The 49,879-nt window shown below is 66.2% G+C and carries 46 protein-coding genes and 3 pseudogenes (1 of these 49 only partly in view); 21 read left to right on the plus strand and 28 right to left on the minus strand.

Going from position 1 to position 49,879, the window contains the following annotated elements; all coding sequences use genetic code 11:
* From ACM0PY_RS11205 to ACM0PY_RS11240, 8 genes are all read right to left on the minus strand, one after another.
* Positions 1 to 1,893, minus strand: the 5' portion of a protein-coding gene (locus ACM0PY_RS11205) for a glycoside hydrolase family 3 protein (RefSeq protein WP_321573364.1). It extends 666 nt beyond the left edge of the window; only the first 1,893 of its 2,559 coding nucleotides appear in the window; the start codon lies at positions 1,891 to 1,893; its stop codon lies beyond the left edge, outside the window.
* The gene (locus tag ACM0PY_RS11210) at positions 1,890 to 3,299 is read right to left on the minus strand and encodes a sugar porter family MFS transporter (protein WP_134971004.1); all 1,410 of its coding nucleotides are present in this window, start codon (positions 3,297 to 3,299) and stop codon (positions 1,890 to 1,892) included. The genes ACM0PY_RS11205 and ACM0PY_RS11210 overlap by 4 nt, the downstream gene beginning before the upstream one ends.
* A gap of 31 nt (positions 3,300 to 3,330) precedes the next feature.
* Positions 3,331 to 4,665, minus strand: coding sequence for a xylose isomerase (gene xylA, locus ACM0PY_RS11215; protein ID WP_061478285.1), 1,335 nt, complete (start codon positions 4,663 to 4,665; stop codon positions 3,331 to 3,333).
* A gap of 43 nt (positions 4,666 to 4,708) precedes the next feature.
* Entirely contained in the window at positions 4,709 to 6,202 is a 1,494-nt protein-coding gene (xylB, locus tag ACM0PY_RS11220) for a xylulokinase (RefSeq protein ID WP_180884351.1), read from the minus strand.
* Between the two features lie 164 nt (positions 6,203 to 6,366).
* Positions 6,367 to 7,896, minus strand: a complete 1,530-nt coding sequence (locus ACM0PY_RS11225; RefSeq protein WP_134971002.1) for a tryptophan halogenase family protein — start codon at positions 7,894 to 7,896, stop codon at positions 6,367 to 6,369.
* Between the two features lie 14 nt (positions 7,897 to 7,910).
* Positions 7,911 to 8,933, minus strand: a complete 1,023-nt coding sequence (locus tag ACM0PY_RS11230; protein WP_134971000.1) for a cupin-like domain-containing protein — start codon at positions 8,931 to 8,933, stop codon at positions 7,911 to 7,913.
* Positions 8,934 to 8,936: 3 nt separating this feature from the next.
* Complete coding sequence (locus ACM0PY_RS11235) at positions 8,937 to 9,695, minus strand: SapC family protein (RefSeq protein ID WP_095377571.1); 759 nt, start codon at positions 9,693 to 9,695, stop codon at positions 8,937 to 8,939.
* 125 nt (positions 9,696 to 9,820) lie between these two features.
* Positions 9,821 to 12,949, minus strand: coding sequence for a TonB-dependent receptor (locus tag ACM0PY_RS11240; RefSeq protein WP_180884349.1), 3,129 nt, complete (start codon positions 12,947 to 12,949; stop codon positions 9,821 to 9,823).
* A 415-nt stretch (positions 12,950 to 13,364) separates the two neighbouring features.
* On the opposite strand from ACM0PY_RS11240, the gene ACM0PY_RS11245 reads away from it, so the two are divergent.
* The gene (locus ACM0PY_RS11245) at positions 13,365 to 13,925 is read left to right on the plus strand and encodes a fasciclin domain-containing protein (protein ID WP_134970996.1); all 561 of its coding nucleotides are present in this window, start codon (positions 13,365 to 13,367) and stop codon (positions 13,923 to 13,925) included.
* 97 nt (positions 13,926 to 14,022) lie between these two features.
* On the opposite strand, the gene ACM0PY_RS11250 is transcribed toward ACM0PY_RS11245, so the two are convergent.
* A complete protein-coding gene (locus ACM0PY_RS11250) occupies positions 14,023 to 14,235 on the minus strand; it encodes a hypothetical protein (protein WP_049411161.1) in 213 nt (70 codons plus the stop codon).
* A gap of 106 nt (positions 14,236 to 14,341) precedes the next feature.
* A complete protein-coding gene (locus ACM0PY_RS11255; RefSeq protein ID WP_134971019.1) occupies positions 14,342 to 15,523 on the minus strand; it encodes a serine hydrolase domain-containing protein in 1,182 nt (393 codons plus the stop codon).
* 298 nt (positions 15,524 to 15,821) lie between these two features.
* Between ACM0PY_RS11255 and ACM0PY_RS11260 the strand changes: the two genes are divergently transcribed.
* Positions 15,822 to 17,069 carry an arsenic transporter gene (locus ACM0PY_RS11260; protein ID WP_065186459.1) on the plus strand — a complete coding sequence of 416 codons (1,248 nt, stop codon included), beginning with the start codon at positions 15,822 to 15,824 and terminating at the stop codon, positions 17,067 to 17,069.
* Between the two features lie 24 nt (positions 17,070 to 17,093).
* Here the strand turns inward: ACM0PY_RS11260 and ACM0PY_RS11265 are convergent, their stop codons facing one another.
* From ACM0PY_RS11265 to ACM0PY_RS11285, 5 genes are all read right to left on the minus strand, one after another.
* On the minus strand, positions 17,094 to 18,527 hold the full coding sequence (locus ACM0PY_RS11265) for a porin (protein WP_180884347.1): 1,434 nt from the start codon (positions 18,525 to 18,527) through the stop codon (positions 17,094 to 17,096).
* A gap of 134 nt (positions 18,528 to 18,661) precedes the next feature.
* Positions 18,662 to 19,438, minus strand: coding sequence for an ABC transporter permease (locus tag ACM0PY_RS11270; protein WP_005409726.1), 777 nt, complete (start codon positions 19,436 to 19,438; stop codon positions 18,662 to 18,664).
* A complete protein-coding gene (locus tag ACM0PY_RS11275; protein ID WP_014647218.1) occupies positions 19,422 to 20,255 on the minus strand; it encodes an ABC transporter ATP-binding protein in 834 nt (277 codons plus the stop codon). The genes ACM0PY_RS11270 and ACM0PY_RS11275 overlap by 17 nt, the downstream gene beginning before the upstream one ends.
* A 14-nt stretch (positions 20,256 to 20,269) precedes the next feature.
* Positions 20,270 to 21,328, minus strand: coding sequence for an ABC transporter substrate-binding protein (locus tag ACM0PY_RS11280; RefSeq protein ID WP_134970759.1), 1,059 nt, complete (start codon positions 21,326 to 21,328; stop codon positions 20,270 to 20,272).
* Between the two features lie 75 nt (positions 21,329 to 21,403).
* Positions 21,404 to 22,525, minus strand: coding sequence for a 4-oxalomesaconate tautomerase (locus ACM0PY_RS11285; RefSeq protein WP_151354690.1), 1,122 nt, complete (start codon positions 22,523 to 22,525; stop codon positions 21,404 to 21,406).
* A gap of 109 nt (positions 22,526 to 22,634) precedes the next feature.
* On the opposite strand from ACM0PY_RS11285, the gene ACM0PY_RS11290 reads away from it, so the two are divergent.
* Positions 22,635 to 23,537, plus strand: coding sequence for a LysR family transcriptional regulator (locus tag ACM0PY_RS11290; RefSeq protein ID WP_010485668.1), 903 nt, complete (start codon positions 22,635 to 22,637; stop codon positions 23,535 to 23,537).
* A gap of 61 nt (positions 23,538 to 23,598) precedes the next feature.
* Here ACM0PY_RS11290 and ACM0PY_RS11295 read toward each other — a convergent pair whose 3' ends face one another.
* From ACM0PY_RS11295 to ACM0PY_RS11310, 4 genes are all read right to left on the minus strand, one after another.
* A complete protein-coding gene (locus ACM0PY_RS11295) occupies positions 23,599 to 23,979 on the minus strand; it encodes a hypothetical protein (RefSeq protein WP_111201002.1) in 381 nt (126 codons plus the stop codon).
* Positions 23,980 to 24,086: 107 nt separating this feature from the next.
* Complete coding sequence (locus ACM0PY_RS11300; RefSeq protein ID WP_180884346.1) at positions 24,087 to 24,614, minus strand: DUF6622 family protein; 528 nt, start codon at positions 24,612 to 24,614, stop codon at positions 24,087 to 24,089.
* 88 nt (positions 24,615 to 24,702) lie between these two features.
* Positions 24,703 to 25,587: a methylenetetrahydrofolate reductase gene (locus ACM0PY_RS11305; protein WP_180884344.1), complete on the minus strand. Its 885-nt coding sequence runs from the start codon at positions 25,585 to 25,587 to the stop codon at positions 24,703 to 24,705.
* Complete coding sequence (locus ACM0PY_RS11310) at positions 25,587 to 26,501, minus strand: LysR family transcriptional regulator (protein ID WP_180884342.1); 915 nt, start codon at positions 26,499 to 26,501, stop codon at positions 25,587 to 25,589. Before ACM0PY_RS11310 ends, ACM0PY_RS11305 begins: the two co-directional genes overlap by 1 nt.
* Positions 26,502 to 26,576: 75 nt before the next feature.
* On the opposite strand from ACM0PY_RS11310, the gene msuE reads away from it, so the two are divergent.
* Genes msuE through ACM0PY_RS11325 form a run of 3 tightly spaced genes read left to right on the plus strand, consistent with a single transcriptional unit; the run spans position 26,577 to position 29,278 of the window.
* Positions 26,577 to 27,170, plus strand: a complete 594-nt coding sequence (gene msuE / locus ACM0PY_RS11315) for an FMN reductase (RefSeq protein ID WP_111200998.1) — start codon at positions 26,577 to 26,579, stop codon at positions 27,168 to 27,170.
* A 56-nt stretch (positions 27,171 to 27,226) separates the two neighbouring features.
* The gene (locus ACM0PY_RS11320; protein ID WP_235646768.1) at positions 27,227 to 28,204 is read left to right on the plus strand and encodes a DUF1852 domain-containing protein; all 978 of its coding nucleotides are present in this window, start codon (positions 27,227 to 27,229) and stop codon (positions 28,202 to 28,204) included.
* 39 nt (positions 28,205 to 28,243) lie between these two features.
* Complete coding sequence (locus tag ACM0PY_RS11325; protein WP_134970773.1) at positions 28,244 to 29,278, plus strand: methionine synthase; 1,035 nt, start codon at positions 28,244 to 28,246, stop codon at positions 29,276 to 29,278.
* Here ACM0PY_RS11325 and ACM0PY_RS11330 read toward each other — a convergent pair.
* Both ACM0PY_RS11330 and ACM0PY_RS11335 read right to left on the minus strand, forming a co-directional pair.
* Positions 29,235 to 29,795, minus strand: coding sequence for a hypothetical protein (locus ACM0PY_RS11330; RefSeq protein ID WP_235646769.1), 561 nt, complete (start codon positions 29,793 to 29,795; stop codon positions 29,235 to 29,237). The genes ACM0PY_RS11325 and ACM0PY_RS11330 overlap by 44 nt on opposite strands.
* Positions 29,796 to 29,901: 106 nt before the next feature.
* A complete protein-coding gene (locus tag ACM0PY_RS11335; protein ID WP_134970775.1) occupies positions 29,902 to 30,114 on the minus strand; it encodes a hypothetical protein in 213 nt (70 codons plus the stop codon).
* A gap of 66 nt (positions 30,115 to 30,180) precedes the next feature.
* Here ACM0PY_RS11335 and ACM0PY_RS11340 point away from each other — a divergent pair.
* Positions 30,181 to 30,498: pseudogene (locus tag ACM0PY_RS11340) on the plus strand (arsenic transporter); the annotation flags it as partial.
* Positions 30,431 to 30,771, plus strand: a pseudogene (locus ACM0PY_RS11345) (LysR substrate-binding domain-containing protein); the annotation flags it as partial. The pseudogenes ACM0PY_RS11340 and ACM0PY_RS11345, both read left to right, overlap by 68 nt.
* A gap of 65 nt (positions 30,772 to 30,836) precedes the next feature.
* Here ACM0PY_RS11345 and ACM0PY_RS11350 read toward each other — a convergent pair.
* Positions 30,837 to 32,051: a chymotrypsin family serine protease gene (locus tag ACM0PY_RS11350; protein WP_134970777.1), complete on the minus strand. Its 1,215-nt coding sequence runs from the start codon at positions 32,049 to 32,051 to the stop codon at positions 30,837 to 30,839.
* A gap of 185 nt (positions 32,052 to 32,236) precedes the next feature.
* Here ACM0PY_RS11350 and ACM0PY_RS11355 point away from each other — a divergent pair.
* Positions 32,237 to 32,533: pseudogene (locus ACM0PY_RS11355) on the plus strand (PfkB family carbohydrate kinase); the annotation flags it as partial.
* Positions 32,534 to 32,593: 60 nt separating this feature from the next.
* Positions 32,594 to 33,523 (plus strand): DUF6708 domain-containing protein, encoded by a 930-nt coding sequence (locus tag ACM0PY_RS11360; RefSeq protein WP_134970779.1) that lies wholly within the window; start codon positions 32,594 to 32,596, stop codon positions 33,521 to 33,523.
* Between the two features lie 4 nt (positions 33,524 to 33,527).
* Here the strand turns inward: ACM0PY_RS11360 and ACM0PY_RS11365 are convergent, their stop codons facing one another.
* Positions 33,528 to 35,102, minus strand: coding sequence for a S15 peptidase family protein (locus ACM0PY_RS11365; protein WP_414609321.1), 1,575 nt, complete (start codon positions 35,100 to 35,102; stop codon positions 33,528 to 33,530).
* A gap of 159 nt (positions 35,103 to 35,261) precedes the next feature.
* On the opposite strand from ACM0PY_RS11365, the gene ACM0PY_RS11370 reads away from it, so the two are divergent.
* The 3 genes from ACM0PY_RS11370 to ACM0PY_RS11380 all read left to right on the plus strand — a co-directional run bounded on the left by ACM0PY_RS11370 (position 35,262) and on the right by ACM0PY_RS11380 (position 38,345).
* A complete protein-coding gene (locus ACM0PY_RS11370) occupies positions 35,262 to 36,275 on the plus strand; it encodes a DUF4034 domain-containing protein (protein WP_134970783.1) in 1,014 nt (337 codons plus the stop codon).
* Positions 36,276 to 36,586: 311 nt separating this feature from the next.
* On the plus strand, positions 36,587 to 37,327 hold the full coding sequence (locus ACM0PY_RS11375) for a DNA/RNA non-specific endonuclease (RefSeq protein ID WP_180884337.1): 741 nt from the start codon (positions 36,587 to 36,589) through the stop codon (positions 37,325 to 37,327).
* A gap of 322 nt (positions 37,328 to 37,649) precedes the next feature.
* A complete protein-coding gene (locus tag ACM0PY_RS11380; RefSeq protein ID WP_134970787.1) occupies positions 37,650 to 38,345 on the plus strand; it encodes an HAD family hydrolase in 696 nt (231 codons plus the stop codon).
* A 7-nt stretch (positions 38,346 to 38,352) separates the two neighbouring features.
* On the opposite strand, the gene ACM0PY_RS11385 is transcribed toward ACM0PY_RS11380, so the two are convergent.
* From ACM0PY_RS11385 to ACM0PY_RS11400, 4 genes are read right to left on the minus strand one after another with little or no spacing between them, the layout of a single operon-like run.
* Positions 38,353 to 38,583: a hypothetical protein gene (locus ACM0PY_RS11385; RefSeq protein WP_065186427.1), complete on the minus strand. Its 231-nt coding sequence runs from the start codon at positions 38,581 to 38,583 to the stop codon at positions 38,353 to 38,355.
* On the minus strand, positions 38,580 to 39,005 hold the full coding sequence (locus tag ACM0PY_RS11390) for a VOC family protein (RefSeq protein WP_134970789.1): 426 nt from the start codon (positions 39,003 to 39,005) through the stop codon (positions 38,580 to 38,582). Before ACM0PY_RS11390 ends, ACM0PY_RS11385 begins: the two co-directional genes overlap by 4 nt.
* Before the next feature lie 10 nt (positions 39,006 to 39,015).
* Complete coding sequence (locus ACM0PY_RS11395) at positions 39,016 to 39,477, minus strand: helix-turn-helix domain-containing protein (protein WP_180884336.1); 462 nt, start codon at positions 39,475 to 39,477, stop codon at positions 39,016 to 39,018.
* The gene (locus tag ACM0PY_RS11400) at positions 39,474 to 40,400 is read right to left on the minus strand and encodes a LysR substrate-binding domain-containing protein (RefSeq protein ID WP_134970793.1); all 927 of its coding nucleotides are present in this window, start codon (positions 40,398 to 40,400) and stop codon (positions 39,474 to 39,476) included. The genes ACM0PY_RS11395 and ACM0PY_RS11400 overlap by 4 nt, the downstream gene beginning before the upstream one ends.
* A gap of 91 nt (positions 40,401 to 40,491) precedes the next feature.
* Here ACM0PY_RS11400 and ACM0PY_RS11405 point away from each other — a divergent pair, with 91 nt between their 5' ends.
* Positions 40,492 to 41,532 (plus strand): hypothetical protein, encoded by a 1,041-nt coding sequence (locus ACM0PY_RS11405; RefSeq protein ID WP_180884334.1) that lies wholly within the window; start codon positions 40,492 to 40,494, stop codon positions 41,530 to 41,532.
* Positions 41,529 to 42,410 carry a TolB family protein gene (locus ACM0PY_RS11410; RefSeq protein ID WP_134970797.1) on the plus strand — a complete coding sequence of 294 codons (882 nt, stop codon included), beginning with the start codon at positions 41,529 to 41,531 and terminating at the stop codon, positions 42,408 to 42,410. Before ACM0PY_RS11405 ends, ACM0PY_RS11410 begins: the two co-directional genes overlap by 4 nt.
* A gap of 7 nt (positions 42,411 to 42,417) precedes the next feature.
* Here the strand turns inward: ACM0PY_RS11410 and ACM0PY_RS11415 are convergent, their stop codons facing one another.
* The gene (locus ACM0PY_RS11415) at positions 42,418 to 43,773 is read right to left on the minus strand and encodes a sigma-54 interaction domain-containing protein (RefSeq protein WP_414609322.1); all 1,356 of its coding nucleotides are present in this window, start codon (positions 43,771 to 43,773) and stop codon (positions 42,418 to 42,420) included.
* Between the two features lie 397 nt (positions 43,774 to 44,170).
* On the opposite strand from ACM0PY_RS11415, the gene ACM0PY_RS11420 reads away from it, so the two are divergent.
* The 6 genes from ACM0PY_RS11420 to ACM0PY_RS11445 all read left to right on the plus strand — a co-directional run bounded on the left by ACM0PY_RS11420 (position 44,171) and on the right by ACM0PY_RS11445 (position 49,596).
* The gene (locus ACM0PY_RS11420; protein ID WP_134970798.1) at positions 44,171 to 44,701 is read left to right on the plus strand and encodes a FapA family amyloid fibril periplasmic chaperone; all 531 of its coding nucleotides are present in this window, start codon (positions 44,171 to 44,173) and stop codon (positions 44,699 to 44,701) included.
* Positions 44,698 to 45,315, plus strand: a complete 618-nt coding sequence (locus ACM0PY_RS11425) for a FapB/FapC family functional amyloid domain-containing protein (RefSeq protein WP_134967799.1) — start codon at positions 44,698 to 44,700, stop codon at positions 45,313 to 45,315. Before ACM0PY_RS11420 ends, ACM0PY_RS11425 begins: the two co-directional genes overlap by 4 nt.
* Before the next feature lie 43 nt (positions 45,316 to 45,358).
* Positions 45,359 to 46,675 carry a FapB/FapC family functional amyloid domain-containing protein gene (locus ACM0PY_RS11430; protein ID WP_180884332.1) on the plus strand — a complete coding sequence of 439 codons (1,317 nt, stop codon included), beginning with the start codon at positions 45,359 to 45,361 and terminating at the stop codon, positions 46,673 to 46,675.
* A gap of 99 nt (positions 46,676 to 46,774) precedes the next feature.
* On the plus strand, positions 46,775 to 47,479 hold the full coding sequence (locus ACM0PY_RS11435; RefSeq protein WP_134970826.1) for a C39 family peptidase: 705 nt from the start codon (positions 46,775 to 46,777) through the stop codon (positions 47,477 to 47,479).
* 13 nt (positions 47,480 to 47,492) lie between these two features.
* Positions 47,493 to 48,242: a hypothetical protein gene (locus tag ACM0PY_RS11440; RefSeq protein WP_180884331.1), complete on the plus strand. Its 750-nt coding sequence runs from the start codon at positions 47,493 to 47,495 to the stop codon at positions 48,240 to 48,242.
* A gap of 49 nt (positions 48,243 to 48,291) precedes the next feature.
* Positions 48,292 to 49,596 carry a transporter gene (locus ACM0PY_RS11445; protein ID WP_134970802.1) on the plus strand — a complete coding sequence of 435 codons (1,305 nt, stop codon included), beginning with the start codon at positions 48,292 to 48,294 and terminating at the stop codon, positions 49,594 to 49,596.
* The last annotated feature ends 283 nt before the right edge of the window (positions 49,597 to 49,879 follow it).

The raw sequence follows: 49,879 nt of genomic DNA on the forward strand, positions 1-49,879 counted from the left end.
CACGTTGTTGGCGTACTGGGTGGCAGTGCGCGGCCAGCTGAAACTGAGCTTGCCCTTGAAATCGTACTGCACGCGGCCATCGCTTCCGCGCAGCAGCACATCGGCAATCCCGGCGCCTTCCGAACCCGGCAGCCACGCAGCCACAAAGGCATCGGCGGCATTGATTTCCCGGTTCACCCAGAGCGGCCGCCCGCTCAGTAAGACCGCGACAACCGGTATGCCATCGGCCTTGAGCCGCTTGAGCAGCGCCAGGTCCGTTTCGTTGCCGGGCTTGTAGGCCAGCGTCGGCCGGTCCCCCTGGAACTCGGCATAGGGGTCCTCGCCAAACACCACCACCGCCACGTCGGGCTTCACTGCATAGCGACCATCGGCGGCAAGCACGGCTTCACCCCCTGCCGCCCTGGCCTGGCGCGCGATGCCCTCGTAGGTCGTGTCTGCATTGGGGAAGTCCTTGCGGGTGGTGCCGGTGCCCTGCCAGTTGAGCGTCCAGCCGCCGGCCTGCTTGCCGACATCGTCGGCACCGTCGCCGGCCACGAGGATCCGCTGCTTCGGCGACAGCGGCAGGAGGCCGTTCTGGTTCTTCAGCAGGACCAGCGATTCGCGCACGGCCTGCCGGGCAACCGCGCGATGTGCCGGCGCGCCGATCAGTGCGAACTGCCCGCCGACGGCCCGCGTGGATGGCCTGCCGGCCTCGAACAGCCCAAGGCGGAACTTGACCCGCAGGATCCGGCGCACCGCATCGTCCAGGCGTTGCGGCGTGATCCGCCCATCCTTCACCGCAGCCAGCGTCGTCTCGTAGAAACCCTTCCAGCTGTCCGAGGCCATCGCCATGTCCAGGCCCGCGTTGATCGTGGCCGGGCAGTCTGTAGTGGTGCAACCCTTGACCTGTCCATGACCATTCCAGTCACCCACCACGAAGCCACCGAAGTTCATGCGGCCCTTGAGTACATCGGTAAGGTAGTGCCGGTGCCCATGCATCTTTTCACCGTTGACGCTGTTGAACGACGCCATCGCGGTCTGCGCGCCGGCGGCGATTGCCGGCGGATATCCGGCGGCGTGGATGCGCACCAGATCTGACTCGCTGATGCGGGTGTCGCCCTGGTCCTTGCCGTCAGTGGTGCCACCGTCGCCTAGGAAATGCTTCACCGAGGCGATCACATGGCGGCCATCGAGGAACTCCGGGGTTCCCACCCTGCCCTGCAGCCCCTCCACCATGGCGGCGGCATAGCTGGCCACCACGTCCGGCGATTCGGAGTAGCCTTCGTAGGTGCGTCCCCAGCGATCATCCTGGGGTACGGCAACGGTCGGCGCGAACGTCCACTCCATGCCGGTAACGCGGGTCTCCAGCGCGGTGATGCCACCGATCTGCCGCAGCAGCTCCGGATTGCGCGTGGCGCCCAGCCCGATGTTGTGCGGGAACAACGTGGCGCCAATGATGTTGCTCTGCCCGTGCACGGCATCGATGCCGAACAGCAGCGGAATGGGCTTGCCGCCTTTCGACGTATCCATCGAGGCGTCGTAGAAGGCGTCGGCCAGCGCCAGCCATTCGGCCGGCGAGGCGTCATAGCGGCCACCGGGATCGGAGTTGCCACCGGCCAGGATCGAGCCAAGCCGGTAGCGGCGCACATCATCTGGGGTGACGCTGGCGATGTCACCCTGCACCAGCTGGCCGACCTTTTCCTCCACCGTCATGCCGGCCATCAGGTCGGTGATGCGCTTCTCCAGCGCCGGGTCCGCAGCCAGGGGCCAGATGACCTCCGGCCAGGGATCCTTGTCGGTGGCTGCGGCGGCGGCAGCCCGGTCCTGGCCGCGGCAGCCGAGCAATCCCAGCATCAGTGCGGCGACCAGCGCGCCGCTGCGGATGACGAAGGCCTGCGATGTCATGGTGCTCATCCTTCCATCTGCTCCAGTTCCTTGCCCTTGGTCTCGTGCACATGCCGGACGACGAAGATCACCGAGATCACGGCAGCCACCAGGTAGATGCCGTAGGTGGCCGCCAGCCCTGCCGCGGCCAGCAGCATCGGGAACGTCACCGTGACCACGAAGTTGGAGGTCCACTGCGCCGCGCCGGCGACTGCCAGTGCCGAACCGCGGATCTGGTTCGGGAACATCTCGCCCAGCATCACCCACATCACCGGCCCCCAGGACAGATTGAAGAACACGACATAGGCATTGGCCGCCACCAGCGCCAGCGTGCCCATGCGGCCGGGCAGCTGCAGATGCCCGTCGGCCAGCGAACCGCTGGCAAACGCCACCACCACCAGTGCAAGCGACAGCGACATCCCGGCCGAGCCGAACCACAGCAGGGGTTTGCGGCCGATCCGGTCAATCAGCAGCACGGTGACCACGCAGGCACCGATGCTCAGTGCGCCGGACAGCACGTTGATCAGCAGAGCGTCGTTCTCGGAAAAGCCGACTGCCTGCCACAGCACCGCGCCGTAATAGAACACCACGTTGATGCCGACCAGCTGCTGGAAGCAGGCCAGCCCGACGCCGACCCACACGATCGGGCGGATCCGCCCGGTCAGCGTGCTCTTCAGATCCGACAGTCGCGGGCGATGATGGTCGTTGGACAGCGAGGCATCGATCTCCTCGAGCGTGGCCCTGGCCTTGTCGCTGCCCAGCAGCCGCGTCAGCACCCGCAGGGCGTCGTCCTTGCGCCGTTTCACCACCAGGTAGCGCGGGCTCTCCGGAATGGTCAGCAACAGCAGCAGGAACACCAGTGATGGCACGGCCTGCATCCAGAACATCCAGCGCCAGGCGGCCTGCCCGCCCCATAGCGGTTCGGTCGACGCGCCCGCTGCGGCCGCCAGCAGATAGTTGGACAGGAAGGCGGCAGTGAGGCCGGTGATGATCGCGATCTGCTGCACCGTTGCCAGGCGACCGCGGTAACGGGCCGGAGCGACCTCGGCAATGTAGGCCGGCGAGATCACGCTGGCTGCGCCGACCGCGAATCCACCCACCACCCGCGCCGCAATGAACCAGGCCGACGAGACCGCCGCCCCGGCACCGAGCGCCGACAGCAGGAACATCACTGCCGAAAGGATCAGTACGTTGCGACGGCCGAGCCGGTCGGCCAGCCGTCCAGCACTGAACGCGCCCACCGCACAGCCCAGCAGCATCGACGCGATCTCGAACCCCTGCATCCATTCGCCGGACCGGAACGCCTGGTGCAGGCCATCCTGGGTGCCGTTGATCACACCGCTGTCGAAGCCGAACAGAAAACCGCCAATCGTCGCCACCACGCTGATCAGTACGATCAGCCGCGTGTTCTCACCGCTGCCTGCTGCCTGGTTCATCCCCATCCCCTTGAGTGCACCGTGGCCGCGCTCAGCGCAGCAGGTACTGGTTGAGCAGGTTTTCGTAACGCTCCTGCTTGCCGCTGGCCTGGCGCGGTTCGCCGAGGCGGGCGGCCAGTGCCGCCAGGTCCGGCAGGCTGAGCGTGCCACGCTCGAAATCCTGGCCGGCGCCGGAATCGAAGCTTGCGTAGCGCTGCGCACGCCATTGCTCCCACGGCGACTCGGTCAGCAGTGCATGGGCAACCTCCAGCCCGCGTGCGAACGCATCCATGCCGCCGATATGGGCAATGAACAGATCCTCCAGGTCGGTCGACTCACGGCGCACCTTCGCATCGAAGTTCAACCCGCCCTCCAGCCCGCCCTGGCGCAGCACGACCAGCATCGCGCCCACGGTGTCGTACAGATCGCTGGGGAACTGGTCGGTGTCCCAGCCGTTCTGCGCGTTGCCGCGGTTGGCATCGATGCTGCCGAGCAGGCCATGATCGGACGCGACCTGCAGGTCGTGCTCGAAGGTATGGCCAGACAACGTGGCGTGGTTGGCCTCGATGTTGAGCTTGAAGTCCTTGTCCAGCCCGTGTTCCTTCAGGAAGCCCACCACCGTGGCACTGTCGAAGTCGTACTGGTGCTTCATCGGCTCCATCGGCTTGGGCTCGATCAGGAAGTTGCCCTTCAGCCCGATGCTGCGGCCATAGTCGCGTGCCATGGTCAGGAAGCGCGCGAAATGCTCGATCTCCCGCTTCATCTGGGTATTGGCCAGCGACGCATAGCCCTCGCGCCCGCCCCAGAACACATAGTGCTCGCCACCGAGTTCGACCGTGGCCTCGAGAGCGGCCTTGACCTGCACGGCTGCACGCGCGACCACCGCGAAGTCGGGATTGGTCGATGCGCCGTTCATGTAGCGCGGGTGCGAGAACAGGTTGGCCGTGCCCCACAGCAGCTTGACGCCAGTGGCCTCCTGGCGTGCCTTGGCCAGGCCCACCATATGCGAGAGGTTCTTCTGGTACTGGCCGATGTCGTCGGCATCCGGCGCCAGGTCGATATCGTGGAAGCACCAGTACGGCACGCCCAGCTTGGTGAAGAACTCGAACGCCGCGTCCACCTTTGCTTCGGCCGTGGCCAGCGGCGACGATGCCTCCCACGGGAACTGCCGGGTGCCCGGGCCGAACGGATCGTGCCCGGCATTGCAGAAGGTGTGCCAGTAGCACACGGCGAAGCGCAGATGCTCCTGCATGGTCTTGCCACCGATGACCCGGCTGGCATCGTAGACCTTGAAGGCAAGCGGATTGTCCGAGCCCTTGCCCTCGAACGGAATGCGGCCGACGCCGGGGAAGTATTCCTTGGCGCCGATGAAGGGCTGCGTGCTCATGGTGCGTGCTCCTGTCGTTGTACGGGGTGTCGTGGAGGAGCCATCAACCCCGCTGCAGCGGCGTGATGGCATCGAGATGACTGAGGAAGCGTGCGTAGGCCCGTGCATAGGCATCGCTGCGATCCGTATCCGGTCGTGCGGACAGCGCGGGATCGACGGTGACGTGCCGTGCGGTGATGTCGCTGATCGAAGTGGCGTTGCCCTGCGATCGGGCGAGCGCCCACAGCGCCTGCAGCGCCGCTCCAAACGCCGCACCCTCGGCCTGCACCGGGACCTCCACCGGCAGGCCGAATACATCGGCCACCAGCTGACGCCAGGCAGCGCTGTTGCTGCCGCCGCCGGTGAGCACGATGCGATCGAACTGCATGCCCGCGCGGACGAAGGCGTCGTAGCCGTACTTCAGGCTGTAGGTCGCGCCCTCCATGGCGGCGCGGTAGAAATGCGCCGGGGTGAAATTGGCGGTATCCAGGCCAGCCAGCACCCCCTTGCCGAGCGGCAGGTCAGGGGTACGTTCGCCATTGAGGAACGGCAGCATCACCAGGCCCCCTGCCCCCGGCGGCGTTGCGCGAAGATGCGCGTCGCCGTCGCGGCTGCTGAAACCGAAGGCGCTGGCCACGCGTTCGGTGGCCACGGTGCAGTTCATGGTGCAGATCAGCGGCAGCCAGCCCCCCGTGGACGAGCAGAACGCCGCCCACGCGCCGTCCGGATCGATCACTGGCGAGCCGGAATACGCAAACAGCGTTCCGGAGGTTCCCAGGCTCATCGCCAGCCGCCCTTCCGTGACGCAGCCGGTGCCGATCGCCGCCATCATGTTGTCGCCGCCACCCACGGCAATCTTCACGGCCGCCGGCAGCCCGAACTCGGCGGCTGCCTTCGGCGCGATATCGAACAGGGCATCGGGCGCAGCGATCGGCGGCAGGCAGGCAGCAAGATCACGATCAGGATCGGTTGCGCGCAGCAGTTCCTGCGACCATGTGCGTGTGCGCACGTCCAGCCAGCCGGTGCCGGACGCATCGCCAAGCTCGCAGAACCGCTGCCCGGTCAACACGAAATTCAGGTAGTCGTGTGGCAGCAGGATGGTCGCCAGCCGCGCATAGGCGTCGGCACGGTGGGTCCGGGTCCAGGGCAGCTTGGAGGCCGTGTAGCCGGCCAGGATCGGATTGCCCGCCAGCGCGATGGTCCGCTGGAACCCACCCACGGCGTCCATGATCTGGATGCATTCGGCCGAGGTGCTGGTGTCGCACCACAGCTTGGCCGGCGCCAGTACCTCGCCAGCATCATCGACCGGCACGAACCCATGCTGCTGCCCCGATACCGCCAGCGCGACGATGCGTGCGCGCAGCGAGAGATCGATCCGGGCAAAGCAGTCGCGCAGGGCCGACACCCAGTCGGCAGGCGCCTGTTCGCGGCTGCCGTCGGCACCGCTGTCCAGCGCGAGCGGCGCGCCGGCCGAGGCCACCACCGCCTGCTTCCGCGGGTCATAGACCAGCACCTTCAGGCTCTGCGTCCCTGCATCGATCCCTGCAACCAGACCCATCGAAACCGCCTCCGATCACAAAAAGGTAGCGCTAACATTCCGTGGACTCAAAAAGGGGGCGTGGTGTCCGGCCCCCTCGTTGCCACCGCGCGCGTCATCGCCAGCGGTGTTGCCGCACTGTAACCAGCTGCAGCGGAAAAAGCGTGCTGCAACGCAAAAGCCTGCTACGCGCTTGCTGCCGTCGAACGCCACACGTCCACGCCGGACCTGCAGTACTGCGCGATGAACTCCGCCTGCGCCGGCATCTGCGCGGCGGCCTGCTGCACAGGCCGTTGGATGCCCTTCAACAAGGTGCGCAGATCGACATCACTCACGGCCCGCGCCAGCGGGTGCGCAGGACCGGGCGCGATGCCCTGCCCGAGCAGCACGCTGGTCCAGGATTCGACGCGGAACAGCTCGCCGGGGTCCTGCCACGCATGCGCACGCTCGCGCCACGCCTGCAGCCGCTGCTGCAGCGACTCGGGCACGCGCATCTCGCGACAGGCCTTCCACATCGGTTCGCTGCGCTGCGTGGCGTGGTAGTGCAGGATGATGAAATCGCGCACGTGCTCCATTTCCTGGCGGCTGACATCGTTATACAGCTGCACCAGCGACGCACTGATGCCGTCGAACGGGAACAGCTGGATCAGGCGCACTACCGCACTGATCGTCAGATGGATGCTGGTCGACTCCAGCGGTTCGATGAAGCCGCTGGCCAGCCCGAGCGACACCACGTTCCTGTTCCAGGCCTTCAGCCGGCGTCCACTGCGGAACGGCACCTTCCATGGATCGCGCAAGGGTGGAGCCCCGGCATCGCGCAGCAGTTTCGCGGCGGCCTCGTCATCGGACAGATGGCGGCTGTCATACACCAGCCCGCAGCCAACGCGGTGCTGCAGCGCGATGTGCCAGCGCCACCCCGCCTCGTGGGCGATCGCCCGGGTATAGGGCACCGGCGGCGCCACCGCTTCGGTCTGTACCGCCACGGCCCGGTCGCACGGCAGCCATTCGTGCCAGTCCTCGTAGCCGGTGCCCAGTGCCTGCTCGATCAGCAGGCCGCGGAAGCCGGTGCAGTCGATGAACAGATCGCCCTCGATCACCTGGCCGTCGTCCAGCACCAGCGCCTGCACCGAACCGTCGTGCGCGTGCTGCCTGACCTGGGCGATCCGGCCTTCGATCCGGCGCAGGCCGTGGGCCTCGGCCCTGCCGCGCAGGAACCGCGCATACAGTCCGGCATCGAAGTGATACGCATAGCTGGCCTGCGGCTGGGTGTGCAGCGAGAAGCGGTCGCCACGCGAGGCGATGCTCTCCAGGCAGAAGTCGCCCAGGTCCGAGGGCATGCCGCGGCGCAGGCTGTCCAGCCAGAAGTGATGGAAGGGGGCCGCCCAGGTGCCATGGCCGATGGTGCCGAACGGATGGAAGAAGCGATCGCCCGGCAGGCGCCAGTTCTCGAACGAGATCGACAGCTTGAAGGTGCCTGCCACCGCGCGCAGGAATTCCTGCTCGTCGATCTGCAGGAAGCGGTGGAAGGTGCGGATCGGCGGCACAGTGGACTCACCGACACCGACCGTGCCGATCTGCTCGGACTCGACCAGCGTGATCTGCAGCTGGTCACGGAACTGGTGCGCAAGCGCGCAGCCGGCCAGCCAACCCGCCGTACCGCCACCGGCAATGACCACCTTGCGGATGCGCCCTGCGAGCGTGCTCTCGGTATCCAAAACGGCGCCCTCTCTCAACGGTTGAGCCTGCCCAGCAGCATCGCGCGCATGCGGCGGGCGCGCTGCTCGTCGAACGGTGCCAGATCCCCGCGCGCGGCGTCAGGCAGGTGCTGCCCCGCGCGCTCGCCAGGGCCGAAGGCGTAGTAGCGGAAGAGCCCTTCCCAGGCCTGCTTTTCGCGCGCCGGCAGATCACGCACGGCCCACATCGCGTGGTGCAGCGCCGCCAGCGCGGATCCCAGCCAAGCCGGCGAGCTTCGCCACCAGTAGTTCACCAGCACGTTAAACGGTTCCAGGCTGCGTACATGGTGCCACCACATGCTGGGAATGAAGATCGCATCGCCGGGCCCAAGCACCGCGCGGCGCGCGTGCGCCAGCGCCTCGCGGAAACGTGGATGCCGATCGAAGTCGGGCTGTTCGAAGTCCACCACGCTGACCACCTGTCCCCCCGGCGTGGGATCGAGCGGGCCCGGATACAGATTGTCGATCTGGTCGGGCGGGAACAGGGTGAACTCGCGCTGCCCCACCGCGCAGCAGGCGAGGTTGTCGGGTGTGTCGAAATGGCACGAGGCCGTCACCCGGTTGCCGATCCAGATGCTGGCGGTGGCGTCGATGCCCTGCTTCGCCAGACCGGCGTCGTTGGCCTGCGCGAATGCCGGCAGCAGTGCCCGCGCGATCGGCAGCGAGGCCACGTAGTAGGTTGGCGGTTGCGGTGCATGCAGCGTCATGGCGATCTCTTCCAGCACCTGGGCCAGCCCACCGCGCCGCACTTCGAAGTTCAACCGGGTGAAGTCCGCGCTGTAGAACGGGCGCCCCCCGATCTCGGCGCCGCCGAACGAGTACTGGATGGGCGCGCCCGCATCGACGCTGCACAGGTACGCCATTGCGTCCTGCACCCCGCCCAGCCCGGCCTGGACCAGTGGCCAATCGGTGGCGATGCCGCGCAGTACGACCGGGTCACCGGCCTCCACCAGGGCAGCCAGTGGCAAGGCGGCAGGATCGATGCCTTCCAGGATCCGCATCGGCAGGCTGGCGTGCACCGGTCAGTTCCTGGCCGCCTGCGCGGTGCCGTGCTGGACGCGGAGACGGCGCTGCTTCTCGGCGATCAGGCGGCGCATGTTATGCAGCGAGGCAAGCATCAGGTACGCACCTTCCAGGTAGCCGGCGCGGTTCAACGCAGCCAGGCGCGAACTGTCCAGCGCCGCCAGGCGCTCGCGGTCGATGCCGTGCAATCCGCTCACGCTCACCCGGTGGTGCGCCGCGATCTGCACGTCGAGCGTGACCGGCTGGATGAGGCCACAGTCGTCGAGCATCGTGAACATCCCGGCCGCGAAGGCACTGCCCTCGTGGATGCCGCGCAGCACGCTGGCGATGTGGTCCAGGTAAGGGGTGTTGCCGCCCTGCGGCAGGAACACCGGCTCACCGCCCCCGTCGGTGACGCGCGGATGGTCCAGGTCCACGTGCATCACCGCATCCTGGGTGAGCAGGCCATCCACGTAGTGCTCCTGGAAGCCGATCAGGAACGGCCCTTTGGCTGCCGCGCCAGGCAGGTAGGAAGCATTCCAGCGCCCGTCCTGCAGGAACAGGTTCTCGTGTTGCTCGAAACCCAGCAGGGCCACGGACTGCCACGCTTCCGTCCCGGTTTCCCTGCGCAGGAAGATCGGATACTCACGCTGCAGTTCTGCGAACTCGCTGGGATAGGCCGGCACCATGCCCACGGCATCGCCGAACTGCGGCCCGAATCCGGTGGCGACCTTCAGGTCCCGATGCGCGATGTTGTTGAGCATTTCGTAGCGGGCCATCAGGGTATCCAGTGCGGGGTGGCTGGCCGGCAGCGTAGCGCAGGCGCGACAGGTGCGGCGACACCGTTCCGGCACGGCACCGCTGGCGGGCAGCGGTGCCGTGCCGGACGCGTCGGCAACCAGGCTCAGAACTTGTAGCGGACGCCCAGCATGTAGCGCGGGCTCTGGTCTGCCAGCTTGACGATCATCTGCGACGTGCGCGAGCGCCACCGCACATCCTCGCCGGTCAGGTTGATCGCCTCCAGGCTGAAGGACCAGTGGTCATCCAGCGCGTAGTTGACGCTGAGATCCCACTGCTCGTACGGCTCCACATAGTAGGGATTGCGGCTGGAGCCCTGGTTGGCCAGGATCAGGTACTGGTCGCGCCAGTTCCATGCCAGGCGCACCGACCACCCGTACTTCTCGTACATCAGCATGGCGTTGGCGGTGTCGCTCAGGCCGGTGAGCGAGAACTGGTCGATGCCCGGATCGCCGCCATTGTTGTAGCCGACATCGCCGTTGACCACGGTGTAGTTGGCCAGCACGCCGAAGCCGGTGTCACCGAAGAAGTACTGGCCGCCCAGCTCCCAGCCATGCAGCTTGGATTTGTTCTGGTTGATCGGGCGATTGACGTTGAACTGGTACAGCGGATCGTTGGGCTGCCCATACAGATCGTAGGCCGCTTCGGTGGCCAGCACCTGCGCATCGGTGCCGTTGTAGGCGCCGAGGCCGGCAGGATTGTTTCGCAGCAATGCCAGCGCGGTGAACAGCGAGGTGTCGTTGGCCGAGCAGGCGGCCGCATTGGCCGGCCCGACCTGGGCGACGCAGGCGCCGCTGGTCAGGAAGTCCAACGCCGCCCGCGCATCCGGCCCGGAGGTCGGGTCGGTGAGGCCGTACAGGCTTTCCTGGACGACGGTATTGCCGATGAAGTTGCTGACCGACTTGTTCCAGTAGGTCAATGATACGTAGCTGGCATCGGCGAAGTACCACTCCAGCCCCAGGTCGAGGTTGTCCGATTCCAGCGGCTTCAGGCTCGGGTTCTGCGAATTGCCGCTGGCGCGCGACGAGGGATCGATCAGCACCGAGCCGAACGGCTGCTGGGCCCCGGGTCCCGCATAGAGATTGCCGTACGGCGCGCGGGCGATGCTCTTGCCGAACGAAACGCGGCCCTTCAGTTCCTCGGTGAGGTCGATGCTGAAATCAAGGTTGGGCAGGATGTAGCTATAGCGCGCCTTCTCTGTGAAGGGCTGCTGCTCATCGGACAGCACGATGCGGAAATCGTTGTTGGCCTGCCACTCGATGGACTCGGGGACGGCAATGACCGAGGTCGACACCACGTCAGTGGTTTCATAGCGCACGCCCAGGCGGGTGTTGGTGCGCATGCCACCCAGCTCCCCGTCCAGCTCCACCTGGAAGTACGCCGCCTTGGTCTTCTCTTCCACGAAGTTGTCGGCCGCGCGTTGCGGGTTCACACCCAGGCCGACGCCGTACTCGCGCGATGCCCATTGCGCGAGCTGCCCGGCATTGCCGCGCCAGGCGGGCCAGCTGTTGGCACTGTAGTCGTCGAACAGGCCGACGATGCTGACCGGCTGCAGCAGGTCCATCAGGCCTGCGGCGGTATCCCGGTCCACGTTGGCCACGCCCCAGTCGCCCAGGGTCGAGTAGGCCTCGGCGGCCTGGATGCGGTGGGTGGTGGACTTGTTGGTGTCCACGCCGAACTGGAAGCGCCCGTGGTCGAAGTTCCATTCGCCATCGACGCGCGCCTGCTTGATCTCGCTAATCTGGGTCTGCGCGTTGACGCGCAGCACCTGCGTGCCAACCTCGCCTTCCTGGAAGCCCGGATTGACCACGCCATTGGTCCCGGCGACCGCATCGGCGGTGCTGGGATACCAGACCTGGGTGCCAACCGGCAGGCCATTGTTGAAGTTCAGCTCCTGCACCCAGGAGCCACCGCAATGGGGGCCACGGGTACAGTTGTTGGTGCCGGCGATGCTCATGAAGATCGAACCACCGCCGGTCAGCGGATCATTCGGTCGGCTCTCGTTCTTCGAGTTGTGCGCATCGAAGCTGAGCTTGAAGCGGTCGCTGACATTCCAGACGGCGTTGAAGCCCAGCGAACCCAGCTTGTACTCCTGCATGCTGCGCTGCTGCTCCAGGCCGAAATCCTTGGTGCCGGCGATTTCACGGATGTAGACCGGCGTCGCGACGGCGCCACTGGTGTCGAACTCGACGTTGGTGTAGTTACTGTTCTGCAACCACATGCCCTGCTCGCCACGATTCTCGGTGATCTCGTTGGTCGAGTAGGTGTAATCCACGGTCAGGGTCAGGCTGTCCGTCGGTGCGAACTGCAGCACGGCCTGGCCGTTGACGCGTTCGCGCTCGAATTCGGAGAACGCGTAGCGCAGGTCGTTGGGCCGCGCGTAAAGCTGGCCGACGGCCGGAGCATTGACCACGGTCGGGTTGCCCGGCATCGACCCTGTCCACGGCTGCACGTTCCAGTAGTTCTCCGTGGCCTGCACCGAGCCACCCTTGCGCTTCTGCTGGCTCGCGCTGAGGCTGACGCCAAAGGTCTTTTCCGGATTGCTGTAACTGAAGATGCCCGACAGCTCCGGTGTCAGGTCATTGTCGAACGGCTGGCTCTGGTCGGACACCAGCTTCGCCCCGGCGCTGGCCACGATGCCGGCGTGATCGAGCGGACGCGAGGTCAGGATGTTGATCGTCGCACCGATGCCACCGCTGGGCACCTGCGCCTGGCTGGTCTTGTAGACCTCGATACCATTGATGGCCTCGGCGGCCAGCTGCGCGAAATTGAAGGCGCGGGTGCCGCCGTCGACACCGCCGATGGCGACCTGTCCAGAGGCACCGAATGCATCGGCACCCGGCATCTGCCGACCGTTGAGCGTGACCATGTTGAACTGGGGGCCGAAGCCACGCGCGGTCACCTGCGCGCCCTCGCCGTCACGGCGCTCGATGGAGATGCCGGTGATGCGCTGCAACGACTCGGCAAGATTGGTATCGGGGAACTTGCCGATGTCCTCGGCACTGATCGCGTCGACCACGCCCGCCGAGTCGCGCTTGATGTCCATGGCCTGGCTCAGGCTGTTGCGTATGCCCGTGACCTGCACTGCATCAAGCTGGGTGGGTTGCGACTGGCTCTGCGGCTGCGGCCCGGTCGCCGGTGCGGCGTCCTGCGCAAAGGCGGGATTGATGACCAGGGCCCCCCCCACGAAGGTGAACATGGCCCGGGACCGGAACTTCGCCAACGCGCGGCTCATGAACCGGACCTCGGGCCCGGGGTGCCACGGAAACTGCAGGTGCTCATGAAAGTCCCCTCTGACATACGATCGAATGGATGTACCGCCCCCTCCCAGGGGCACGCACGGGCGTGGCCCGCATTCCAAACCGAACAGCACGGGTGCTCGGGCACGCCGCGACTTACACTTGCTTTTCAAGCCTGCCAGGACAAACACGCGGCAAAGAAGGCAGCCTCCCGGACCCTCGATCCCCGTCCGACTGGTAGCGCTACCATCGCGTTGCAGCGGAGAGTAATCACCGAGGTTCGCCGTTGTCACCATGCAGCGCAGCAAAACCGGCAGCGCGCCAATGACTCGGCCGTTGCTGCATCCGGTCACGCTCACCCGACGTAGGAAAGATGCCCGCACTTGCGGGTCATCCAGAAAGGAACGCACCGTGAACGCTCTTCAGCGCATCGCCGCCGCAGTCGGCTTCGCCGTACTCGTTTCGTCCGGCTCCTCGGTTTTCGCCGCCAACACCGTCATCGTGGGCGGGGCAGAAATGTACCCCACCAGGACCATCGTCGAGAACGCCGTCAATTCCAAGGATCACACCACGCTGGTTGCAGCGGTCAAAGCAGCCGGCCTGGTCGACACCCTCAACGGCGCCGGGCCCTTCACTGTTTTCGCGCCCACCAATGCGGCCTTCGAAAAGCTGCCTGCAGGCACTGTCGATACACTGGTGAAGCCTGAAAACAAGGCACAGCTGACCCAGATCCTGACCTACCACGTCGTCCCGGGCAGCTACAGTTCGGCCCAGCTTCTGGCCGATGCCCGCAAGCACAGCGGCAAGGCCACCCTGAAGACCGTGCAGGGTGAGCCTCTCACCGTGGCGCTCCACGATGGCAAGCTCTGGGTCATCGACGCAAAGGGTGAAAAGGCAGGCATCAGCATTGCAGATGTCGGCCAGTCCAACGGCGTCATCCACGTGGTCGACACCGTGCTGATGCCCAAGTAAGCGGCCTCACGCAACGGGCATCCGGCGCGATGCCCGTTGCCCGGGCCCGGTCATCCCGACGTCACCATGCGGATCCCTGCCCGGCATGGCGTAGTGGCTACCACTCCGGCCCGAGCAGCTTGGTCACTTCGGCCTCCAGTTTCTGCGCGGCCTCGTCCTGGGAGGCGACCTTGATGCACAGCCCCGACTGCGCCGGCCCCGGCACCAGCTGGTAGCGGTTGATGGTGCCGCCACCGTCGCCGTCCAGCGCTACCCGCGCCACTACCGTTCGGCCATTGGCGTGGAAGGTCCAGTCCTGATAATCAAACATGCTTCAGTTGGTGTGCGGCCAAGATGTCATCCCACTTTAGGCGGCACGCCAGTGAAGAACGCTCCAGGAAGATGTTCAGCGCGCGTGGACATGATGGCGACAGGGCCTATCGCAGTGTCCGCGCCAACTGCAGGACATCGGCGAAGAAGGAGGGATAGTCGTCCTGTGGAGCGCTGTGGGTGTCGCGCCGGTGGACCAGACGCACGGCGACCACCCGCTGTTCCGGGACGATCATCAGGTATTGGCCCAGGTAGCCGTTGGCGGCAAAGCCGACGACCGGTCCCCGTGTGATGTCGTAGAGATCGGCGAGCTTCAGGCCGCGCGCGGAGATCTGGCTGGCGTAGCGCTGGGACCAATCCGCGCCCAGCTGATTGGCGAGGAAGGCGACCAGTGCGCTGCGGCTCTCGAATGCACGCCCTGCGCTGGCCTGCAGTGCGCGCTGTACGTCGTCGTCCACGCCCCTTTCCACCAGCAGATCCCGTAGCCGGGGCTTGAGCTGGTACCGTTCCCAGGCCGGTATCCGCCACCACAGCAGCCCAACCTCTGGCGCACGGGCGCTTTCGGTCGTCATCAACGCGACCGACTGCTCACTCAGGAGACGTTTGCCATCCGGCGCCGCGCCACCGTCCAGCAACAGTTGCCCGATGGCGGCAAGATCGGTCGCGCGCAGGGACAGCCCGGCCATGCCCAGCGGAGTGCCTGCTTCATCCTTCATCCAGGTGTAGTGGGCGATGCCCAGGGGCTTGAACAGCCGCGCGTCCAGGTACGCATCCACAGGCTCGCCTGCCAGGCGCTCGACAATGCCGGGCAGCAAGTTGGTAGCCTTGTTGTTGTAGGAGAACACGTTACCCGGGTCATCGCTCAGCTCGGCAGCCAGTGCCAGCTTGACCAGGTCCGGGGCCCCTTCCAGCTCTTCGCCCGCGTTCGCCACGTTCTGCAGGCCCGAGGTATGGTCCAGCAGCATGCGCACGGTAATGGCGCTCTTCCTGCCCTGCTTCCATTCGGGATAGATCCGGCTGACCGGCGTATCGATCGAAGCCAGCTTTCCTTCGTCCAGCAGCAATGCAATGGCCAGCGCGACGACCGACTTGGTGGCCGACATCAGGTGAACGGATTCCTGCCCGGCGGCGGGCTTCAGCTCAAGCAGCGTCTCCCGGTCGTGCATCACCAGGACCGCATCGGAATGCGCGGCGCGCGCGTTGCGCTCGATCGCGGCTAGGGCTTCGGCGCGCGTCGCCGCTTGGCTGGGCCCGGCGATGCCGAACACCAGGGCCAGGGCGCAGGACAACCAGCAGGATCTTGGCATCGCAATCTCGTCCAATGAGTGTGCGTGCAGTGTGACTACATGTGTAGTCACACTGCAGTGCCTTAAGTCATGGCGCGCTTGAGTGCTGAACGTGGGCTGGGCGCCGCCCCCCGGCCCACCTGCAACGCGGTCCAGGGCAGCGGTCGCCATGCCGCGCCGCACGGTATGATGCGGCGACCCGGAACCTGCGATGATTTGCAGCGGCCGCCCATCCGCTGATCGCGCGCGCCAGGCCCCACCTGCGCCGGGGTCGCTGCAGGTGCCGCTGAAGCCCCACTCCATGCTCGCCCCCCAAGCCCCCCTCGTGATCTGGGCAGCGGTCGCCGTTGCCACCCTCGGTCTGCTGTTCCGTCCTTTGCGCATCCCCGAATATGTGTGGGCGTTGGGCGCTGCCGCCCTGTTGCCGTTGCTGGGCGCGGTGTCGCTGCATACCGCATGGGGTGCGGTGGCCGAAGGCCGCGACGTCTACCTGTTCCTGGTCGGCATGATGATGCTGGCCGAACTGGCGCGGCGCGAAGGCCTGTTCGATTGGGTCGCGTTGTACGCGGTGCGGCATGCGGGCGGATCCGGGCGACGCCTGTTCGACCTGGTGTTCCTGGTCGGCACGCTGGTGACGGTGTTCCTGTCCAACGATGCAACGGCCGTAGTGCTGACGCCGGCGGTCTACGCTGCCTGCAAGGCGGCGCGCGCCAATCCCCTGCCCTACCTGTTCGTCTGTGCATTCATTGCCAATGCGGCCAGCTTCGTGCTGCCCATTTCCAATCCGGCCAACCTGGTGGTGTACGGCCAGCACCTGCCGCCGCTGCTGCAGTGGCTGGCGCAGTTCGCGCTGCCGTCGGCGGCGGCGATCGGTGCCACCTACCTGGTCCTGCGCTGGGTGCACCGGCGCGAGATCGCCCAGCCGCTGGTGGCCGCGCCGGCGCATCGCCCGTTGACCGATGGCGGCCGGTTGAGCGCACTGGGCGTGCTGTTCACCGGCACCGTGTTGCTGGTCACGTCGGCCTTGAACGGGCCATTGGGCCTGACCACGTTCTGCGCAGGTACGCTGAGTGTTGCGGTGGTGGCGATCCGCCAGCGGCGCAGCCCGCTGCCACTGCTGCGCCACGTGTCCTGGGGCGTGCTGCCGCTGGTGGCGGGACTGTTCGTGCTGGTGGAAGCGGTGGCGCAGACCGGTGTCATCCAGAGCGCGGCCAGCGCGCTGCAGGCCGTGGCTCAGGCATCTCCCCGCCAGGCCAGCTGGCTGGCCGGTGGCGCGGCTGCGCTGCTGAGCAACGTGGCCAACAATCTGCCGGTCGGCCTGGCCGCCGGTTCGCTGGGGCAGATGGCCGACCTGCCGGCGCAGACCCGTGCCGCATTGCTGGTCGGCGTGGATCTGGGGCCCAACCTGTCGGTCACCGGTTCGCTGGCGACGATGCTGTGGCTGGTGGCGCTGCGTCGCGAGGGCGAGCATGTCAGCGCGCTCGACTTCCTGCGCGTCGGCGCGCTGGTGATGCCGCCGGCGTTGATCGGAGCACTGCTGCTGCTCTGATCGGCGCGCAAGCGGCATGCGCTGCTAGAAGGCCACCTGCAGGCGGGTGTTGAAGGTGGTGCCTTCATCCCTGCCCTGGCCGGTGCCGCTGCGGTTGCGGGTCTGCCAACGGATCGCCTCGAACATCACGCGGCTGAAGTCGTTGAGATACCAGTTCGCACCCAGCGTCCACGCGTGGCCGGTACCGCCACTGGGCAGCTCGGCATAGTCCACGTCTTCGTAGCGCCCTTTCAGTTCCCATGCCCCGGCGCCGCCGCGGGTGACAGGATCGGCCACTTTCACCCGGCCCCAGGTGCCGGCCTTGCCCGAATAGGCCGGCCTTGCACCGGCCAGGAACCAACCCGCCGAAATCGCCCAGGCCTGGTGGTCCAGATCGTAGCGCCCGCTTGCGTCGGCCCCGCGCAGGTTGCGCGTACCCCATTCGCCGGTCGCCCAGGCCGGCCCGAAGAAGCCTGCCAGTTCCGCGCCATAGGACGTGCTGCGCTCGGCGCCCAGCAGTGTGCCCGGCGCGATCTTGACCAGGTCGTTGAAGTGCCCGGCGATGGCCGAACTGCGGACGACGCCGCTGGCGCCTGCGGCAATCTCCTCGTGGAAGGCCCAGGCCCCCAGGTGCACCGTGACTGCGTCGTTGGCCACCGGGTTCCAATGCACGCGCGTGGCCCAGGTCTGGCTGTCGTTGTCGGTGCCGGCGTTGTTGAGATCGTTGCCGGCCACCGACAGGCTGGCATGCCAGTTCTTGCCGTACACGCGCTCGGTCAGGCCGACACCGAACAGGCCGCGCTGCGGCAGCATCAGCGTGCCGACCACGTTGCGGTCCTGGAACGGCGTGTTGGAGGTGCTGCTGGAGCCGTCGATACCCCGGTCGTTGAGGCGGTTGCCCACGGTCAGGTCGGCCGGCAGCCCGAACAGGCGGTGGTCAACGGTGGCGTAGACCGACTTCCACGCCACCGCGTTGTCGGCGAAGTCACCTTCCACCGCCCAGCCGAGGATGCCGTAGCGGCCTTCGGCGCCCAGCCGCACCGAGCGGATCTCGGTACCGGAGATGTTGCGGTCACTCACTGACGATCCATCGGTGCTGGATGCGTCGACGAACAGGCGTCCGCGCGGACGGAACACCACGCTGCCATCGGCACTGCTGAACTCCGGTGCGCCCTTGGACCAGGTGACCTTGGGCGCCTTGGCCTGGCTGGATTCCAGTGCGGCGACGCGGGTGTCCAGCGCGGGGGGCTGCGTTGCGGCCGCCGCACCGGCGGTGCTGTGCCCGCCCTCCACGGCACGCAGGCGCGCCTCCAACTGCTGGATCTGCAGCGCCTGCTCTTGCACCAGGCGTGAGAGTTCGGCCTGGCTCAGTGGTGCGGGAGGGGACGAAACAGCCTGGGCGCCAGCATGGCCACTGGCCAACAGCAGGCCGAGCGCGACCGACAGCGCTGCCGGTGGCAGCACGGTGGAATGGTTCATGGACTCTCTCTCCGGCCAGCCGGCCCCCTGGCCCGGCGCTGGCCTGTTGCGGTGGTGCGGGGGAAGATCGGGGGAGGAAGCGCGCGCCGCCGGATCGGCCCGGCGGCGCGGCAGGCGGGCTCAGCCCGGCCCGGTCAGCTGGTGGCCTGGGCCTGGGCGTTGGGACGCCAGGTGATCAGCTTGTTCTCGACCACGTCCAGCAGCGCGTCGATGACCAGCACGAAGGCGGCCAGGATGATGATGCCGGCAAACACACCGACGGCGTTGAAGTTGCCTTCTGCCTGCGCAATCAGGTAACCCAGGCCCGCCGAGGCGCCGAGGTACTCACCGATGATCGCGCCGACCACGGCGAAGCCCACCGAGGTGCGCAGCGAGGACAGGATCCAGCTGGCTGCTGCCGGGAAGTAGACATGGCGCAGCAGGTCGCTGCGGCTTGCGCCCAGGATGCGGGCATTGGCCAGTACCACCGGATTCACCTCGCGTACGCCCTGCATGGCGTTGAAGAACGTGGTGAAGAACACCAGGGTGACCGCCAGCGCCACCTTCGACCACAGGCCCAGCCCCAGCCACAACACGAAAATCGGGGCCAGCACCACGCGCGGAATTGCGTTGAAGCCTTTGATGAAGGGATCGAGGATGCGCGCCGAGCGGCGGCTCAGGCCCAACCAGACACCGCCGGCCACGCCGAGGCCGGTGCCGATGATGTAGCCCAGCGCGGTTTCGGTCAGGGTGATGTAGACGTGCTGGTAGAACGACGTATCGGACAGCCAGGTCCAGGCCTGCTGCACGATCGCCGTTGGCGAGGGGAAGAAGAACGGATCGATCACGCCCAGCGCGATACCGCCCTCCCAGCCGCCGAACACGGCCACAACCAGGGCCAGTTGGATGAACTTGTCAGTCTTGGCGTGCATAGCTCTTCTCCACTTCGCCGCGCAGGCAGGCCCAGATGTCGCGGTACAGGTCGGTGAAACGGTCATCCAGCTTGATCTCGGCCACGTTGCGCGGGCGTTCCAGATCCACGTCGAAGCTGCGCACCACGCGGCTGGCCGGACCGGATGACAGCACCACCACGCGGTCGCCCAGGGCGATCGCTTCTTCCAGATCGTGGGTGATCAGGATCACCGAGCGCCGGTCCTCCTGCCACAGGCGCAGCAGTTCGTTCTGCATCAGGTGCCGGGTGTGGATGTCCAGCGCCGAGAAAGGTTCGTCCATCAGGATCACCTTCGGCTCGACGATCAGCGCCTGCGCCATCTGCACGCGCTTGCGCTGGCCACCGGACAACTGGTGCGGATAGCGGTGCTCGAAACCGGCCAGGCCGACCTTGGCCAGCCACGCGTTGGCCTTGGCCTTGCGTTCGGCTTCGGGCACGCCACGGAAGCGCAGGCCGAGCTCAACGTTCTGGTAAGCCGTCTTCCACGGCAGCAGCGCATCCTGCTGGAACAGGTAGCCGACCGACTCCTGCACGCCGCTGACCGCACGGCCGTCGATGCTGACCTGGCCGGACGACGGCTTCAGCAGGCCCGCCACGGAATTGAGGATGGTGCTCTTGCCGCAGCCGGTCGGCCCGACGATGGCAAGGAACTCGCCGTCCCCCACCTGGATGTCGACATCACGGACGGCGGTGAATTCGCCGAAGGACATGGTCACCTTGTTGATGGCGACCATGGTCTGTGCAGGCTCCAGCTGCGGCGCGCCATTGAACTGGCGCACGGTGGCATTGAGGGCCATGGGGTTACCTCCGCTTACGGTTGGGCAGCCGGCGCCGCGGCGTTGGCACGCTCGACGAAGGCATTGGTGTAGGTGCGGGACAGATCGATGTTGGCCTTGGCCACATCCGTATTGAACTCGCGCAGCACCTTCAACGGCGTTTCCAGATCAGCCGGCGTGAAATGACCGTTACGGGTGAAGATCGCGCGGGCGTTCTCCACCGCGCGCGCATAGGTGGCGCGGTCGCCAGAAACGTAGCTGTCCGGCAGCGCCGCAACGATGTCTTCAGCACTGTTGTCGGCGATGAACTTCAACGCCATCTGTTCGGCGCGGGCGATCTTCTCGGCCGCTTCGGGGCGCTTGTCCAGAAAGCTCTGGTTGGCGTACATCACCGAGGTCGGGTACAGGCCGCCATAGACCTGGCGGGCGCCGTCATCGCTGCGCGCGTCGAGGAGGATCTTCCCGACCTTGCGCTCGGTGATCAGGGTGGCGGCCGGGTCGTAGTTGACCAGCAGGTCGATCTTGCCCTGCTCCAGCGCGGCCACCGCTGCGGCGCCCGAGCCGACGCCGATCAGCGAGATGCTGTCAGCCGGAATATCGTGCTGGGCGAGGAAGTGACGGACGAAGAAATCCGACGATGAGCCCGGCGCGGTGATCCCGACCTTCTGGCCCTTGATGGTTTCCGGGCGTGCCGGATCGAAGCTGGCATCCTCGCGGCCGGCCATCACCAGGCCGGAGTTGCGCGAGAGCAGCACGAAGGCCACCACGTCCTTGCCCTTGGCCTGCATCTGGATGGTGTGGTCGTAGAAGCCGACGGCCACATCGGTGGAATTGGCCACCAGCGCCTGCAATACCTTGGAGCCGCCCTGGGCGAAGTTCTCGGTCTTCACCTGCAGGCCAACGTCCTTGAAGTAGCCCTTGGCGTCGGCAATGAAGAACGGCAGGTTGTTGAGGTTGTAGGAGCCGACGCTGATGCGTACCGGTGCATTGTCACCACCGCCGGCGGATGCGCCTTCGGTGCGCCCGCTGTTGCTGCATCCGGCCGCGGCCAGACCAGCCGCGCACAGCGCGGCCATCAAGAACTGCTTGTACATCATCCCTCCCAGGAGTGAAGCATCTACGTTGTAATGGCGGGCATGCGCACCTGCGCCGGCCCGTCCGGGTTCAGATCATGCCGCTGACGTCCATTGGCGGGCTTGGGTGGAACCGGCCACGGCAAGTGCTGGCGTGGTGGCAAACACGCGTCCTTCGAACAGCCGGCGTGCGGTGCGCACGACGCTGGCAACGACCGGCGCGTCCTGCGAGCTGCGACTGAGGCCCACCTCCAGGGCCCCGCTCGGATGTTCGAGGGTAATGCTGCCGGGAACGGACAGGCATCCGACCAAAGTGTGGGCCAGCGTGCCCGGCGTAACGGCCGCGGTGGCCAGGCCGACCGCGCCGGTAATGGCCAGCGCGGTGTGGCATTGATGCGGCATGAAATAGCGCACCTGCAGATCGCCCCCATGTTGCGGCGCCGACAGCAGCACCGGCTTCGGAATGACCTTGTTGCCGGCGTCGGCGATGCCCATGCGGGCGCCCGCCTCGATGCGCAGCGCTTCCAGCCGGCGCATGAATACCGCGTCCGCGTTCAGTTCGGCGGGCGGGGTATCGCCGCGCACGCCCAGATCTTCTGCGCGCACCAGCATCATCGGCATCGCGCAGTCCACCAGGCTGACCGGCACGCCATCGATGGTCTCCTGCGCGTGACCGCTGGGCAGCAGCTTGCCGGTGCGGGCGCCTGCCGCATCAAGGAAAGCGAGCCTGACCGGCGAGGCCGAGCCCGGCGCGCCGGCAATGCGCGTGTCACCGCGGTACACCACGTTGCCGCCGGGCGTTTCCACCGTGGCGATGATCAGCTTGCCGGTGTTGACGTTGTGGATGCGCACCTCGGTCTGCGGATCCTGCGCCTGCACCAGCCCACGCTCGATGGCATACGGGCCTACGGCCGCCAGCATGTTGCCGCAGTTCGGCGAGGTATCCACCACCTGCTGCTCTACCCGTACCTGGGCGAACAGGTAGTCGACATCGGCGTCCGGACGGCTGGAGCGGTCGATAATCGCCACCTTGCTGGTCAGCGCGTTGCCACCGCCGATGCCGTCGATCTGCAACGGATGGCCCGAGCCCATCACTTCCAGCAGCAGGCGATCGCGTTCAGCGATGTCCATCGGAAGGTCGCTGGCCAGGAAGAACGGGCCTTTGGAGGTGCCGCCGCGCATGAGTACGCAGGGAATGCTGAGCAGATCGTTGGACATACGTGTGCTAGATTGATGCGTATAGGGGATGAATTACCCCTCTGTGATTCGATACTGGCATGACCCCAATTGATCTGTGAATTGCTGATTTTTGGATGATTGATACCTCATGAGCATCAATTGCGAAATCCTGGATCTACGCGCCTTCCTGCTGGTCTCGGAGACCCGCAGCTTCCATCGAGCCGCAGAAATCCTGCACGTCTCCCAGCCAGCACTCAGCCGCCGCATCCAGAAACTGGAGCAGGCGGTGGGGTCGCCGCTGCTGGAGCGCACCACGCGCAGCGTCAGCACTACCGCCGTCGGCGAGAACCTGCTGCCGCTGGTGCGCCGCATGCTGGAGGAGTTCGATGGCTCGCTGTTCTCACTGCGTGGCCGCGAAGACACCCGCGGCGCTACCGTGACCATCGCGTGCCTGCCGACGGCGGCGTTCTACTTCCTGCCCAGCGTGATGGCGCGTTTCCACGAAGCGCACCCGAACGTGCGCTTCCGCATCCTGGATATCCCGGCGACGGAGGGTCTGCAGGCAGTGGAACGTGGCGAAGTCGAGTTCGGCATCAACTTCATGGGCGCCAACGATCCGAATCTCGATTTCGACGTGCTCGCTGAAGATCCATTCGTGCTGGCATGCCGGCGCGATCATCCTCTGGCACGCAAGCGCAAGGTGGAATGGGCCGACCTGGCCGAGCACCAGCTCATCACCGTGCATCGCACCAGCGGTAACCGCACGCTGCTGGATGGTGCGCTGGCGCGCGAGAACCTCAAGTTGAGCTGGCACTATGAAGTGACGCACCTGTCGACGTCACTGGGCATGGTCGAGGCGGGCATCGGCGTGTCGGTGCTGCCGAAGATGGCCACGCCGGACGGAGATCACCCCACCCTGGTGACGCGCGCGATCGGCAACCCTGTGGTATCGCGCACGATCGGGATCGTCCGCCGACGGGGCGCCCTGCTCTCGCCCACGGCGGAGCGATTCCTGCAGATGCTGATGAGCCAGTGGCGCGGGGAGGCGTGAGCAACTGCGCGGTTCACGCGCCTATGTGTTCCGGCGCGCCAGACGCTGGCAGGGCCGCCCTTCATGACGAAGCCGCGAAGATCGACGCAATACCTGCAAGCGATCCCACGGCCACCCATGAGAGCGTGGCGAATGCAACCAGCAACACCTTCCGGTGGACGACCTGCGCTTCGTTTTGGGACTCCGGCCGCCGCGCATAGGGCCTGGAGAAACCCAGGAGTTCGCCGGTGACTGTCAGCGCTCCCATGAAGATCAGTGCGGTCACGCAGAAGCCAAAAATGGAACCAATGAGGGCCACATGCTGGGCATCGCCAATAGCCGGCTGAGTGCCGGCCAAACCCTCTACAAGCTGGCCCGTCCACCGTGCGGGCAGCCAGGCCAGGGCTGCGACAATACCGAAGTGGCTGGCCACGTTGATCCAGAACCAGGATATGGTCTTCATAACGTCAACGTTTCCGATGTTGGCCAGTGGTGGGCATCGTGACGCCTGCATCAGCCCCGCACAACCCTGCATGGGGACGCCGGCCAGCGGCCGGCCGCCTCGCGCGATCAGCCTGCGGTTTCCAGTCCCTTGCCCACCGCATCCATCCGCAGCGAAGCCAGGTACCGGGCGTACTTGCCGACGAAGATGCCAGTGAACCCGCCCGTCAGCAGCAGGTAGGCGGCACTGAAGCCGGCATTGGCGGACAGCGACGGCGACACCGCAAATGCGACTTCGAACCCGTACTTCACCAGGAAAGTGATCAACAGCAGCGGCAGCAGGCTGAAATCCGCGTTGCGCCAGAGCTTGCCGGTACTGCGGTCCAGCGTCAGCTTCAATCGACTCAGCAGCAGCCAGGCAAGCGTCGCGCCCGTGGCGATGCCGGCCAGCCATTCGCCGAAGGCGCTCAGCGACGCGCCGAAGCGATGGCTGACCGACCACGCACCCCAGACGGCGAACAAGGCGGGTACGATCGCCAGCTTCTGCAGCGAGGTCTCGGCCGGCTTCATGGCGGCGATGCCACGGGTGACCAGGAAGGCCAGCAGCAGCCAGACCCAGATCGGCGTCTGCGAGGCGAGGTGCTGAAGCATGTTCATGAGCGGTCCCCTTGGTGAGTGGTGGCGAGGTGCGCTCGCCTTGGCGCTCACTATTCGCTTCCGCCCGGGTTGCAGCCAGTGACAGCTGTCAGCCTTCGGGGATTACGCTGCGGGCACTGGAAATGCGCCGCCGGTACTGCGCCATCCACTCCAGCGACGGCGCAACACCGCCGAACGGGAAGAAATGCGGGCTGACCGGGCCATGGGCGCTGGTCAGCCCCTTCACCAGGCGGTCAACGAACACCTCCGGCCCCGCCGTTCCCAGCAGCCGGCCGATCGAGATGCCATACCGGGCCAACATCGATGCACTGGCGCCCACGCCGCACATCGCGGCGTAGCGCATCAGCCGGGGGATGCTTGCCGGCCCCGGAACCCCGACCAGCACCGGAACCGTGATGCCACGCGCGCGCAGTGCATCCAGCCAGGCCAGCACGGTATCGGCATCGAAGGCGAACTGGGTGACGACCAAGGGGGCCATGCCACGTGCTTCGATGGCCTGGCATTTTCCCTCCAGCGCCTGCCAGCGTTCGTCACTGCTCATTACAGGATGCCCTTCCGGGTGCCCGCCGATAGCAACGACCTTGATGCCGCACCGTTCCAGAAGTCCGGCCTCGATGATCGAAATGCTGTCTGCAAACGGTCCAGCAGGCGTGGCGAGGTCACCGGCGATCACCAGGCACTGCTCGACACCAGCCTCGCTGGCCGCGCGCTCAAGGAACCGCCCGAGTACCGCGCGCGAGCCGATACGGCGCGCAGACAGATGCGGCATCGGCTCGAAGCCGAGCTCGCGCACCGTGCGTGCGGCGGCCAGGCGTGCGTCGTCATCCTCGCTGGCCAGCCAGGGAATGGAGATGACGGTACCGCGCGGGATCCGATCCGCCTCGGCGCGCAGCGCGGGCATGGCCTTCGCGCTGACCTCCAATGAAAAGGTGTTGATGAAGGCTTCCGCCCGCAGTGATCCAGGTACGGGCATCAACGGGCTCCGCCTGCGTTGCCGGCAAGCGGCGAGCTGTTGCGGGCCAGCTCGATGAAGGCCTGCAGGTAATCGATGCCGGTATCGGCCTCGCGCGCACCCAGATAGATCTGCTTGGGAATGCCCTTGGCGCCCAGCCGTACGGGCACCACGTCCATGCGCGTGGCGTACTCCTCCACCAGCCAGCGCGGCATGGCAGCCACGCCGCGGCCGCTGGCCACCATCTGCATCATGATGTCGGTGGTTTCGATGGCCTTGTGGCGCCGCGGCGTGATGCCGGCCGGCAGCAGGAACTGGTTGTAGATGTCCAGGCGCTCGAACGGCACCGGGTAGCTGATCAGCACTTCCTGGCTGAGCTGGCGCGGCTTTACGTGGTCGACCTTGGCCAGGGCGTGGTTGCTGGCCACCACCAGCACCTGCTCGTAGTCGAACACCGGGATGAACTTCAGGCCTGGCTTCAGCAGCGGGTCGGGGGTGACCAGCAGGTCGATCTCGTAGCCGAACAAGGCGCCGATACCGCCGAACTGGAATTTCTGCTTGACGTCCACGTCCACATCCGGCCACGCGGCCAGGTACGGCGAGACGATCTTCAGCAGCCACTGGTAACAGGGGTGGCATTCCATGCCGATGCGCAGCGCACCGCGCTCGCCCTGGGCAAACTGGCGCAGGCGCTCCTCGGCCAGGTCGAGCTGCGGCAGCACCCGGTTGGCGACTGCCAGCAGATATTGTCCGGCCTGGGTCAGCCGCAGGCTTCGGCCTTCGCGCAGCCAGACATCGGTACCCAGCTGCTGCTCCAGCTTCTTCATGCTGTGGCTGAGCGCCGACTGGGTCAGGTTGAGCACGCCGGCAGCAGCGGTGAGCGAGCCCTGCTGCTCGACCTGCTGCACGATGCTGAGGTGGATCCGCTCCAACATTAAGATGAATCTCACTCATGGATAGGTGAAGTAATACCATTTTACGTCATGGAAAGGCATGACTAGGATCGGGTCATGCCTTCATCCCAACGCCCCCTCCGTATCGTCGCCGTTTCCGGTGGACTGCAGCGCCCCTCCCGGGCCGCCACCCTCGCCGAGCACCTGCTGGGCCTGATCGGCGAGAACATGCGCAGCGAACAGCAGCTGATCGAACTCGGCGAACTGGCGCCGCAGCTGGCCGGCGCGCTTTGGCGTTCGCAGCTCCCGGAGGTTGTCGAGCGCCAGCTGGTGGCCGTCGAACGGGCCGATGTCCTCGTGGTGAGCACGCCGGTCTACCGCGGCTCCTACACAGGGCTGTTCAAGCACTTCTTCGACTTCATCGACCAGGACGCGCTGGTCGATACCCCCATCCTGCTGGCCGCGACCGGCGGCAGTGACCGCCATGCACTGGTGATCGATCACCAGCTGCGGCCGCTGTTCAGCTTCTTCCAGGCCCGCACCCTGCCCCTGGGCGTGTATGCCACCGACCGCGATTTCGCCGAGGGGCGCGTGCACAACGAAGCGCTGATCCAGCGCGCACGACTGGCGGTGCAGCGCGCAATGCCGCTGCTTGCGCTGTCCCATCGCGGCGCGCCAGTCGCCGCCGCCGAGGCCATCGAAGCCCTTTGAATGCCAGATGCCGCCGACCTGCATCTGGATGTCACCCTGCAAACGGAACGCCGCCCATGACGAACGACGCTTTCACCTTCAGCATCACGCGCATCCCCTTCAACGAGGATTACCAGCCGGCCGAAGGCACGCGCATCACCACCAACTTCGCCAACCTGGCGCGCGGCGCGTCCCGGAAGGAAAACCTGCGCAACACCATCCGCATGATCAACAACCGCTTCAATGATCTGGCGCATTGGGACAACCCAAGCGCCGATCGCTACGCGGTCAAGCTGGACATCATCTCGGTGGAGATGCACATCGACAGCGCCGACGGCAGCGATCCTTTCCCGTTGATCGAAGTGTTGCGCCCGACCATCGTTGACACGCACACCGGCGCGCGCACCGAAGGCATCGTCGGCAACAACTTCTCGTCCTATGTCCGTGACTACGACTTCAGCGTGGTGCTTCCGGCCAGCAACGAAGGCAAGGACACCTTCGGCATTCCGGAGGGCTTTGGCGACCTGCATGGCAAGCTGTTCAAGCACTTCCTGGAGTCTGACGCCTACCGCGCCAACTTCAGCAAGGGACCGGTGATCTGCATCAGCGTTTCCAGCAGCAAGACCTACCACCGCACCGAGAACCACCATCCGATCCTGGGCGTGGAATACCGCCAGGGCGAGTCCTCCCCCACTGACCAGTATTTCGACAAGATGGGCCTGCAGGTGCGCTACTTCATGCCACCGGGCAGCGTGGCGCCGCTTGCCTTCTACTTTCAGGGCGACCTGCTGGGCGATTACTCGAACCTGGAACTGATCGGCACCATCAGCACGATGGAAGCTTTCCAGAAGATCTACCGCCCGGAGATCTACAACGCCAACTCCGTGGCCGGCAAGGTCTACCAGCCCAGCCTGAAGCACCAGGACTATTCGTCCACCCGCATCGTCTACGACCGCGAAGAGCGCAGCCAGCTGGCGGTCAAGCAGGGCAGGTTCACCGAAGAACACTTCATCAAGCCGTATCGCGCCGTGCTTGAGCAGTGGGCTGCCCGCTGATCCATCGATTTTCAATCCGCCCCCAGGAAACAAGACGCAATGTCGACGAAGAAACTGCTTCCCACCTCCACCGCAGGCAGCCTGCCCAAACCCTCCTGGCTGGCCGAGCCCGAGAAGCTCTGGTCACCCTGGAAGCTGCAGGACGAAGCCCTGATCGAGGGCAAGCAGGACGCCCTGCGCCTGTCCCTGCAGGAACAGCAGCATGCCGGCATTGATATCGTCAGTGACGGCGAGCAGACCCGGCAGCACTTCGTCACCACCTTCATCGAGCATCTCAGCGGCGTCGACTTCGAGAAGCGCGAAACCGTGCGCATCCGCAACCGCTACGATGCCAGCGTGCCGACCGTGGTCGGCGCAGTGAGCCGTCCGAAGCCGGTGTTCGTGGAGGATGCGAAGTTCCTGCGCCGGCAGACCACGCAGCCGATCAAGTGGGCGCTGCCCGGCCCGATGACGATGATCGACACGCTGTACGACGCGCACTACAGGAGCCGTGAGAAGCTGGCCTGGGAATTCGCGAAGCTCCTCAACGAGGAAGCTAAGGAGCTGGAGGCCGCCGGCGTTGACATCATCCAGTTCGATGAGCCGGCCTTCAATGTGTTCTTCGACGAAGTGAACGACTGGGGCGTGGCCGCGCTGGAGCGTGCGATCGAAGGGCTGAAGTGCGAGACCGCCGTGCACATCTGCTACGGCTACGGCATCAAGGCCAACACCGACTGGAAGCAGACGCTGGGATCGGAATGGCGACAGTATGAAGAGTCGTTCCCCAAGCTGCAGACCTCCAACCTCGACATCATCTCGCTGGAATGCCACAACTCGCACGTACCGATCGACCTGATCGAGCTGGTGCGTGGCAAGAAAGTGATGGTGGGCGCCATCGACGTGGCCTCCAACACGGTGGAATCGGCGGAGGATGTGGCCAACACGCTGCGCAGGGCGCTGCAGTTCGTGGACGCCGACAAGCTCTACCCGAGCACCAACTGTGGCATGGCGCCGTTGGCGCGCGACGTGGCCAGGGGCAAGCTGCGCGCACTCAGCGCGGGGGCGAGGATCGTACGTGAGGAGCTTTCGGCGTAGCCCTGGCTGGGGATGTGTTCCCGTTTCGGCGCGGGGAGGATGGAACCTGGCCGGGTACAGACCAGGCTCCACCTCGCCCCTGCACCTCGGGCCTGGCGGCCGTCATGCGCGGCCGTGGCGCCAGCGCTTCCTTGATCCGCCCCATCTCCCCTGCCCCGGCTTCAGCCAGGCGCCGGGCCTGGTGCCGCTGCTCCCGCGTGAGCGCCGGAGGCGGTGGAGTACCGGCGGCATCCACCAACCGCGCCACCGCATCGCGCAGAGGCAACTGCGGGCAGAGCCGTGCAGCACACCAGCGCTCGGCGTAGCGCTTGGCCTGACGGGCGCTGGTGGCGGACACGACCTTGGCCTGGGACATCTTGCGTGCGTCCAGGTACAGACGGAACCCGAGCGCGGCATGCGGCACGATACTGGCCACCGAACGGCCGTTCCACCACAGATCCCAGCGCTCGCCGCTCTGCACCCAGCCCGAGGGCCGGCGGGCTATCATGAAATCGGGAGCGCTGGAGGGCGGATGCATGGCCGTAAGAATACGGTCGGCCGTCGCATGGACTGAGATTGCGGAGTGGCGTTGGCAACCTCACAACGCTTCTGCCGCAGTGAAGCCCTCTTTACCACTCCCCTCTTTACCACTCTGGGCCGAGCAGTTTCTCCACCTCGGTTTCGAGCCTCTTGGCGGCTTCCTCCTGCGAGGCCACCTTGATGCACAGCCCGGACTGCGCGGGCCCGAGGGTCAACCGGTAACGGTTGATGGTGCCGCCGCCGTCGCCATCCAGTTCCACCCGGGCCACCCGGGTTCGGCCATTGGCGTTGAAGGTCCAGCCCTGGTAGTCGAACATCGTTGAGTCCACCGCAACGCCCTGAATGGCTCCCACCTTACGCGGGGAGGTGCGACACCCCGCCCGATGCTCGCTTCCTGTTCCTCTTTCCTCATCTGGGCGGCTGTGACCGTGGCGACCCTCGGCCTGCTGTTCCGGCCATTCCGCATTCCGGAGTACGTGTGGGCACTGGGGGCTGCTCTTCTGCCTCCACTGCTGGGAACGGTGCCGTTCGGCACGCCCTTGCACGCGGTGGCCGAGGGCCGCGATGTCTATCTGTTCCTGATCGGCATGATGATGCTGGCCGGGCTGGCGCGGCGCGAAGGCCTGTTCGACCCGGCACAATCATTCCCTGGCACGCAAGCGCAAGGTGGAATGGGCGGATCTGGCCAAGCGCCAGTTGATCACCGTGCACCGCACAAGCGGCAACCGCACGCTGCTGAATGGTGCGTTGGCGCGTGAGAGCCTCAAGCTCAGCTGGCACTACGAAGTGACCCACCTGTCGACTCATTGGGCATGGTCGAGGCCGGCATCGGCGTGTCAGCGCTGCCGAAGACGGCCACGCCGGACGGGGATCACCCCACCCTGGTGACACGCGCGATCGGCAACCCGGTAGTGTCGCGCACGATCGGCATCGTCCGCCGCCGTGGTGCCCTGCTCTCGCCCACGGCAGAGCGCGCCACCTCTCCTGTCCGCAGCAATTCCCTGCGGCGCCTACTGAAGGCTTCCTCGGTCCCGGTGCCTCATACCGGGTCGAGATTCAGATCGGCAACCTTGCCGAAGGGCATGACGGTCAACGCCTTGCAGCTTCCCTTCTCGATTGAATCACTGGGATTCTCAGCGGATTTTACGATCCCGTAGCCTGAGCCGCTCTTGTTGAAGACGGCGGCGCCGCTGTCACCGGACGCGCATGCAAGTTCGGATCCTTCCACTCTTCCCAAAGTGGGTGCACAGACTGCAGCGCCACATACGCCCGACGGGGCGTGCTGCACCGATGTGACGGTTCCGCAACTGAAGCCGGTGCGAGCCCCTCGGAAGCAAAGGAGGCCATGCAGTGGAAGGTCCGCATGGATCAGTATCAATGCCTTCGTCTGGTACTCACCCTTCAATTCTGCGAACACTTCCTGGAGCGGTGTATTTCCAGCGGGAAGCGAGTGCCATTGAACATCGTGACTACCGTCGAAGAGCGCGTCCTGGAATGTCAGTGGCATCATGACCTGCGGGCCACCAACCTCATGACCGTAATTGCTGTAAAGCAACTGATCATCGCAGTGCGCTGCCGTAAGGAGCCCTTTTACCTTGGTCAGCTTGTGCCGAACCGCAAGGCCGCTTGTGCACATCCTGCCATTGGCAGTCAGGATCGCCCCACCGGCGGTGTACGCCGAATTGCGGAAGGGATCCCTCCCAAGGATGATGTTGACCTTCAGCTTCGCAGCCTCTTCAATCTTGCGCTTGGCCGCTTCATACGATTTTGCATCGGCTCCACGAACCGAAACGTCAATCATGCCCAGCTCGGGGCGGCCGTCCACACTCACTGCATCAGGTATGAGTTCGACCACAAGTGGAACGACTCTATGCATGGTTTCGGAGAACTCCTTCTCCGTGTACGGATACCCCTCCTCGAACTCGACCCTGATGGATGAGTCGCTCACTCTGAAGTGCCGGACCGCCTCCATCATGTTTCCCTTCAGTCCAACAACGAGGTGTTGATCGGGCATGTTTTCGATCGAAACAAATGCGAGCCGATCACTGTATCGCCGTTTCAGTTCGGCGATGACCGAAGGTAGCTCGGATTCAACTTCCAGCCTGCGCTTGGCGGTGTCGAGTGACACGCCGTTCGCACTCATGTAGGCCTTGGCAGCGATATCCGATTCCTTCTCCGAAAATGCCTGGCCTGCCGGCATGACCGCGAGACTCTGAGCTGACGCGAGAACAAGCAGAACTGATGCTAGCGACATCTAGGTTTCCTCCATGGAATGAGTTCAGGAGCCAGTGCCGGCTCCACGGCCGAAGGTCGCAGGAAACCACTTTGCGCTCGGCGGGGCAGGAGGGCCATTCACCGTTTCGTGATGCATTGCGCGCTTCAACGCAGGTGTGCGTCGCGCCAGATCAAGCTTAGCGCTGGTAGTTCTTCAGAAACAGCCAGGTAATCAGCGCCGACCATCACGTGCTCGGTGCGCTGCTGCTGGGACGCGATGGAACCCGCGCGCAGGCTCCTCCGAGGCCGCTGCCCGGCATCGTTGATCGCATCGGCGGTGGCGATGCCTTTTCCGCCGGCATCGTGCACGGATTGCTGTCCGGGCTGGACGCAGAAAGCACCGTGCGCTTCGGACTGGCCGCGGGCGCGTTGAAGCACGCCATTCCCGGCGACTTCAGCCCTGCCCGCGAAGCTGAAGTCCGGGCGCTGATGGAGAGCGACCAGTTCGACGTTCGTTGCTGATCTCCCCCAGGATAATCCCGCTAGAATCCAACGGGCGCTGGAATCGCGCAGGGATCGCCCATGGATTACACCGGATACACGCGCAAATTTCCCAACAACCGCCCGCTGAATGCGTTTGATCGTGAGCACCGCCTGCTGCGGAAGAAGCGACTGGATGTCGCGCCGCTGGCGCAGCTGTGCGTGGTGAAGATGAATTCGAACTGCCTGGTTTCGGTGGATCGCTGGTTCGCCGCACGTGGCTTTGCAGCCCTGCTAGGCGCGATCGGCATTGCCTTCGGGCTGGGCGGCATGCTGATGCTGCTCTGGTTGCTGGTCGTGAACAGGCTACCGAACGAAAACGGCCTGTGGGAGGCGATATTCATAGGCATGGCGATGCTGGCCGTCCTCACTGCAGCGAGCATATGGGTGGCTTGCCTCGAGCTGTTCCGTTGGACTTACTATCCGATCGCGCTTGATCGCAAGCATCGGCAGATACACGTGTTCCGGCTGGATGGCACCACCCTCAGCGCGCCCTGGGACCGGGTATATTTCACGCTTGGCCGCGGAACCGGAACCTTCGGATGGTACAACTGGGATGTCCGCGGACTGATCCTGGACACGGATGACGTGACAGTACGGGAGACGTTCGCGTTCTGCATCGCGACCTCCCGCATCGAGAACGCGTATGCCCACTGGGAGTTCCTGCGGCGCTACATGGAAGAAGGACCGGCAGCCGTCGTGGATGCGGTGCACTACTGCATGCCGCTGGACGGTAAGCGCGGGAGCTTCGCGTCCTGCAAGGAGCGCATCTTCGCCGAAGACGCGCAGCTCCCGGGTTTCATGTGGCTCACGATGCTGCCACTCAACTACCTGCACACGATCATGCGCTGGGTGGTGATGCAGACCAGCAGGATTCCGCGGTTTCCACCGGACATCGAGGCGCGCCTGACACCGGACGCCGGTGATCCCTGTGTCCGCGACGCTTCGATGAATCCACCGGACCTGCGCTGACCCATCAATGCAAAGGCACCTTCAGCACCGAAGGCGCGTTGGCCGGCGAGCTGAAGGTCACCGCACCGCCCAGCTGGCTGATGCCCGCATAGCGCAGGTCCACGGTATCGACCACCAGGGTCAGCCGGCTGCCGGTCGGGAGGTTCCAGCTGCTGGCTTCCAGGCGAAGATCGATGGTTCTCGGCTGGCCGGGCGTGGCGCCGCGCAGGGTGTACGGCTTGTGGCTGATCAGCTGGCCGTTGCCCAGCATATCCTCCGCATACAGGTAGGCATACAGCGTGGTGTTGGCGCGCGTGGGCGTCACCGTCAACCGCACTTCCGGTGCGCCATCCAGGCGGCGTGCACTCCAGTAGATCGGGCCTTGCCAGACGCCTGCGGCGTTGCGGCCAACGAACGGCACATAGGCGCCGGGCGGCAGGTTGAACATCTGCAGCGCGCCGGACGCCATCACCACGCCGGAGTTGGCGGCAGTCAGCAGGCCGCTGCCGATCCGGTAGTTCCAACCGGTGCCGCCACCGCTCTCGGCCAGCCCTCCGGAGGGCAGCAGCAGCCCGGTCGGCGCGGTCAGCCCGTAGCTTACGGCGCCGGTAGAGGTGGCCTGCCAGTCCGGATAACGGCTCCAGCTGCCCTTCTGCGACTTCAACTGCACCGCCGGCTGGCGATCGATGCCATTGGCCACGCTCTTGAGGTAGTGGTCGAACCAGTCGCCCACCGTGGCATAGACCTCATTGGGAATGCCGAGCGCACCGAAGGCTTCGTTGAGGGCGTGGTCGCCGTGGCGCAGCTGCAACTGCTTGGGTCCCTTCAGGCGGGAGAAGAAGTCGACCAGCTGGCCCGGCGGGAACAGGCTGTCGTTGAAGGCGTTGGCGAGGAATACCGCGGGTTGGTTGGCATTGATCTCATCAAGGCTGCTGGCCGGGCTGCGCTGTGCCGCTACCGGCAGCAGCGAGTCCACCGCCCCCTGGTAGTTGCCGACCAGCACATTGCGGTTGATGGTGGCCAGCTCCGCTCCGGGGCGGCCAGTGGCCAGGCCCGCTGCCACCAGCAGGGCGATGCCCTGTGCGCTGGGCGTGTCATGGCTGTAGAGCGACGCCTGCAGGTCGGCCCAGCCGCTCAGCGCGGCAACGGCCTTGATGCGCGGATCGCGTGCCGCCGCCAGCAGGCTGGTGCCGGCCCCGTAGGAGATGCCAGAGACACCGATCCTGGCCGGATCGGCCCGGGTGTTGGCCAGCGCCCAGTCGATCAGGGCACTGACATCTTCGATCGTGGCGGGCCCGGCGATGTCGATGCTGCCGCCGGACTCCCAGAAGCCGCGCGAGCTGTAGCTGATGACCACATAGCCGCGCTGCGCCAGCGACTGAGCCACGCCCACGTACTCCACGCTGGGCACTGCCCAGCTGCTGGGCATCACCAGCAGCGGATAGCGGTCACTGCCGGCCTCCTGGGGTTCGATGACGAAGGCCCCGAGGGGCGTGCCATCCCAGCTGGGGATGGTGCGATGGGTGGTCTTGACCGTGGCCGCCAGGGCCGTGGGCGCCAGCCCGGTCAGCAGGATCAACAGCAGCAGAACCTTGCGCATCGTTGTCTCTCCCCGTCGGTGGTGGTGCAACGGATCGGACCGTACCAGTGCGAATGGTGGCTGGCACCTTGCGACGCAACATGCCGCAAAGCGCGCCTTGCTATGCTTCGAGGCACTGCGGGCCCTCCGCAGTCTCCCATCAAAGCAAGGACGCCCCCGATGCACAGGATGCTCGTCGCAGGCACGCTCTCCAGCGTCGCCTGCCTGTTCGCCCCTTCAGTGTTGGCGGAAGATGCCCCCGAACCGACCAACGACTGCGCGGAAATCGCGCGGCTGATGGCCAACGACGACTTTGCGGCACTCGACGCGATGGCCGCGCGTTTCCGCAAGGGCGAGCTCAACGCCGCCGGCCAATCCCGGCTCGGCCGTTTCTACATCTGCATGTCGCGTGCAATCGGCACGTCGCGGCAGGAGGTTCAAGTCTGGAACGACTGGTCTGCATGGGCGGCGCGCTGGGTTCAGCACGCGCCGAAGTCTGCGGCGGCCCACCTGATCACCGCACGGATTCCACTCAACCTGGCCTGGAGCTACCGCGGCAACGGTTACGCCAACACCGTCAACGCTGGAGACTGGGCACAGTTCCATGAGTACAACGCGGTTTCGCGGGCCTACCTGCAATCGCATGAGGATGTTGCCGGCGGCGACCCGTTCTGGCACGAAATGAACGTGCTGATCGCGCTGCGCGAAAGCGCGGATGACGACGAAATGCTGGCGCTCGTTGATCGCGCAGCGAAGGCCTTCCCCGACTACGAACCACTGCACCTCATTGCCATGGAGTACTTCACGCCGGCCTGGGGTGGCAGCGCGCAGAAGATGGAAGCCTTCGCGCGGCACTCGATGGCCAGTGCACCCAAGAAGAAGCGGGCCATGCGCTACGCACGGCTGTACTGGTCGGCCACCGAATATTCGCCCGATCACTTCCGCGCAGCGAAGCCCGATTGGCCGCTGATGCGCCAGGGGCTGGACGAAATCGCCCAGCAGTACCCGACCATCGACAACCTGGAATCGATCGTCCGCTATGCCTGCCTGGCACGCGACGGCGACGCACTGGTCCGCTGGAATCGTTTGTGGTTGAGCCGCGCCGGTTTCGACGAGGCGGCCATTGCGCACTCGACCGAGCAAAGCAAGGCCGCATGCCTGGCGCCGGACGAAGAACAGGAAACATTCCTGTAGCGCCCGCCGCCGCAGGCCCAGGGGCGCAGCTGGCAGGCCTGCCAGGCGCCTAGCACGCGCGCGTGTCATCCACGCGCCGCGTGATCTGACATATCACCAGTGCTTGCGCATGATCACAGCTTCGCCCTTTCGCCATTGACCACAAGGCGCCAGCTTGTGACGCTTATGACACCGCAGGGCTGATGGCCCAACAACGCGGCCAGGCTCCACCGCAATCCGCAGCATCCGTCTCCGCAGCATCTCCGCATGTCCTCGCCCCGGCCAGGTCGTGACGGGCGGCTGCGCCCTGAATCTTCTGCTGGAGAATCGAAATGCGCCTTGCAAGCTTTGTCTTTGCCTTGGTACTCAGTACTTTTGCCGGTGCTGCACAGGCCCAGGTGGTCACCCTCAACAAGGGCGGCTTCGTGCTGACCTACGACTGCAGCATCCACGGCGCCACCCGCTACGAGTACACGCTTACCGCCGATACCGGTTCGGCCGCACGGCCGTCCAGCTTCTACAAGGACCCGGACCTGCCGGCCGGTTGCCTGGGCCAGTCCAGCACCGCGTCCTACGCCAGCATCAGATCCGGCTATGACCGTGGCCATCTGGTCACGTCCAACCACATGGACTACGACGCGACCTACATCCGCCGCGCCAACTACATGACCAACATCGTCCCGCAGGTGTCCAGCTTCAACCAGGGCATCTGGGTGAAGGCCGAAAACGTGGCCGAGTGCTACCGCGATATCGCGCCGGTGGACGTCTACGGTGGCGTGGTCTACGGCGACGCCGCCAACGATTACTTCCTGGCCAGCCATGGCATCCCGACCCCGGAGTTCTTCTGGAAGACGATCATCACCCGTGACCCGAACACCGGAACCGCCAAGGCGATCAGCTGGATCATTCCCAACGAGGCCAACCTGGGCAGCCTGGACAACTACCTGGTGACGATTGCCGATCTGGAGGAGCTGCTGGGCGCCAGCTATGTGGCGATCAACGCACCGGCCTCGCTGAAGAACATGCTGCCGGCCAGCACCTGGCCACAGCCTGCAGGGTGTGACCTGGGCTGATCGGCGGGCAGAGGAACGTCACGATGCCTGTACGCGCAGCCATCGTGACGCCAGCACTCTGGCAACCAGGAACTGCACTGCGGCGCCGACGACGGGACGGGGAGCAGGCAGCTGCCGGCCAGCGTCACCGCGCCGGCGATGCCGGCACTGAAGAGGCGATGGTGCCGGGCCTGGGATCGCACTCGGTTCAAGGGGTATTCCCGTGCAGGCGCTGGGTGAGGTGGCCCGGCAGTCTAGCGTTCCTGTGGCCAGCGTGCCCTGCCCGTCCCGCTATGGGAAAATGGCGGGCGCCTTGCCCTTTTGGCTGTTCCCGGAGTAGTAGATGTCCCGTTTCCCCTTCGATGCCGTGCTGTTCGACTGCGACGGCGTACTGGTCGATTCCGAGCCGCTGGTCGCCCGCGTGCTCTCGGAAATGCTGACCGCACGCGGCTGGCCGCTGACCCCGGCGCAGGCCGGCGAGGTCTTCCTCGGCCAATCCGTGGCCCATCTGGCCGGGCTGATCGCAGAGCGCACCGGCAAGCCGTTCACCGAGGAATGGCTGGAGGAGTTCCGCCAGCAGCGCAACCGGGCGCTGGAACGGGATCTGGAGCCGATCCGGGGGGCGCCCGAGGCCGTGCGTGCGATCGCCGCAGCGACCGGTGGCCGCATTGCCTGCGCGTCCGGTGCCGACCTGATCAAGGTGAAACTGCAGCTGGGCAAGGTCGGCCTCCTCGATGCATTCGGCGACCACGTCTACAGCGGCCAGGACATGCCGAACACCAAGCCGCACCCGGACGTCTATCTGGCGGCCGCTGCCGCGCTGGGTGTGGATCCGAAGCGCTGCGCGGTCATTGAAGACACCGTGACCGGCGCGACCGCCGGCGTGGCGGCGGGTGCCACCGTGTTTGGCTTCAGCGAGGGCGGCCCGCACCACAGCACGCCGGAGGCCCTGCGCGCTGCGAGTGCGAAGGTGATCTTCCAGCGCATGGACCAGCTGCCGGCATTGCTGGCGGCCTACGCCGCCGACGCTGCCGCCTGAGGCGGCCTCAGCCTGCAGCGCCCAGCGTGGCGCTGCGGCGTTTCCCGGTGTAATGCAGCACGAACAGGTACAGGCCGGTGAACAGCTGCAGGAACAGCGGCGGCAGTGGCGAATAGGTGATCCACGCTGCCGGCTCGCCCTGCCCCAGCCCGCGAACGGCGAAATTGGCGATCACCGCCAGGGTGAAGACGATCGAGGTCCAGCGATGCACGGGCCGCGCCCAGCCACCCCGGCTCATTGACGGCGCCTCGCTTCGGATCGGGCTTCGATCATCTTCCAGCCATTGCCGGACGGGTCACGGAATCCGGCATCGATGGCGCCATAGCGTTCGACCGGCTCCTGGGTGAACTCGACGCCCTGTGCCAGCCATTGCGTATAGCGTGCCCGGCAGTCATCGACGGCCAGCACCAGCGGCGGCATTGCGCCTTTCGCCACCAGCTGCTGCAGTGCCTGCGCGGTGGCCGCGTCGTGTGTGGGCGGGCCCGGAACGAACAGCCCCAGCTGGAATCCGTCCTGGCCGGGGCTGCGTACCGTCAGCCAACGGTAGCTGCCATTGCGCACATCGGTGTGCACTTCGAAACCGAGCATGCCGACGTAGAACGCGAGCGCTTCATCCTGGTCGCGCACATAGAGGCCGACCGTGTTCACAGTGTTTGTCATGGGACCTCCCTCACGTGCGATCCACGTTAGCAACCGCCGCGCGCCGGCGCTTCTCCAAAACTGCCATGTTCAGGTCCGGTCGCTGCGCGGCACGTGCGTGGCACTCCGGCACGCAGGCCGGCGTCGCCTGGCCGGCCCGCTCATGCTCGCGCACGTTGCCCGGGCTGTCGCCGGTGATGTCACGGAAGATGCGGCCGAAGGTGCCCAGGCTGCTCCAGCCGGTCTGCGCGGCGATCTCGGTGACCGGCAGATCGGTGTCACGCAACATCGCCACGGCCCGTTCAATCCGTCGGCTCAGCAGGTAGCGATGCGGTGGCAGCCCGAAGGCCTGCTTGAACGAACGCGCGAAATGCGCCGCGGATACGGCACTCACTTCGGCCAGGCGGGCCACCGGCCAGTCCTCGTGGCTGGCATGGTCCATCCGGTCCTTGGCACGCAGCAGGCGTCGCAGCAGTTCAGGGCTCTGGTTCATGCCGCCACCGTGCGCGCCAGATGATGTCGCGCCGCATGCCTGGCCTGCGCGGCCTGCTCGCCCAGCCAGTCACCGAATGCAATGACCTTGGCGCTCCGGCTGCGCGCCGTCGGTGCCACGAACCAGAACCCACGCCCGTCGCTGGCCACACCGGGATGTGCCTGCACCAGGCGCCCGCTGTCCAGTTCGGCCTGGAACAGGATCGGCGAGCCGATGGCGATGCCCTGCCCGGCAATGGCAGCGCCGACATCCAGATGCTCCATCGCAAACGGGCTGACCAGGCTCTCCTCGGCCGGCGGCGGAATCGCGCCATGTGCGGAAAACCACAGTGCCCACCAGTCGGGCCTGCCGAGCAGCGGAACCTCCAAGGCCCGGCGCCCGAGCCCGTCTGCCGCCGGCAGCAGCGCTGGCGCGCACAACGGGGTGAAAATGCTGGGGAACAGGGGCGTGGCCTGCAGCCCGGGCCACTCGCCATGCCCATTGCGGATGGCAGCATCAAAATGCCCGGCGGCCAGGTCCTGCGGCTCTGCCGACAGGTCCAGTTCCAGCACGATGTTCCGATGGCGGCTGCGGAAACTGCCCAGCCGCGGTGTCAACCAGCTGGTGCCCAGCGTGGGCAATACGGACAGGCGCAGTCGCGCCGCATCCATGTCAGCGGCGCGCATGAAACTGGCACGAAGCGCGTCGAAGGCCCGGGTGGCCTCCTGCGCGACGCTGGCACCCGTCGCCGTCAGTTCTACGTGCTGTGCATGGCGCAGGAACAGGCAGGTGCCGGTCTGGGCCTCCAGCCGGCGCACGTGGTAACTCACCGATGCCGCGCTGGTGTCGAGCTCCTCGGCGGCACGGGCGAAACCGCCCAGCCGCGCCGCCGCTTCGAAGGCGCGGATGGCGGCAAGCGATGGAAGCTGGCGTTGGGTCACCATAAGTGTGGCTTAGCCTGAGCCCGGATATCTGCGTGGTCAATCCCCCTCGCACCCGCAACGATGGAGGCACTTCCGGCAAGGGGTCACGCACATGGATCGACGGCAGTTCCTGGCCACCTTGGCCGCAGTGGCAGCCTCAAGCGCCCTACCCTCGGGGCGGCCCCTGTCCAGCCACAGCGAAGACTGGAAATGGTTGCAGGGCAACTGGCGGGTCCGGCACCAACGCCTGAAGGAGCGCCTGGTGGATGACACCCGCTGGGAAGCCTTCAGCGGCGCCAGCGCGGTCTGGCTCACTCTGGGCGGGCTCGGCACCATCGATGACAACGTCATGGCGTTGCCTTCGGGCCCGTACAGAGGTCTGGGCGTGCGTGCCTTTGATCCGGTGTCTTCCACGTGGTCGATCTGGTGGATCGATGGGCGCAACCCTGCCCATATCGAAGCGCCCGTGCGCGGCGTCTTCGAAGGCGATGGCGGCAGCTTCCGTGGTCGTGATCACTTCAAGGGACGCCCCATCGACGTCTGGTTCCGCTGGCATGACATCCATGGCGAGGAGCCATGGTGGGAGCAGGCGTTCTCCGACGATGCCGGCGCGCACTGGGAAGTGAACTGGCGCAACTGGTTCCGCCGCACTGCGGCAGCCCCCTCTCCGCTTCCGAAGCTGGCAGATGCACCGCGCGATTTCGATTTCCTGGTGGGCCATTGGAACGTGCGCCATCGTCGCCTGCGTGCTCGGCTGGCAGGCAGTGATGCGTGGGACGCGTTCAACGGCACCCTGCACAACTGGCCGGTACTGGGAGGATTCGGCAACGTAGGCGACAACCTGATGGACGTGCCGGGAGCACCGCTGCGCGGCATGGGTATCCGCGCCTGGAACGCCGCTGAGCGGCATTGGCTGAGCTGGTGGCTGGATGGCCGGGAGCCGACCCGGATCGGCGCGCCGCTGCGCGGTGGTTTCGAGGCCGGCGTCGGCCGCTTCTTCGGCGAAGACCAGCACGACGGTCGATCAATCCAGACGCGGGTGATCTGGTCACGCATTACCCCGCGCTCGGCGCGCTGGGAACAGGCGGCATCGACCGATGGCGGGCGCGGCTGGGAAACCAACTGGGTCAGCGACTTCGAGCGGCAGGCATGAAAGCGCGGCTGGCCGTGATGCTGCTGGTTGCTGCGTCGCCCCACGCGACTCCCTCAAGCGTGCTGCAGATCGTCGGCTCCGCTGAACGCTTTGCGCCGGGCGTTGCATCCACGCAGTACGACGAGATTCGACTGACCCTGAGCCCGGACGGAAACACCGCGCTGTGGTTCAGCCGCAACCGTCCCGGCGGTCCGGGCGGGTATGACATTTGGGTCTCCCGCCACGATGGGCAGCGCTGGCGGCCGGCGACGCCGGTCTCGTTCAACACGCCGGGACGAGACTTCGATCCCGCCTTTTCTGCCGATGGCCGCACGGTGTATTTCTGTTCGGATCGAGCAGGCGGCCAGGGCGGCGACGATCTGTACCGGGTCAGCATTGGACGTGACGGTCGATTCGGCGAACCGGAGAATCTGGGCCCCGCGGTGAACAGCGCGGCCGACGAGTTCGCGCCGATGCTCTCGCCGGACGGTCGTACGCTGTTGTTCTCCAGCGATCGCGCGGGCGGTGCCGGCGGCCATGACCTCTACAGCGCCACGATGATCGGCGGCGTGGCGCAGCTGGCGCGGCCGCTGGCGGGTGGCATCAATACCGCCGCACAGGAGTTCGATGCCACGTTCCTCGGCAACGGCCAAACGGTGGTGTTTGCCCGCGCCCTGGACTTCGCCACTGCACCGGTCCGCCAGTTCATTGCCTACGAGCGTGGAGGCCGTTATGACGCGGGCCATGCATTGCCCTCCCCGGTGAACGAAGCCTCCGGCGACAGCTACGGTGCGATGCTGGATGGCTCGCAACCTGACACTTTGACCTATTCGGCGCGGCGCGCAGACGGTGCGGGGTTGGACCTGTACCGCATCCACTACCGTTCGGGCGAACCATGATCCGCACTCAACGCTGCGCCGGCAGTTCCAGACGATGCTTGCGGCACAGCCGGTACACGGTCACCCGCGAGATCTGCATCTGCCGTGCGCACTCGGAGACGTTGTAGCCGGTCTGGCGCAGGGTCTGCAGCAGCACATCGCGCTCGGCCTGGCCGCGGGCATCCTGCAGCATCGCGCCCGGCGGCGCATGCTCGGCCCCACCCAGTTCAAGGTCACGCTCGCTGATCAGCTCGCCTTCGGCCATGATCGCCGCCCGCTGCACTCGGTTGAGCAGTTCACGCACGTTGCCGGGCCAACCGAAGCGCCGCATCGCCTGCAGCGCAGCGGGCGCAAAGCCACGTGCACGCACGCTGTGGCGCAGGCGGAAGCAGCGCAGGAAGTGCTCGGCCAGCCGCTGCACATCGGCGCCACGCTCGCGCAAGGGCGGCATCAGCAGGCGCAGCACATTGAGCCGATAGTAAAGATCGCTGCGGAACCGCCCCTGCGCCACCGCGTGCTCCAGTTCGACGTGGGTGGCCGCGAGTACGCGCACGTCGGCCCGCAGCGGCTGGCTGCTGCCGACGCGCTCGAAGGTGCCTTCCTGCAGCACGCGCAGCAGGCTGGTCTGCGCCTCCGCCGGCAGGTCGCCCACCTCGTCGAGGAACACGGTGCCGCCGTGTGCGGCTTCGAATACGCCTATCTGGCGCTTGTCGGCGCCGGTGAACGAGCCGCGCTCGTGGCCGAACAGCTCCGACTGCACCAGGCTGGCCGGAATGGCACCGCAGTTGACCGCGATGAACGGCTTGCCCGCACGGCCGGACAACGCATGCAGCGCGTGAGCCGCCAGCTCCTTGCCGGTGCCGGTTTCGCCGGTGACCAGCACCGGCAGTTCGACCGGCGCGAACTTGTGCAGCACGCTGCGCACCGCATGCAACGCAGGACTCTCGCCGATCAGTGTGCGCGGCCCCTGGCCGGCGCATACCTCGCTGGCAGAAGGATCATCCGCGTCGAACTGCTGGCGCATCGCAGCCACCAGGTCCTGCAGGCCGAAAGGCAGCGTGAACCGCGAGATGCAGCGCTGCAGCAAGGGCAGCCACGCTGCCGGCGTGGGCCCCGCGCCGGGTGGCAGCACCGCAATCCAGGGCAGATGCACGTGCTGTTCGATCCATGGCGCCAGCAACTGCAGCGCGGGCGTATCCAGATGGCGAAGATCCAGCACAGCGACCAGCCGATCACGCCCGCGCAGCCCGATCGCCATCGCCGGGTCGGGATGGATGCGGCGCACGTACCAGCCTGCGGCCGCCAGCGCGCTGCGCTCGTTCGCCAGCGGCTCGCCGAACCAGAGCACGCAACGTGATGTAGAAGCCTCCGGGACCGCCGCCATGCTTCCCCCAGCATCCGGACACCGTCGGCGGACTGTCAGGCAATCGCCGGCGTGCCGCCCTCCGCCGGGACCCTCTACGGCCACCGCAGCGGCCTTTGATGGGCGGATCCTAGCGCTGCGCTAAACGGCGGCGCAATGAGCGCCGCGTCAAGAGACCACCGGCTGAAGCGGCATCGTTACAGTCCGCGACGGCACCTGTAACACCCGTGTGACAGTCGGGCGCCCGCCTTGCCCTGCGGCGCGTGGTACAGCGCGATCCCAACATTTTTCCGACGCCGCTGTAACAGCGCGGCAGCAGCCCCCTGCGCCTGCCAGCGCCTGACGCCAAGGCAGCCAAGACTTGCAGGGTTGGCACGGTTGATGCGTGCTTCCGCCGCACCCACCACGGGAGATCGGCATGGACGGCATCACCCCCATTCGCGGCCTGCTGGCAACGCTGGCTGTGGCCCTGCTGTCGGTTGGCGCGAGCGCCTCTGCCTCCGGTGCACGCCAGGGCGTGAAGGCTCAACCGGGCGAAATCGTCCTGTTGCGTGATGTGTCCGCACGCCCGGCCTATCGCATGGCGCCGCCCGGCATGGCGCTGATCGCCGACCCGAAACCCCAGCGCGAGATCGCGGCGGCCCTCGGTGCGGGTGCCCCGGCAAACGGGATGGACGAGCTGAGCGATGAGGACTACGCAGACATGGGGGCAGGTCAGGCCGCCACGGCCACCGCACCCGCAGGCACTACGGTCGAACGTGTGACGCAGCAGGCATTGGGCGGTACGCTCGGCCGCAACGGTGACGGCATGGTCGGCAGCAGTCTCGGTGGCGCCATGAGCGGGCCGCTCAGCGCGGTCGGCAACAGTACCCGCGGCATCGGCGAGACCGTGCGCGGCGCGCTCGGCCAGTTCCCGCTGCAGGGCATGGCCCCGGCAGGTGGCAAGTGAGGCGGGCGCACTGGCTGCTGCTGATCCTGCCTGCCACGCCGTTGATCGCGCAGGCCGATGACTATAGCGGCATGCTCGCCTACCTCGACGTTGCCCGCATCGACGGCCATGCACTGGCCGGCGCGAACGGCGCCATCGCGGTCAACCAGGCGGCCGGCGACCTCAATCTGCAGGCCAACCTGCGCGGCATCGCCACGGGCGAACATGCCGACGTCTCGATCGCCAACCGACAACTGCGCGGTGGCAACCGCGTGCTGGGTGCGCCGATGCACGCCACCGCCGTCATCGATGGCAAGGCGCTGGCGGGTGCCAGCGGCATCGCATCCATCAACCAGGCCAGCGGCATCGCCAACACGACGCTCAACGTCGTCAGCGCGACGCTGGCCCGACAGGGCATACGCGAAACCGACGATACGGCCTTGGCCGCCGAGGGTTCCGCGTTGGCAGGGGGGCGGGACGACGCCGGTCGCGGCGTCGCGACGGGCACCCGCAGCGCCGGCGTCACCAGCACCGCGCTGCGGGGATTCGACGGGGTCCTGCAACTCAATCAGATCGCGGGCAGCGGCAATGACACGGCCAATGTACTGGGCCTGGTCGTGCAGGACCGCCCGTGACAACCACCCAACCGATGCACCACCTGATGAGAGAGAGGGCACCATGAAAGCGACCGTCAAACGGACCATGCTCGCCATGGCGATTGCCACTGCCTCGACCGCCGCTGCGGCCAATGGCTGGGACAACCAGAACGCCAACGCGAACATCAACCACACCCACACCGTCAGCGAAACCCGCAACGACACCCACAATCACACCGACAACGACGTGCGCAACCGCACCGTCAACGTCAATGTGCAGAAGCACAGCACCATCCAGGCCGACGAACGCAAGGAAAAGAACAACCACGGCGTCGACGTGAACCTGGAGAAGGACCTGCGACTGAGCACCGACATCAATTTCTCCGGCGACCCGAACATCACCGGCGACATCGACCTCGACTCGGCGGCCATTGCCGTGATCGACAACCGCCAGTCGATCAGCAACAACGCCACCAGCAACAGCCTGGTCACCAACAGTGCCTCCATCGGTGACAGCGTGGGCGCAGGTGCCTCCGGCAACCTCGGCTTCAACGTGGTATCGGGCGACAACAACGCCCAGGACAATGCCGCGTCATTGTCCGCTGCCGATGCGTCCTTCAGCTTCGGCATGGCCGACGCCGAGGTGTTCGTCAACCAGGCCGGCTTCGGCAACGCGACGATGAACTCCGGCGTCACCAATGCCGCAGGTCTCGGTGGCAATGCCTTCGGCGGTGCGTCAGGCAACATCGGCGTCAACATTGCGTCGGGCAACAACAACGAGCAGAAGAACGCGCTGGCGGCCTCGGTCGCGACCACCGCGGTGGCGCAGTCGAGCATCAGCTCCAACCAGGTCTCCACCGGCAACACGGTCAGCAACGCCGGCTTCGTGCAGTCCTACACCGATACCGTGCAGGTCGGCATGCGTGGCGGCGTCAGCGGGCTGACCCTGGCCTATGGCGCCGGCACCTACCGCGGTACCGGCAACGCCTACCAGATGGCCAACTACTATCTGGATACCTGGAGTGGGGAGCTGCCACACCCGGGTGGCAGCAGCACCGGCCATATCGATCTGGACGACGAAATCCAGAACGCCACGATGAACCCCAACCGGCCGGGGGTGGGTGGCCTGGGCTTCGATACGCGTGAGAGTGGCACCAGCCAGTTCGTCGAACTGGGCGTGGCCGACCTGTATGCCAGCCTCAGCGGCACGGTCAGCACCACGCGCTGGGTGAACGTCAACGCGACCAACACCTCAGCCTTGTCGGGCAGCGCCTTCTCCGGCGCCTCGGGCAACATCGGCGTGAACGTGGCCGCGGGCACCGGCAACCTGCAGGCCAACAGCCTGGCCCTGGCAGTCGCCCAGCCCAGCACCGGCGGCGGTGGTGGCAGCGGCGAGTAAGCGCAACACCCCGGCCGTCCGCCAACGGCCGGGTTCCCGGGAGCTCCTGTTCCTCCTCCCCCTTGGGACAGGAGCTCCCCCTTGCTGCCGGAGAATGCGATGTTCGGCCACCGTCTCTCGATACGCCTGCTGGCCTGCCTGCTGTTGCTGGGCGGCGCGTCCGCGCGGGCGGGCGACGTCGGCTTCGCCGGCGTACTGCCCAATGGCGCGCTGCTGCAGCAGAAGGTGGAGAGCATGCAGGAACGGCGCTACCGCAACGTGGTACGCCAGCACACCGATTACAGCTGCGGAGCGGCCGCACTGGCGACCGTCCTGCGCCATGCCTACCACCTGGACACCGACGAGGCGACGGTGATCGAAGGGATGATGGGGGTGTCCGACCCGGCGCTGGTGGCCGAGCGTGGCTTCTCGCTGCTCGATATCAAGCGCTACGTGGAATCGCTGGGCATGCGCGGGCGCGGCTATCGCATCGATGAGGCCCGCCTGCGCACGCTTCGGGTTCCGGGTCTTGTGCTGATGGACGTGCGCGGCTTCCGCCACTTCGTGGTGCTCAAGCAGGTGCGCGACGGTGTGGTCGAGGTGGCTGACCCCATCCTTGGCAACCGCAGCCTGGCGCTGCCTGAATTCCTCGCTGCGTGGCCATCGCGTGCCGTATTCGTGGTGATCGGCAGTGATTTCGATCGCAACACAGTCCTGCTGCAACCCAGCGAACGGCCCAGTGCCCGCGCGCTCTACGCGCGACAGGGGCCGATCACCGATGCCGAACTGGTCGATTTCGGCTTCAGCCACGCCGACCTGTTCTGAAGGAGGTTCCGCCATGTTCCGCCACCGTCTGTTGATGCTCCTGCTGCTGGCGAGCCCCGCCCTGCCCCTGCAGGCGGCGGATGCTGCGCCGGGACGCGGCCTGAAGGAAATTCCGGATCCCGAACTGAACCTGATGCGCGGCCGCTACACCGTGGGCGGCAATTCCGTCGCGTGGTTCGGGGTGACGATGGTCTCGCAGTGGCAGGCCGGCAACGGAAACGTATTGCAGGGTGCGTTGACTCTGGGCATGGACTTCCGCGGCGGCGGCAGCCCGAAACTGAGCTTCCAGCCCAGCGTGCACGTGACTGCCGCAGATGCGCCGCTGCCGGACACGCAGGGCCGCCATATCGACAGCACCGGCCTGGCCAACGCCAATGGCCTGGTGCAGAGCGTGCAGGTGGCCGGCGATGGCAACGTTGCCCGCAATTCGACCACGCTGGTGGTGCGCAACGGCACGGTGCCGGGCCTGTCGGACGACGGTGCGCATTCGCTCAGTGCGCAGGGTGCAGGCGTCTCGGCCTCCGCAGTGCTGGACGGCAACCAGACGCGCCTGCAGCTGCAGGTGGAGGGCCAGGGCATGGTCCAGCAATGGATACGTAACGGCAGCGTCGGCCAGGGCATCGCCCTGGCCGGTGACGGCCAGATCGCCAGCAACCAGCTGCGGCTGGAACTGGTGCGGGATACCGCGGGCGGCAACCTGCCGTTGAGCCAGAACGTGGCCCAGGCGATTGCGATGAACCGCGGCATGGGGCCGGGCCGCTAGCACCACGGCACGGCGTTGGGGGAAGTGTTCCACAACGCAGGACACGAACATGCACACCTTGATGAGGATCACCCCGTTGGCGCTGGCGGCGCTGGCGGGCACCGCCTTCGCCGCGCCGCCAGCGGCGGACGATGGCGCCGACGTGCAGGCACTGGCCAGCCAGCTGGAGCAGCTCAAATCCAACTATGCACAGGAAGTGCGGCGGCTGCGCGAACTGGACATGCAGGTGCAGGCGATGCAGGCGCGATTGAGTGGACGCACCGGGCCCACCGGGCCGGCAACGGCGGCGGCAACGGGCGCCGCAGTCGAGCATGGCTCGACGTTACAGACGTCGCAGGGTAGCGAGAGCTACGCCAGTACGGCGGCCGAGGCACAGCAGGCGAAGCAGGAATCGCGGCGCAGCGTGGATGATGTGAAACAACAGCAGTCGGCGCTGTTCTCGCGCCGCTTCACCGTCGAGAACAGCCTCACCTACGCCCGCTACGACCGCAAGCAGCTCACCCTCAATGGTTTCCTGGCGCTGGACGCGATCTTCCTCGGCAACATCGCCATCGAGAACGTTGAATCCGATTCGCTCACCTACAACCTGGCCGCACGTTGGGGTGTCAGCCCGAACCTGACGCTCAACCTGGACGTGCCTTACCTGGCGCGGCGCACCGTCTACCAGAAGGGCGGCGCGGGCGGTGCGGCGGCCGCGATCGCGCAGGAAGAAACCAATGGCAACGGGCTGGGCGATATCGGCTTGAGTGCGAACTACCGCTTGTTCGGCGAACGCGGCTGGCGCCCGGAAACGGTGCTCACCGCCGGAGTCACCGCCCCTACCGGGCGCGCACCCTACGGTCTGGACTGGAAGGTGATCGAGCGCGACGACGATGACTACATCCGCTTCGCCGTACCCAGGGAACAGCCCACCGGCAATGGCGTGTGGCAGGCCAATGTGGGCCTGTCGATGGTCAAGACCGCCGATCCGGCAATCCTGTTCGCCAACGTTGGCTATGTGCATTCGTTCCCGCGTGGTTTCAGTGATATCGACAGCAACCCCGACACGGTCAACCCGGGTGACGTGAAGCTCGGCGGCGCGGTCTACTTCGGCGCTGGCGTGGCCTTTGCGTTCAACGAGCGCACCAGCCTCAGCCTGTCCTTCAGCGACCGCATCAGCGCCCGCGCTTCCACCCGTTTCCAAGGTGGGAAGTGGATGAAAGTGATCGGCAGCGACGCCAACGCGGCATCACTGAATCTGGGCGTGACCTACGCGCTCAACCAGCACACCACACTGGTGACCCTGCTCGGCATCGGGCTGACCCCGGATGCACCGGACTTCACTCTCGCCTTCAAGATCCCGTACATGTTGTAGAGACAGCGCCAGGCACGGCCCTGCGCCCCCGGGCAGGGCCTGGATTCATCTTCCGGCACCACAGCGGTCCCTGCCCGCTGCTATATTCAGCCCAGCTCGGCAGGCATGGTGCCTGCCCTCGAATCACAGGGAGTTGGACATGGGTCTGGTACAGGCGGTGAAGGGTGCGGTCGGTGGTGTGCTGGCCGACCAGTGGAAGGACTTCTACACCGTGCCCGCGGGCCTGCCCTCGACGGCGGCCCTGTTCGCGGCGGGGGGGGGGGGGCCCCCCCCCCCCGCCGGC

Source organism: Stenotrophomonas sp. BR163, assembly GCF_047520985.2.
In the GTDB taxonomy this organism is placed as follows: Bacteria; Pseudomonadota; Gammaproteobacteria; order Xanthomonadales; family Xanthomonadaceae; genus Stenotrophomonas; species Stenotrophomonas sepilia.

Coding starts and splice junctions, on each gene's coding strand:
- ACM0PY_RS11210 (WP_134971004.1), bottom strand. CDS start 3,299: ATGAACCAGGCAGCAGGCAGCGGTGAGAACACGCGGCTGATCGTACTG.
- xylA (WP_061478285.1), bottom strand. CDS start 4,665: ATGAGCACGCAGCCCTTCATCGGCGCCAAGGAATACTTCCCCGGCGTC.
- xylB (WP_180884351.1), bottom strand. CDS start 6,202: ATGGGTCTGGTTGCAGGGATCGATGCAGGGACGCAGAGCCTGAAGGTG.
- ACM0PY_RS11235 (WP_095377571.1), bottom strand. CDS start 9,695: ATGGCCCGCTACGAAATGCTCAACAACATCGCGCATCGGGACCTGAAG.
- ACM0PY_RS11240 (WP_180884349.1), bottom strand. CDS start 12,949: ATGAGCCGCGCGTTGGCGAAGTTCCGGTCCCGGGCCATGTTCACCTTC.
- ACM0PY_RS11250 (WP_049411161.1), bottom strand. CDS start 14,235: ATGTTTGATTATCAGGACTGGACCTTCCACGCCAATGGCCGAACGGTA.
- ACM0PY_RS11260 (WP_065186459.1), top strand. CDS start 15,822: ATGCTCGCCCCCCAAGCCCCCCTCGTGATCTGGGCAGCGGTCGCCGTT.
- ACM0PY_RS11265 (WP_180884347.1), bottom strand. CDS start 18,527: ATGAACCATTCCACCGTGCTGCCACCGGCAGCGCTGTCGGTCGCGCTC.
- ACM0PY_RS11270 (WP_005409726.1), bottom strand. CDS start 19,438: ATGCACGCCAAGACTGACAAGTTCATCCAACTGGCCCTGGTTGTGGCC.
- ACM0PY_RS11275 (WP_014647218.1), bottom strand. CDS start 20,255: ATGGCCCTCAATGCCACCGTGCGCCAGTTCAATGGCGCGCCGCAGCTG.
- ACM0PY_RS11280 (WP_134970759.1), bottom strand. CDS start 21,328: ATGTACAAGCAGTTCTTGATGGCCGCGCTGTGCGCGGCTGGTCTGGCC.
- ACM0PY_RS11285 (WP_151354690.1), bottom strand. CDS start 22,525: ATGTCCAACGATCTGCTCAGCATTCCCTGCGTACTCATGCGCGGCGGC.
- ACM0PY_RS11290 (WP_010485668.1), top strand. CDS start 22,635: ATGAGCATCAATTGCGAAATCCTGGATCTACGCGCCTTCCTGCTGGTC.
- ACM0PY_RS11295 (WP_111201002.1), bottom strand. CDS start 23,979: ATGAAGACCATATCCTGGTTCTGGATCAACGTGGCCAGCCACTTCGGT.
- ACM0PY_RS11300 (WP_180884346.1), bottom strand. CDS start 24,614: ATGAACATGCTTCAGCACCTCGCCTCGCAGACGCCGATCTGGGTCTGG.
- ACM0PY_RS11305 (WP_180884344.1), bottom strand. CDS start 25,587: ATGCCCGTACCTGGATCACTGCGGGCGGAAGCCTTCATCAACACCTTT.
- ACM0PY_RS11310 (WP_180884342.1), bottom strand. CDS start 26,501: ATGTTGGAGCGGATCCACCTCAGCATCGTGCAGCAGGTCGAGCAGCAG.
- msuE (WP_111200998.1), top strand. CDS start 26,577: ATGCCTTCATCCCAACGCCCCCTCCGTATCGTCGCCGTTTCCGGTGGA.
- ACM0PY_RS11320 (WP_235646768.1), top strand. CDS start 27,227: ATGACGAACGACGCTTTCACCTTCAGCATCACGCGCATCCCCTTCAAC.
- ACM0PY_RS11325 (WP_134970773.1), top strand. CDS start 28,244: ATGTCGACGAAGAAACTGCTTCCCACCTCCACCGCAGGCAGCCTGCCC.
- ACM0PY_RS11330 (WP_235646769.1), bottom strand. CDS start 29,795: ATGCATCCGCCCTCCAGCGCTCCCGATTTCATGATAGCCCGCCGGCCC.
- ACM0PY_RS11335 (WP_134970775.1), bottom strand. CDS start 30,114: ATGTTCGACTACCAGGGCTGGACCTTCAACGCCAATGGCCGAACCCGG.
- ACM0PY_RS11350 (WP_134970777.1), bottom strand. CDS start 32,051: ATGTCGCTAGCATCAGTTCTGCTTGTTCTCGCGTCAGCTCAGAGTCTC.
- ACM0PY_RS11360 (WP_134970779.1), top strand. CDS start 32,594: ATGGATTACACCGGATACACGCGCAAATTTCCCAACAACCGCCCGCTG.
- ACM0PY_RS11365 (WP_414609321.1), bottom strand. CDS start 35,102: ATGCGCAAGGTTCTGCTGCTGTTGATCCTGCTGACCGGGCTGGCGCCC.
- ACM0PY_RS11370 (WP_134970783.1), top strand. CDS start 35,262: ATGCACAGGATGCTCGTCGCAGGCACGCTCTCCAGCGTCGCCTGCCTG.
- ACM0PY_RS11375 (WP_180884337.1), top strand. CDS start 36,587: ATGCGCCTTGCAAGCTTTGTCTTTGCCTTGGTACTCAGTACTTTTGCC.
- ACM0PY_RS11380 (WP_134970787.1), top strand. CDS start 37,650: ATGTCCCGTTTCCCCTTCGATGCCGTGCTGTTCGACTGCGACGGCGTA.
- ACM0PY_RS11385 (WP_065186427.1), bottom strand. CDS start 38,583: ATGAGCCGGGGTGGCTGGGCGCGGCCCGTGCATCGCTGGACCTCGATC.
- ACM0PY_RS11390 (WP_134970789.1), bottom strand. CDS start 39,005: ATGACAAACACTGTGAACACGGTCGGCCTCTATGTGCGCGACCAGGAT.
- ACM0PY_RS11395 (WP_180884336.1), bottom strand. CDS start 39,477: ATGAACCAGAGCCCTGAACTGCTGCGACGCCTGCTGCGTGCCAAGGAC.
- ACM0PY_RS11400 (WP_134970793.1), bottom strand. CDS start 40,400: ATGGTGACCCAACGCCAGCTTCCATCGCTTGCCGCCATCCGCGCCTTC.
- ACM0PY_RS11405 (WP_180884334.1), top strand. CDS start 40,492: ATGGATCGACGGCAGTTCCTGGCCACCTTGGCCGCAGTGGCAGCCTCA.
- ACM0PY_RS11410 (WP_134970797.1), top strand. CDS start 41,529: ATGAAAGCGCGGCTGGCCGTGATGCTGCTGGTTGCTGCGTCGCCCCAC.
- ACM0PY_RS11415 (WP_414609322.1), bottom strand. CDS start 43,773: ATGGCGGCGGTCCCGGAGGCTTCTACATCACGTTGCGTGCTCTGGTTC.
- ACM0PY_RS11420 (WP_134970798.1), top strand. CDS start 44,171: ATGGACGGCATCACCCCCATTCGCGGCCTGCTGGCAACGCTGGCTGTG.
- ACM0PY_RS11430 (WP_180884332.1), top strand. CDS start 45,359: ATGAAAGCGACCGTCAAACGGACCATGCTCGCCATGGCGATTGCCACT.
- ACM0PY_RS11435 (WP_134970826.1), top strand. CDS start 46,775: ATGTTCGGCCACCGTCTCTCGATACGCCTGCTGGCCTGCCTGCTGTTG.
- ACM0PY_RS11440 (WP_180884331.1), top strand. CDS start 47,493: ATGTTCCGCCACCGTCTGTTGATGCTCCTGCTGCTGGCGAGCCCCGCC.
- ACM0PY_RS11445 (WP_134970802.1), top strand. CDS start 48,292: ATGCACACCTTGATGAGGATCACCCCGTTGGCGCTGGCGGCGCTGGCG.